Consider the following 57,671-nt stretch of genomic DNA (forward strand, 5'->3'; position numbering starts at 1 on the left):
ATCCGGTGTTGTGTCCGGACAGCGATGTGAACACGCAGGGAGATTTCAATGTGGCGGTGCAGGGGGCCTTTAACCAGGGGGCATTGTATCTGCAGTGGATGGGGCATGGCAATCCGGTCCATTGGGGTGGTGGGCCCGATTTCCGCTATGATCACATCGACGGGATGCAGGCAAACACGAGGTGGCCGGTGACAGGACACTATGCCTGCAACACAGGTTGGTTTGTGTACCTGGACAATGGCAGGCAGACATTGGGAGAGAGTTTTGTGGTGCGGTATGGGGATAGGGGGTCGGTGGCGGACCTGGCGGGTGCGGGATTGCACACCAGATCGTCGATGTGGACATACGATCAGGGGGTGGTCAAGTCGATGTTCCAGGATCGCATTGAGCGTGTGGGTGACATGGTCAACGCCTCCAAGCTCCACTATTTCGGCGCAACCCCCACTTACCATGACGTCATCGACACCATGACCCTGTTCGGCGATCCTGCTACCAGGCTGCGATTGCCAGCCGCTCCGGACTTGAGCGGTGCCATGTTGCAGACCCACAGGAACTGGCTACCGCCGGCTCAGCCGGTGACGGTGACCATGACTCTTAGCAATAGCGGCAACGCGCCATCCATCGGTACATCGGTGACGATGACACTGCCAACAGAGTTAGCTGCGCCTCACTGGCTGTCGGCTACGACATCAAGTCTGGTATACCACCCCGACAGCCATGAACTGCATTGGAGTGGCGACCTGGCCCCCGCGGCTCAGGAGGTCCTGGCCTTTGCCAGCATCATCTCGCCAACGTTGACATCGTGTGGACAATTCGATATTCAGGGTACAGTGACAGATGAGCTACTTGTCACTACTCAGCTTAGCGCGACGGTCAATCTGGCTGTACCTGACGTAACCTGTGACGGCCTGGTGGATATCGTCGATATTCAACAGGTGGCCGGTCGCTGGGGCAGCTTGACCGGCGATGGCCTCTACGAGCCTCGCTATGATCTGGATGCTGATGATCAGATCACAGTAATGGACGTGATTGCAGCGGCTCAAGTCTGGCAATAACCCCCGGCGTCCCCGGCTGAACGCCGTGAGATGTCCGGCCCGGTGAATGAAAACCAACGGACTCCGGCGCGCGCCGGAGTCCGCTTTTGTGCCAGGATTCCCTTGTTTGTGATATAATCGGCAATTGTGCTGGTTACCGTGGCTGTCACCGCTCGAGGAAAAAAGCTTTTGACCAGCATCGTTGGCACACCCACTGGAGGTTCTGACTGATGAGACGGAAAACCCTGCAATCGATGAAACGACTATTGCTAATGCTCCTGGTGAGCATCCTGATTGTTGCACAGCCCTCCCTGGTTGCGGCAGCGCCAGAAGGCGATTCTGGAGAGATTATCCGTCGGGTGGAGACGTTGGCATACGAGTTGGATGAGGGTGGTGTACGGATTCCGGGCTATGGGATGAGCAGCGAGCCTGGGGCGCCAAGGTTGCCAGTGTCTACATTTGCGGTGGAGATTCCTGGGCAGACCGGCTGGCAAGTGAGCTACCAGTCGTTGGGTGGACGTGATCTGCAGGAACGGGCAACCATTACAGCGGTGCCGGTGGCGGAATGGGACTCGCCCGTTGATCTTGTGGCAGGGTTTCCGGAGTATGTGCCGGAGGTGGATCGGCCAGATCCGGCAATCTACCAGGTGGATCGGTTTTACCCACCGGAGCCGGTGGTGTGGGGAGAGCCACAGCGGCAGCGGGGGCAGTGGCTGTTGCCCGTGCAGGTATATCCCTTTCAATACAATCCTGTGACAGGTGAATTGCGCTATCATCCCGACGTGACGGTGCGGATCGACGTGTCGGGAGTGGCGAGAGGTGAGGAAAAGCGGGGATGGGTGAAAGAGCCGACAGGTCTGTTGGGAGAAGGGGATTGGCTGCGAATCCGCACGGGAGAGCGGGGGATGTACCGCTTGACGCATGGAGAGTTGCTGGCAGCCGGCGTACCGGTGGAAACGGTGGATCCTGGGACGTTCCGGATGCTATACGAAGGGCAGGAGATCGACATCGAGGTAATCGGGGAGAATGATGGCAGCTTCGACGATGGGGACCTGGTGGTGTTTTTCGCGGAGCCCTACGAGCAACGCTGGCAGAACCACAACGTGTACCAGTTCGGCTGGGGAGTTGGAGCGGGAGCTCGGATGGGCAGCCGAGGAGGCGATAGTGGGATGCCGGTGGTGACGACCGTGACGCGGACGATGCATGTGGAGAATGATCTGGAGTATTGTACCTGGTGTCCCCGGCCTGTGGAGGCGGATCACTGGTTTGATGATTGGCTGATGGCATCGAGTTCGAATCCCACTGTAACGTGGAGTTTTCCGTTAGGGTTGGGGCATCCGTTGATAACGGGCAATGTGGAAGTGCGAGCGGTAATCCACTCGGTACTTGCGTCAGGGGTGAATCCCGATCACTACGCCGGATTGTATCTGAATGGCAATCAAGTAGGTGAGTATTGGTGGGATAAGGACAGTGCCAGCGAGTACTGGATCAGCGAGACGGTGCCTGCAAGCTGGCTGAATGGGGCCAGCGATCAGCTCGTGATCGTGGCGGATCGGAACCAGTTGGGGTTGGATTATTATCTGATGCCTGATTGGGTAGAGTTGGCGTACGGGGCGGAAGCGATCGTCGATGCGGGAAGCGAGAAGAGCTACTACGTAGAGCAAGGGGCTGCGGGGGCTGCCGGGTTGGAGGTGAGGGGTTTCAGCACAGATGCGATTGCGGTGTATGAGATAGCAAATGGTTGGCATCCGGTCAAGATGGAGACGGTGGAGAGCGAGCTGGATGGCGGAGAGTACACGGTGCGGTTCTGGGACGACGAGATGGCCGCAGGGTCGTATACGATGAGTGCGTTGGAGAAAGATGTGTTGCTGGCGCCGTTGGCCGTCGAGGTGGACGAACCGACGAGTTGGAGCACACCCGGACACAGCACCGACTACATCGCGATCATTGGCTCATCGCGGACACGGATAGCCTTAGGGAATTCGATAGGCGAGCAGTTGAGTGCTGCGGTGCAGCCGTTGCTGGCGCACCGGGCTGCAGAGGGGTATCGCGTGGTGGAGATCGACGTGCAGGACATCTACGACGAGTGGAGCTATGGGCGTGCGCATCCGCAGGCGATCCGGGATTTTCTGACCTATGCTTACTGGAACTGGAATGAAGGTGAGGATCCTGTGGGATATGTGATGCTGGTGGGGGATTCGACCTATGATCTGCGGGATGTTCTGGCTAGCCCGTTGCAGACGTTAATACCGCCCTATCTGGCCCATGTGGATCCATTTGTAGGCGAGGTGCCGGCGGATAGCCGCTACGTGAGTGTGGATGGGCCTGATGATTACCTGCCGGACATAGCGATAGCGCGGTTGCCGGCCAACGATGGGGTGGAGGCGGCCAACGCGGTCGCCAAGATCCTGGCCTATGAGGATCCGGCACAGGCTGCACCCGGCGACTGGCAACAGCGGGTGTGGTTCACCGCGGGCAAGTGCAATGACTCTGGAGGGAACTTGCAGGAGCCGAGCAATGAGATACGTGCCGACTGGTTACCGGCGGACTATCTGGATCTTCAGATCTACTATGGGGATCCGGTGTTGTGTCCGGACAGCGATGTGAACACGCAGGGAGATTTCAATGTGGCGGTGCAGGGGGCCTTTAACCAGGGGGCATTGTATCTGCAGTGGATGGGGCATGGCAATCCGGTCCATTGGGGAGGTGGGCCCGATTTCCGCTATGATCACATCGACGGGATGCAGGCAAACACCAGGTGGCCGGTGACAGGACACTATGCCTGCAACACAGGTTGGTTTGTATACATGGACTATGGCCGGCAGACGTTGGGAGAGAGTTTTGTGGTGCGGTATGGAGATAGGGGGTCGGTGTCAGATCTGGCGGGTGCGGGCTTGCACACCAGATCGTCGATGTGGACATACGATCAGGGGGTGGTCAAGTCGATGTTCCAGGATCGCATTGAGCGTGTGGGTGACATGGTCAACGCCTCCAAGCTCCACTATTTCGGCGCAACCCCCGCTTATCATGACGTCATCGACACCATGACCCTGTTCGGCGATCCTGCTACAAAGATTCGTTATCCTGGCACTGCCCTTTCGGTCGAACTTGACTATTTCATCGCTACCGCTTACACCGATCATATACTGCTGGAATGGGAAACCGTCAGCGAGATCGACACAGCGGCTTTCCGGCTTTATCGTGCCACGGTGAACGACCCTGGTCTTCCGACCTTGATTTCGCCAGTAATCCCGGCCCATCCGGGATCGGTGCTAGGCTACTACTACGATTATCCGGATACATTTGACCTGGTTCCAGGTACGGCCTATTGGTACTGGATTGAGGACATGAACCTCAGTGGTATCTGGACGCTAAACACCGAACCCGAACTGGTACCCAGCGCCACCTTCCTTGGAGTCGATTGCTCCCGCTACGACTTCGACTGCAACGGCCATATCGACACCGGGGATATCACGGCCGCGGCAGACCGTTGGGACTGCGCGACCGGCGACACCTGTTATGCCTCCACCTACGATCTGGATAATAATGGCCGGGTTGCCGTCAAGGATATCATGACCGATGCCGGATTCTGGGGGTGCAATTTCAACCAGGCCTGTTACCTGCTGCCCTGATTCCAGGGTGATTATCAATCGTTGCATCAGCACGGCGCCATGAACGATTGAAGCTCGTGGCGCCGAATTCTCCCTTTTCGTGTATCCTCTGTTTTCCCTTCGATAGTTGGACTTAGGCCGGTACTATGAACACTGGTGATCAACGAGTCGAACCAGGCAATCGGATTGATCGTTGGATAACCTGTGTTATCTCTGCCAATCCACCCAGGTGGGCAGTTGGCGCTGTTCTTCTGGCCTTGATAGCCTTTGTCATGATACAGGCCGCTATGGCGTGGCGTCATTTCCCGGGATTTGTGGGGGATCACGGGTGGTATTTGCAGGTGGCGAATCGTGTCAGCCAGGGAGAGATCCTTTATCGCGATGTGGCGTGGGCTTATGGACCGCTGCCGGCGCAAACACTGGCTGCCATGTTTGCGTTCTTTTCTGCCGATGCGGCCTGGGCTAGTTTGGTAAATCTTCTGCTGACGTGTCTATCGGTGTTGCTTACCTACGGAGTTCTCCGCTGTCTGTTGCCGGCCGGCATTTCCCTGGTCTTCACACTGTTCGCCCTTCTAGCAGGTCCTTATGTATGGGGCAATCTATTCCACACGCATTATTACGTTTACACTCAGGCAGTCGCATGGGGTTCGGTCGCCAGCCTGTCCACCTTGTTAGCCGCGCTGCAATGGCAGCAAACGAAGACCCAGTCTTGGCTGATTGTGGCCGGAGTCCTGTCAGGGTTTGCCATCCTGAGTAAGCCGGAATTTGGCCTTACCGCTGTGGCCGCATCAGTCGCTGTCATGGTAGCAGCTCGAGCATCGATCGGCGCTTGGATTCGGTTCCTGCTGGGGGCCGGATTTTCAGCGATAGTCGGATTCGGTGGGCAAGCGAACCTGGCGGGTTGGCAAGCTGTTTGGCGGGGTTACTCAGGCTACGATCAACTTAGGCAGCGAGCTCTTTGGGGAACTAGATCAGGCGACATCCTCAGGTCCCTTGGATTCTACAGCCTGTGGGCAGCTGTGTTAGCTCTTTGGATGGCGAAACGCCATCCACGAAGGCGAGTTGTTGCGGTGGTTGCAATGATAGTAGCAATCCTCGCTGCTCTGGTACTGTTCTGGCCGGATCTCGCCGGCGTAGGTCGGCGAGCGTTACTTTCCGGGATTGGCACGGGTGAATGGGAATCAGTCGATCCAAGACCGGAGAACCTGCTGCTTCTCGTTGTGGCAACTCCATGGGCTCTTTTATTTTGGATTCTGTTGTGGGCTGGGTGGCGCGGTTACAGCCATAATGCTCCTCCGGTCTGGTGGGGTCTGTGGGCATTCTCGCTTCTGTCGAACCTGCGTTTAGTTTTCACCGGTTTTGCCAGCGGTTTTGCAGCTGCCCCTGCACTGGGAGTACTGTGGTGGCTCCTGGTTGACGCCAATGAAGACCAGGATAGGGCGTTGCGACTAGGGCGATCAGCTTTGATCGGTCTAGGAATCCTTCTCACGGTCAATCTTGTGGCCCAGTTAATAGTACCGAACCCCTTTTTCAATGGCGCGCGCGCCCGCTTAGAAACAGAGTTGGGCGCGATCGTGACTGCCCAGACATATGCGCGAGAAGCCGAGATTGTTCAAACGAAGCTAAGGACTGACCTTTCGAAATCGTCTTCTCTGTTTTCCCTCGGCTGGGGTGCGGACTGGTACCTGCTGTCGGGGAGTTCAAACCAAACCCAATTCGATCTGGTGCTTGCCGGCCTTGGGACCACCGAACCGGAATCTGTTCGACTCCAGGAATCGCTGGTTGATAATCCACCACAAGCCGTGGTTGTGCCATCCGGCTGGTTGAACTACAACAGTCCAGGCAATCGGGATGCTCAATCTTTTCAGGAAGGATTGCCAGTTTTCTGGCAGACATTGAATCGCGATTACGTCGATCAAACTCCCGAGGGCGTATCGAGCTGGGTGCTAAAGGTGATGCCAAAATGACCGACTTCCAAATCGTGATGAAATGATCAATAAAGAAGAGGTACTGGCGCAAATGGGTTTTGCCATGTATACTAACCGAGCCAGGGATCACATTGACCAGCCCAGGGGGCAACCCCAAAATCGTGTTGTGATCGCGGCGCGCGAGAAGGGAAGGACCGCTGAAATGGTGCTGCCCAAAGAGGTGGACGGCGATGCGATGCATGAAAAACAGGCAGGGATGGACGATCACGCTGTGCGTAGTGGTAGCACTGTTATTGGCGTCTTGGTCACCCTCTGTCCCGGGGGCACAGGCACAAGAAGTGCCCGCGGCTTCTTCTGGCATGGAGCCAGACAATCATGAGATAAAGTTGCAGGTCGCGACTCCGGATTATTCCATCGGACTTCGCGGTGTGCACGTGGATGGCTATGCACTCTATGATAGCCCCGGTGCACCTGAATTGCCCGTATGGCGAACCGTTGTTGAGCTACCGGATGTCGGTGGATGGGTCCTCTCATTTGAATCAGCGGGTAGCCGGCAGCTGCCATTTGATGGAACAATCAGGTCTGTGCCGGTGCCCGATCTGAATCTTGCAGGCGCCGACAACTGGCTGGACCGCCGGGATTTGCCAACGAGTGTTCCTGAGATCGATCTTCCCGACCCGTCCATATATGGCAGGGATGCTTTTTTCCCGGCTGTGCCAGTACAGGCTGGCGCGGAACAGTGGTACCGGGGACGGCGCCTGCTGGCAATCGAGGCTTTTCCTTTCCAGTACAATCCAGTATCTGGGATTCTGCAGTATCACCCCGACCTCAGAATAACGATACGGATCGATGTTGATCAGAGTGCCGCCAAGCCAGACTCCAAGAGGGTCGCACGCTTGATGCCCGGTGTCTCGCAGATGATGGATGGGGCAGTGCGTGTGCGCACCGGGCAGCGCGGCCTTCATCGCCTGACCTATTCTGACCTGCAGTCTGCAGGAGTGCCGCTTGATTCCGTCGACCCTGCAACTTTCGCGATGTCCTATCTGAGCCAACCGGTCGATATCCAGGTCGCCGACGGGAACGACGATAGCTTCGATCCAGGTGACCTGGTGATTTTCTATGCCGAGCCCTATGAAGGCCGATACATGACACACAACGTGTACCGGTTTTCCTACGGCGGCATGGCCTCCGCGGATCGAATGGATCAGCGAGCTGTGATACCGACCGGTTCCGAGCCCTTGATCACCACGATTACCCAGACCGTTCGAGTAGAGGAAAACCGCGATTACCGGAGCAACTACCAACTGGCCAGAGATGCAGATCACTATTTTGATAATGTGCTCTATCCCAACATCGCCTTTCCCACGGTGACGGTCACCTATCCCCTGGATCCACTGGTAGCTCTCCAGGCTGCTCCGGGCACGGCCCTGGTGAAAGCCTCTCTTCATGGAGGAACCGATCAGGTGGCGAGTCCCGATCAGTCCGTCGTTGTCCGCCTCAACGACCATGAAATTGGTACCTTTCAGTGGAATGGAAGCGTTCCCTATCTGGCAATAGCTTCGGTCCCCTCTCATTGGCTGGATGGCCTGCCCAACGTTATCACGCTGGAAGCGGCCACCAGCCAGTTACCCGATCTGTTTTTTTATTGGGTCTCTCCTGACTGGGTGGAAGTTACCCTGCCGGCCTATCCCGTGCCCATTGACGACCGCATTGATATTGAGGCGATTTCCGTAGCTGGCCAGAGGGCTCAGGTTCAGGTCCCCGGCTTTTCGACGGATACCATATCTGTGTATGATGTTCGAGATCCTCGCCACCCGGTCCAGCTAACAACAGTCCAAGCCAATGGCAGTGGGGGTAATCACACCATCGCATTCTGGGACGAATGGGCTCATTCTGCGCCCACTCCGAGTTATTCCCTCTCTTCCCGGGAAGCCCTGCTCGTGCCGCTGGCGGAAGAGATCGATTCACTCTCTTCCTGGGCATCTCCCGAGAACAGGGCAGATTACATTGCCATCTTGCATCGTTCCCTGTGGAATGAGATCGACCCTCTGTTGGATCATCGGGCTTCCGAGGGCTTGCGTGTAGCCAAGATTGATGTCCAGGATCTTTTCGATGAGTTCAGCGGTGGCAGGCTGGACCCTGAGGCCATTCGCAGTTTTCTTGCCTATGCCTTCGGTAACTGGAATCAGGCTGAGGAGCCGCCGCAATTCGTGCTCCTGGTCGGCGACGGGCACTTCGATTTTCGTGACGACGAGGAGACCGGCCTGCCCAATCTGATTCCCCCCTACCTGATTCATATCGACCCATGGCTGGGAGAGACGGCATCCGATAACCGCTATGTGAGCATCGACGGCCCTGATGATTTCCTGCCGGACATGGCGATCGGGCGAATTCCTGCCAAGACGGGTGCCGATGTGAGCGCTGTTGTAGACAAGATCCTGGCTTACGAAGAAGCGCCGCGTTCAGGAGACTGGCGGCAACGTGCCGTGTTCGTGGCAGATAACAATATGGACCCTGCCGGTTCTTTCCACAGCTACAGCGATGACATCATCGATAATTGGCTGCCGCCATCCTATGAAGCTGAACGGGTATACTACCGCATGGACCCCGCTCATGATACCGGTGAGGAAATGCGCACGGCGATAAAGGAAGCATTTGATGGAGGGGCGGTTTACTTGCAGTGGTTCGGCCATGCCTCGCAACACCGCTGGGGTTCCGTGAGTATGTACGACATTCTTGACCCTGCATCGTTGGTGCCAACTGACCAGCATCCCTTTGCAGTGCACTACAGCTGTTGGTCTGGCTACTTCATCGGTATCGATGGGGATTTCCAGTATGGAGACAACGAGCAGTCTCTGGGTGAGGTTTTGCTGTTGACGCCGGAGCGCGCTGCTGTAGCTGATCTATCCCCCAGTGGTTTGCATATCGGCAGCGCGCTGCGCAATATGAATCGCGGTCTTGTGAAAGCTATGTTTCAAGACCGCTTGCCCCGGGTAGGCCAGGTTGTTGATTCTGCACGACTGTTTTTCTTTGAAAACAGCGGCTATTCTCACGATTTGATCGATACATCGATCCTTTTTGCCGATCCTGCTTTGAACCTGAAGGCTCCAAGCATGATGTATTTGCCTTACCTGGTGGCGGAGACGTCTCAAGGGTACTGAGCAGTGACTATAGATATGCCTCTCACTGTCCCTCTGGAGGGAAACACCCGACGGTTTCTCCAATCCTGCATTCGAAGCCGCTGGAATCCCGAATCGATGATCCAGGCGAAGCGACTTGCCAGACACGGGAATGTCGACTGGGATACCTTTTTGGATTTTGCGATTCAGTCCAGGATAGCTCCTCTGCTCTGGGGGTGTGTGCGCGATTATCCCGACCTGATACCGCGCCGGGTAGGAACAATGCTGGAGGCCTGTTATCAGAACGCGGCTATCCGAAACACACTCTATTCAGTCGAACTTGGTCAGGTTCTGGATGGCCTCTCATGTAGGGGACTCCCGGTGATTGTGCTCAAGGGTGCGGCTCTTGGAGATACGCTGTACCAGAACAAGGCCCTACGTCCCATATCGGATATTGATCTGCTTCTGCGTAAACCAGATATCTCGGCTGTTCTTGATCATCTTGGCACGGACGGCTATCGACGGGATGTCAGCGAACCTCGAGATGGCATGGCGTTGGACTACGAAAGTGAATTGGTGGTGCAAAAACCAGGGCCAATTGATCTCACGGTGGATCTGCACTGGCACCTGGTGGATTCTCCCTATTACCAACGACGAATGCCGTTGGACTGGTTTTGGAGCACTGCGGAGGAAGCTCGTATTGGCGGCACTGAGGCGTTGGTGCTGGGCCTGGAGGCCAATCTCCTCTATCTGAGCGCTCATCACGTATTGCACCATCAGGGAGAGGGGGTTCGTTGGCTTATCGACATCGCTGGATTGATCTCTGAGAACAAGGATCGCATTGACTGGGATTTGCTCCTCTTGAAGGCACAGGCATTTCAATTAGTTACGGCAATTCGGGTCGTATTGGCTCAACTGACCATTGAATGGGAGCTTCCTGGCCTGACGCCCCACCTGCTTGCGGCACAGTCGCTGCCGATAAGTAGAGAAGAGCGGCGGATCGTCAGCTGGATGATTGCCGATAACCGACCGGTCGTCCAGAGATTCTGGGCAGATCTTGCCAGCCTACCTGATTGGCGGTCCCGTATCCCTTATGCTTTCGCCAATCTTTTTCCAAATCCTGCGTACATGCAAGAACGCTACGGTCTCTCCAGTTCAGTGCTTGTGCCGTTGGCATATCCATATCGCTGGGTCTTAGGTTTATGGGAGCTGGCGTCGAGTCGGCGGGCCATGGAGGACGATGGATAGTGTCCGACATGCGGGCCTCTTCGGGCAACGATTTTCCTCCTCTGCGGGATTGGCTGCCTTTATTGCAGGAAAGCCTGGCCCAGTCGGGGCGATTTCGCTGGCGGTTGCAGGGAACCAGCATGATGCCTACCCTGCCGCCTGGCTGTGAAATCGAGATTGTTCCGGCTCCAAAAGAGCTTCGATCGGGCCTCTTGGTCGTTTTTTCCAACGGCGCAACCCTGGTCGCACACCGGGTGGTACATCGGGACGGTCAATACTGGATAACCCAGGGTGACGGGCGCTGGCATCCTGATCTCCCCCTGGATGCCGACCAAGTGCTGGGAACTGTGGCATCGGCCTATCAGGGCGAAAAACGTATATGGCCCCGCCGTTTCGGGCGAGTCACCCGTTGGTTCTGGGTGGCCCGGGCCCATTTGTTGTGGACGCTTCGCCAGGCATGGCGCCTGACCCATTAAGCCGCCAGTCGGATCCGCCAGGACGCCATGCAATCATCCCTTGACCTCTCGATTGCCAACATCGAATTCAGAATAACGACCCCATCGCCTGAATGGACGCAGCACCTTCGCAGCCACTACGGTGATTTTTTAGCCGATGATCAGGCCACCTGGACAATCGACGTGGTGCAGGATTCCAATGTCAACCCACTTTCCGAGTCATGGGTTGTTCACGAGGAATCAGTGACCCGGTTTTGGATTGGAATCTACGGCGGGACGATCAATCTGGCTAACCAGGTAGCCCGGGTGGGTGTGGCAACACCACAGCAAGCCCCCTTCGCAGTTGATCGAGTGCTGGCCTTTGTCTGCATGCAGGTGCTTGCCCGGGAGGGCAGGGGGCTATTGCTTCATGGAGCAGGAATCGAGCGCCATGGGCAGGGGTTGGCCTTTTGCGGACCATCGGGGGCAGGCAAAACGACGGTATCACGTCTGGCCACCGACCCGCATGCAGTGCTGACCGATGAAACCCCGATCGTATTGTTGACTGAGTCCCTTGCTATGCTGCGAAGTACACCTTTTTGGGGTGCCAGCACACCAGATGAACTGATCTCAAGAAGCAACCGGCAAGTGCCATTGCGCGCCCTGTTGTTCCTGGAGCAATGGCCGGCGTTTGAGTTGACGCCTTTGCAGCCGAGCGAGGCAGTCATGGCCCTGTTGGCGACCGAGAAAGTAGCGACCGAGCGAGTATCCAGCGCAATGGCATGGCTGACAGTGGCTGGCAAACTGGTTTCCCAGGTACCATCCTTCAGGCTGCGCTTCAGGCCTGATCAGGAGCTCTGGGGCTTTCTCGACCGGGAACTCTTTGAGCGTTAAGATAGTCACCCGCGATGGCATAAAATGCGTGTCAATCGATTGGGTCCTATGTGCGGGAATGACGATTTCGAGGCGAGGGTTGCGCACATCCAATAGACGCAGTTACCGCCCCGCTGACCTTCCCCCTGCTTTTGATACACAATCCGTTTGATAGTGCAATTTGTGGCATTTGGGACCCGTGGTATAATGATCATCTGGGCCAGACTCCGATCCCGGTATCTGCAGCTTCGATCTCTTACACTGGGCTGTCAACCCTCTCTGCCGAAAGAGTACTGTAGGGGCGTTGCACAAACACTTTTAGTCTTCTAAACCGGGGGCGGTCTCCCGGTCTTGTTTGATGTTATGGCAAACGACCATGGTACCTGTCCCTACCTGGGACTGGAATTCGACTCTTCTGTCAGGCTAAGCTATGCCGATTCAGGGCATAGTTGTTTTGCTCTTCCCCAAAAAGGGCAGATAAGACCAGATCTCGAACATCAGACCCGCTTCTGCCTGGTTTCGAGCTTCCCGGCTTGCCCGAATTTCCAGACAGCGGAAAAAGGGGATCGGGCGCCAGAACCTGCGTCGCCACCTGCCAAAGAATCAAGCTCGGTGCCCTGGTGGCAGTTGGCCCTCTGGGCAATTGCCTTGTTGGCAGCAATTGGGGTTGTCTGGCGCCTGACAGATGTTTTGGCTCAACCTGACACAGCGAGTCAGGACACCCAGCCTGTTACTCAGGATACCACGCCCGTACCCGGTGATGAAACTCCCGCCGATTGGCCCACACCTGACCCGGCATACGTGGCCGCGGCAATTGTGGACGATCAATCGCCAACACCTGAACCAATGCCGCAAACTACGCCTAAACTGCTGGCGGATGAGACTCTGGTCTCATTGGTTCCTGAGCAGGGAGCTGTGGGCTGGGTCGGCAGCCAGCAGGCCAACGGAAGCAATCTAGGTGATTCCTACCTGCATGCGGGGATTGTTCAGGGAGAGATATTTTACGGCATCCTTCAGTTCGATCTGTCCCGCCTGAAAAGGGGGGCGCCGGTTCGGCAAGCCGCGCTGCTGTTAACTGGTCTGGACGATAAACGTCTCAACATGAATGGCAACGGCTCCTGGCAGGCTCGTTGGCTGGATCCTGAGATCAACGAGAGGTGGAGCCGGCAAGCCTTTCAGGATTTTCACAACGCGACCATATTGCAGTCGTTGTTGCCGGCTGTCGGCCCGACTGAATTATCACCCCTTGTTCCCAACAAGTTCGTGTTCAACGATGATCAGGTGAGGTCTCTTGAACAAGCTATCTACGATGAAAGCTACCTGGTTGCCTTCCGCCTCGATGGGCCATTGACCACATCTTCGTGGACCGACGAAGATGGCAATCTTAGGGATGAGGATCTTTTTTCTTGGGACAGCGGCTATGGGCCTGCAACGCGGGGCAATTCTCCCGTGCTGCAACTTGTCATGGGTTCTGCTCCCGCAACGCCACCTGCTGTTCCGACCAGGGACTTAATTGTGGTCACCAGTACGCCAACCCCTGAAAATGTTTTGACCGTGGCAGCGCAGCTCCATACGGCCACTGCTATCGCTGTTACTACTGGCACCCCCACCCCTACCCCCAGGGCCATGGTGACGGCGACACCCACGCCGGTCAATGAAGCCACGGCTCGGGCAGATCGGTTTTTTCTGGGCTTGCCACTGGTGATCACCGAGACCCCAACTCCGGCCAACGTGCTGACGGCAACCATGATTGCAATGCTTCAAACCGCCGAGGCTTTCACGACAGGCACGCCGACTCCCCTTCCCGAGGGATACATCATGGCGACACCTACGCCGACCTTTGTCGTCATTACTAATACACCCACGGCTCAAAGTGCCCGGGAATTGCTGGACCGAACCATCATCGAGGCGACCCGTACGGCGACAGCCGGTCCGCCGACGGAGATTCCCGTGGGAGTAGCTACCGCTACACCCACACCAACCGGCACACCGCTGCCATTGAATCAGACCACGGTGGAGGCCAGGATCCTTCTGCAGACTGTAGAGGCCTTGACCATTGGGACATGGACGCCGACGCCCACGGCAACCTGGACCCCGACGGCTACACCAAGCCCCACACCGGCAGCAGATGGAACGTCCCAACCCACAGTTGTGGTGCCCGAGGAGCCGGAATCTCTCACAGTGCCAATTCCTGAGCCGACGCGGGTTCCCTTGGGATCCACGCTTGGAACTGTAGCGGGTAAGCTTCTTTTCCTGTCGGATCGACTTGGCGAGACCCGTATCTTTGCAATTGACAGTGATTGCGTGTATTCTCCTGAAGGCTGTGGCAACGTCCAGGCTGATCCTCTGGTCCAGGAAACTGCCTACATTCTGGCTCGGGATCAACAGAGTCTTGATATTGGCGGCAGCAGGCGAGTGATTGTACAATTGGACGCCCGCGGTGTCCCACAGCTTGCTGTAGTCGAGCTTGACAGCCATGACTCGAATGCGATTACCTCCCTTGAGGGCGCTGCGTACGATCCAGCGTGGTCGCCAGTGGACGATCTCATCGTGTTCGTATCCAATGATCCCGGCAACGATGAGATATTTACCATTGCCGCGGATGGATCTGGAGAGACCCGGCTGACCAACGTAGCTGCTTTTGACAAGCATCCTACCTGGTCTCCCGATGGTCAGACTATAGTCTTTTATTCCGATCGAGCGGGAGACCGTCGTCAGTTGTGGGTCATGAATGCTGACGGCTCTCAGCAACGCAACATAAGCAACAACCAATTCAACGATTGGGACCCCATTTGGGTAGAGTAAAGGCCAATGGAACTTCGCCAGTATTTTGACACCTTACGCAAGTGGTTATGGCTGATATTGTTATCAACGGCTATAGCTACCGTGGCCAGTTTTCTGGCGACGCGCCAACAAGCACCTATCTATAGCGCCAGTACGACCCTGATGGTGGGTCAGACCCTGGAGAATCCCAACCCGACAGGAAATGAAGTGTGGCTGTCCCAGCAGCTTGCTCAGACCTATGCAGAGCTTGCCAAACGTGATACCGTCAAGCGAGCTGCCATGAAGGAACTCAACCTGAGTTGGCTACCGGAATACACGGTTTCACTTGTGCCGAACACCCAGCTTCTGGAGATTCGGGTTGTTGATGTTGATCCTGTCAGGTCCCGGGATGTAGCCAACTCGTTGGCTAACCAGTTGATATTGCAGAGTCCCAGCGAATCGGACCAGGATCGACAGGATAGACAACTCTATGTCCGGCAGCAACTTGACGAACTCGAAGAAAACATAGATTCGACTAAGGGGCGCATCGGTGAGTTACAGGGCGACCTGAGCGAGATGTTCAGCGCCAGGCAGATTGCTGACACACAGACCCAGATTTTTGCGCTGGAACAGAAGCTCAATGGCTATCAGGCTAACTACGCGTCACTTTTGGGCTTCCTCGAGGGAGGGATCAATACGCTGCGGGTGGTACAGGAAGCCAATCTCCCGGCTACCGCGATCGGACCACAGAAAATGATGACTATCCTGTTAGCTGCAGCAATTGGCCTTTTGCTGGCAGTGGCAGCCGCGTATTTCCTTGAATATTTGGACGATACCCTCAAGGACCCGGATGATATCAAGGATGCGATTGATCTGTCGACTCTGGGTGCGATTACCCGCATTGAGGGCGAAGGTCCCGAAGAAAAACTGGTGACAGCTCTGCAACCGAAATCTCCGGTTTCTGAGGCTTATCGGATTCTGCGTACTAATATCCAGTTTTCGGCACTGGATGACCCCCCGAAGACACTGTTGGTAACCAGTTCCAATCCTACCGAGGGCAAGAGCACTACCCTGGCCAATCTGGGCGTTGTGATGGCACAGCAAGGACAAAGTGTTGTGATCATCGATAGCGATCTGCGCCGTCCAGTCCAGCACCGGATCTTCCAGGTGCCTAACAACGCCGGGTTAACCAATGCGCTGCTTCAAGATAAACCATCAGCAACTGATTTTCTGCAAACCACCCGGATCGATAACCTGAAGGTTCTTACTTCCGGGCCCCTTCCCCCGAACCCTGCCGAGCTGTTGGGATCGAGCCGCTTTCGGGAAATGCTCAAAGATATGGAGAATCAAGTCGACATTGTTTTACTCGATAGCCCCCCAGTGCTGGCGGTGACCGACGCGGCAATTCTCGGACGGCAGGTTGACGGCGTATTGCTAATTATCGACGCAGGAAAGACCCGTCGGCAGATGGCTGTTAGTGCCAAAGATTCAATGGAGAAAATCGGAACCAATATTCTCGGCGTCGTGCTCAACCGACTCAAACCCCAGGGCTCAGGCTATTACTATTACTATTACAATCGCTATTACACCTATGGCGAGGATGGCACAGATCAGAAAAAACGGCGAAGAGGGCCACGTCGACCCAGGACGGATCAAGCAAAGGCGTGAATGATCCTGAAGACCACGGCACACTCAATATGCGATCTGCGTAACTCCAGTTATTGGATGGGAAGTGAGAGCTGGTGAGCCGGTTGACATCCGTCCAGGAGGATGTACGTGGCAGCCTTGTTTGCCCGGACCCCCAATTTCCTTAGATCCGACAGGGCTCGAAGTCTGGCCTGTCTGCGAGCACGCACGATAGCTGCAGCACCGACCGGGCCGATCCCTGGTACCCTGAGCAGCTGTGACTGAGACGCATCGTTTATCTCCAGGGGAAAATAATCAGGGTGTGATTCAGCCCAGGCGACTTTAGGATCCGCGTCGATGGGCAGATTGCCCGCCTGGCTAAATGGAAGTTCACTGGCACTGAATCCGTACTGGCGGATCAGGAAGTCAGCCTGGTACAGACGGTGTTCTCTCAGCGGGAGAGTCGGCGCCACTTCTTCCATGGGTGTGTCTTCCACAGGGCTGAAGGCCGAGTAGTACGCCCGGCGCAGCCCGACTTGCCGATAGAGCATCTGGCTTGTGAGCAACAGTTCCTGGTCGCTTTCACCGGCCGGCCCGACCACAAACTGGGTGGTGGCGCCGGCACTTAACAGCTGCCTTCCCTTGTTTCGTTGATTCCGCACAATCTGCCACGCTCGCTCAAGGGGTTGGATAAGTCCTTGACGGAAATCTTTTTTGGGGGCCAGGTAGGCCAGACGCTGCTGGTTTGGAGCTTCAAGATTCACAGATAGACGATCAGCCAACTCTGCCGCTCGTTCAATCTGGGCCTGTTCAGCATCGGGCAATATCTTCAGGTGGATGTATCCTCGCCACTCGTATTTCTGTCGCACCAGCTCAACCGTGGCGATCATTCGGTCCATGCTGCGAACCGTGCCAACAATCCCTGAACTCAGGAACAGGCCTTCTACCAGGCCCCTGCGCTGCATCTTGTCAAATGCTGCAGCAAGCTGTTCTGGTTCAAGGGTTGCCCGTTTCATGGAGCGACCGGCCCGGAAGGGACAGTAATAGCAGTTCTTTTCGCAGGCACTGGTCTGCATGATTCGCAGCAAGGGCACAGACCTGCCTCCTCGCCCCACAACCGTGGCTACCGACTCGCGCACGTCCGGAATTCTGCTGGAACGCTCAAGTTCGGTCAGAGGTGTTGGTCGACCGTTGACAGCACAAAGATCATATTGGGCGGCCCGGCCCAATAGGTTAAGCTTTTCTCGAAGATCGGGAGTACTATGTACATGCATCGCCGTGGGCTCCTCTTGAGAGGTCAAGGAACAGGTGTTCTTTGAATCCATTATACGAACAAATGTTCCCGTTGTCAACACGATGGCTTCGCGCGAGACTGTTTCACCTTGGCAGGCGCGGCAAGCTATTTGATGCCGCCTCCTTGATAGAATCCGCCAACGGTGCTAGAATCGCTGACAAACCGTTGTCGAAAGGAGACATCCCGGGACTTATGCCATTAGCAAACCGCGAGGAAGCCTGGAATCTATTGTGCGAATGGGTCGAGTCGGACAGCCTGCGCAAGCACATGGTGGCCGTCGAGGCTGCCATGCGTGCCTATGCGAATAAGTATGGTGAAGATGAGAACTTATGGGGAATCACCGGGTTGCTGCACGACCTGGATTTCGAACGCTATCCCGACATGAACGACCCGATCAATGGTCATCCCCGCACGGAACTGCGCCTTTTCCGGGAGTTGGGTTACCCTCCGGAACTCATTCGCGCGGTTGAGGGACACGCTCCCTATCTGGGCATTCCCCGCACGACGAAAATGGACAGCGCGCTGGTAGCCGTGGACGAACTCACTGGCTTGATCATGGCAGTAGGCTACGTGCGCCCAAGCAAGAACCTTGGGGATGTACAGGTGAAATCGGTGCGAAAGAAGTGGAAGGATAAGCGGTTTGCTGCCGCTATCGACCGCCAGGAGATCGCCGAGTATACCGCCGAGCTCGGCGAGGACCTGAATGATCATATTGGTTTCGTGCTGGCAGCCATGCAAGAGGTTGCGGGTGATCTGGGTTTGGACGGGCGAGATCAGTGAGCTTCACATTCGCTTATGAGAAGCAGTGAATTCATGCGGTTGGTCGCTCCGGCCGTGCAACAGCATCTTCCCGATGGTCTCACACTGGCCAGAGGCCGCGTGTGGAGTTTCGGCGCGCAGTTGTACGATGACAATCCCCCCTTCCACTATGAAATAGTTCGCGTTCCCAAGCGGATGGGGGACAGACTGGAACTTGGCTTGCATTTCGAAAGTCGGAGCCGACAGCACAATGTGACCATGTTGAGTGGGTTTTCGCCCCGCCTGTTGGAAATCAAGGGTGAGCTAGGGGGCGGTTTCGAGGCTGAGCTTTGGGATCGGGGATGGACCAAGGTCTACGAGACCGTTCCGCTGGAGGCCTACGAGACTGCCTATCTCGATATGGTGGCTCAACGCATGGGCGCAATTATCCGGGTACTTCATCCGATCTATCGTTCAATGCGCCAACGTGCCAGATGAAAACGCTTGAAGAAGGATAGACAACCGTGGAACAAGTTGCTCCCATTGACCCCGTATTGCAATCATTGGCCGAACGCTTCGCTACCTCGCCGTGTTGCTGGTTTAGCAGCGTCCGACCGGATGGACGCGCACACAGTGCCCCTGTGTGGCACGTGTGGCTTGCGGAGAGAATATACGTGATATGCAGGGCGGATGCCGTACGGGTTGACAACATCCAAAACAATCCGTGGGTGGTACTTGCGCATCCCGATCCAATTAGCCCTGTCATCATCGAGGGAATCGCCGCGTTGGCGCCCGATTCTATGCCAACGTTGCGTCCCCTCTTCAAGAAAAAGTATGATTGGGATCCTGGTGCCAGTTCTGATTATGATTCCGTATTGGCGGTTATGCCCAGTAAACTGATGGCTTGGGGCGAGTTTGGAGAAGGTCGTTGGTCGGGAGAGCAGATACAAAAAGTCAAAGATGTGTCCTATGTGTTGGAATGAGAGAAAGCCACCGATTATGACAACGATCCGTCCGCGAAAGCGAGGGTTTCTTGTCGCCGCGGCGATAGCGGTCTTTTTGATGGCCGTAATCGGCTGCGGTAGCGAGGTCGGCCCGACTCCTGCAGCTACCGGGGCCGCAATGCCGGCCACTTCGGCCGAGCCCGCATCCGTGGCAGCCATAATCCCTTCGCCGGAGCCAGTGCCGGATGCAAGAGATGTTCTTGAGCTCACCTGGTGGACCGTGCCGCAGTTTTCCCCTTTTGGTGAGGCCAAGGCTGACCAACTGGTTGCAACCCAGATCGGTCAGTTTGTTAGCGGCAATCCCGATTTATCGGTTGAGACTGTGGTGAAAGCCCCCTACGGCCGAGGTGGGGTGCTCGATTTCCTTCTGAGAACCCAGAAAGTCGCTCCCTCGCTGTTACCCGATGTAGTCTCCCTGGATGCCGATGAGTTGGGCATCGCCATCCGGGCTGGCCTGCTTCAACCGATCGAAGAGGACTTAATCAGAGAACTTCTCACCGATCTGTTCCCCTTCTCGATTAGTGCAGGGCGCCAGGATGGGCTGCTCTATGCTCTGCAATACGAAGGAGATATCGAACATATCGTGGTCGATACGACGCAGGTCGACGCTGTGCCGCGAAACTGGATGGATATTCTCGATGGAGAACATCCCTATTTTTTCTCACCAGGGCCTTCGGGCAACCCCAGCGATGCCTTTTTGGTGCAGTACCAGGCATCGGGTGGTGTCCTTGGTGGGAAAAATGAACCATTTGTACTGGACGAACAAGCGTTGTTCAGTGTACTGACATTTTATGAGCACGGCCAAGAGCGTGGCGTGATTCCGGCCGAGGTTTTGGACCTGGACAATACCGAAGAGATTTGGCCGATTTTTGATGCTGGTCAGGCACAGGTAGCCCATGTGAGATCATCACGCTTTCTGAAGGAACGGAGAAACAAAACGGGAATGGCCTTTGGAACTATCCCGGCGGCAACGGAACAACCCACCAACATCGGTCGGGGCTGGACCCTGGCAGTGGTGGCGCAGGACCCGGAGCGCCAAGCTGCATCGGTGCGCTTTATCGAGGCAATGCTGGCATCTGAATTCAACGCGACCAGATCGTTGGCAGCCGATCGGTTGCCGGTCCGGCGAAGCGCCCTCGACCTGTGGGACCCGGATGATCCTTATGTTTCCTTTGTGCGCTGGCAACTGGAGGCTGCCGCTACCCACCCGTCGGGAGCCAGTTACCTGCACGCTGCACCTATCCTCTCGGAGGCAGCTCGCTCGGTATTGAGCGGTGATGTGACAGCGCGAGAAGCAACTGAACAGGCAACAGGGATGAGTGTTCCCTGAACAACTCATTATTCACTTGACATATCCAACTTTCCATATTATAATAGTCATAATGGTGGGTTATGGTCGATTAATAAACAATCGATCATCGGGTAATGCCTGATCAAGGCACAACAACAATTCCTTGCGACAACATCCCTGCAGCTCGCAGATGGACGGGATGGTATATTCCCTTTTCCAGCGCGGGTACAAGGAGTTGTAGCTATGTCTGTTCTTTCAGCCAGCAATGGCAGGTTCAATGGAGGCACTGCCACTGCTGTACGCAGCCAGGCTGAGGTCTTGGAAGAGATTGATGTCTATCTAAGAACCGCAGCAGAGGCACTACTCAAGGCCCAGTTGCTCTTACCACCATACATGAGTCAGCCATCCCGGGCAGGGATGGGCTTTCATGCTGGGTCCTCAAACAATCCCGAAGTCACATCCGATGCCAGTCCGGGGCGCATTGCCGTGCCCCCGATACCCTCGCTAGTTCAGCAGCACACACCAGAGGACGATAGCGCTCAATTTGATGACCTGTCTGCAGGTCTGCCACCGGTCGAAGCGATTCAACCGAAAGCAGGACAAGGGAAAATGCTGCGTGCTGCGGCAAGTGAGCAGCAACCCCCGTCCGAAGCTATAGATGATCGAGAAGTAGAGTATCCAATGGCCGATCAGGCTGCTTCTTCGCCGCCCGGCGAACCGGCGAATACATCCAACCCCGCTTCGGCAAACAATGAAGCGAAGGGTGTGGGCGTGCCCGGAGTAAACGATGGTGGACCCTATACGGCTGTCGGAATCCTCACGGAACCAACGGATAGCGGACTGTCGGAAGAACTGGTGGTCCGTCAACCCGAAGTGATGACAGAGGATGACGCCAAGGAGGTCCTGAGCCGGATTTCGACCCGGGACCTGTCGCGCGTCGATGGCGAGGTTTCCAGGCTATATGATGAGGTGGTAACATCTCTCAGCAGCAGTCCAGCGGAAGCCAATGTGGCGCTGGAAGTGCTACGCAAATCCCGCCAGATACTTCTGAAAGACCCTGAGCAGTTTGCCGAAGCCGAATTCCTGGTTCAAAAGGTTCGGACGAAGCTCTCGCAGGTTCAGCGAAGTCGGGATTTCGGCGCCTATTTCGGACCGCGGTTATTCGCCTACGAAGTGCTGTGGTTGGTGTTTCTGGCCGGCCTGGCCATCGTTACGACCGTCAACGGCGCAGCCGTCGCCCGGTCGTTTGCCTATCTGCTCGGTGTTCCAATCGATAGCGAAGCGCTAAACTGGGCTATCATGTTCATGAGTACTGTGGCGTGGGGTGGCATAGGCGGTGTGACAAGCGCTTTGTGGTCGTTGCATCATCACATTTCGGTGGCCAAAGACTACGATCCGGTGGAGAATATGTGGTATCTTTCCCAGCCGGTGATGGGCATGGTACTGGGCGGAATCGTCTATCTCATAGTGGCATCTGGTTTCCTCGTCGTGCAGGTGGACCTGTCATCTCAGGGAACAGCTTTCGGTGCCCGGCTGCTACCTGCCGCCATCGCTGTGGTAGTGGGTTTCCGCCAAACGGTTGTGTTAACCCTGGTTGAACGAGTAGTGCAATTGCTGGTGCCCACCGATGATGGTGACAGCTCTACTCGGCCACCGATTTGACGGAAAACAGGGCCACAGGTATAATATCTTTCGCTCATATTCGGCAATCCTGATTGTCGATTGCTGGCGAAGCAAAAGCGGGCGAGGAGCGCGTCTTTACCTCTCCCGTTTTTTTGCTGTTTAATGCCCATACTGGTGTGTCATGTCGTGGCATTGCTGCACGCACTCGGGCAGAAAAGAAATAAAGAGGAGCACAAAGGATTAATGCCAAAGAGAACGTATCAGCCAAAGGTTCGACGTCGTCTGCGGGTCCACGGTTTCCGCAAGCGAATGAGCACCGGCGAAGGTCAGAATGTCGTCAAGCGTCGCCGACAGCGCGGGCGCAAGAGAATGGCGGCTAGCGTAAGCTACCGTAAACGTACCTGGTAAACTACCCACGGTTCACAGGGATCGACTGGCATTGAAGCGGTACCAGCGGTTGCGACCCAGCGGTCGCTTTGGAAAGGTGCGCCGCGAAGGCAAGTGCTGGGCTGCCCGGTTAATGGTGGTATGTGTGTTACCCAACAATCTCGACACGAGTCGGTTCGGGTTTTCGGTGAGTAAGCGGGTTGGAAAGGCAGTTGTGCGCAATCGTGTCCGGCGCCGGATTCGGGAGGTTGTGCGTCTTCGGCAACATCAAATCGCTCCTGGTTGGGATATCGTGTTTATTGCCCGGTCACCCATTGCCAGGGCCAATTATGGCGAAGTCGAACTGACGTGTGACCGGTTACTGGACAGGGCAGGTTTGTGGTTAGCTGTTCCCGGCCCCTCGGAAGAAATCAATGCGGGCATGTCTTCAGGTGGAAATACTGGTTTATGAGTTGGTTTGTGGTCACGCTTATCAAAGGATATCAGCGGTTTATTTCACCCTTCCTTGCCTCGAACTGTCGTTTTGAGCCAACCTGTTCGCATTATACGGTGGAAGCCGTTGAGCGCTACGGCGCCGCAAAGGGGTTGTGGCTGGGTGCAAAGAGAATCAGCCGGTGTAATCCTTTCAATGACGGCGGACCCGACCCGGTACCATAGACCTGGACAAAGGATAAAATAACAGTTATGTTGAACAAACGGGCAATAGGCCTGTTGCTAGTATTGGGGATCCTGGTGCTTTTGATGTCAGGTTGTGCACCCGTTGAACAGCCTGATGGCACATTAAAACCTCCAACCTGGATTGCTCCTATCGCAGCTCCCCTCCAGTGGGTTATCGAGTTTGTATACAACAGCATATTGACGCCGATCGGCCTCGCTTCCTACGGGCTTGCCATTATCCTGGTTACGGTCCTGATCCGCATGGCTCTCTATCCTCTGACACGCAAGCAGATGAGTTCCATGAAAAAGATGCAGGAAATCCAGCCTCGCATGAAGGAAATCCAGGATAAATATGGCAAGGATCGGGAAAAACTAGCGCAGAAGCAAATGGAATTGTACAAGGAGGAAGGGGTCAATCCGGCAGGGGGCTGTTTACCCATGCTGGTCCAGATGCCCATCCTTTTTGCCTTTTACTACGCGTTGTTGAGCCTGGGGGACAAACTGGCAGAACCCTTCCTGTGGATCCCCGATCTATCTTTTCCGGAATATCGGGAAGGCATGACATGGCTCTCACCGGTGACAATTGAGCACATATTTTCACCGGCGGTGCTTCCCTACCTGGTATTGCCCATCGTTTACATCCTGTCTCAGTTTGTGATGCAGAGAATGAGCACAGCAGCCAACCCATCTTCTCAGATGGCGGGTGGCACCGGCAATATCATGAAGCTGATGCCATTGATGTTTGGGTACATAACACTGATCGTTCCTTCTGGTTTGACGTTGTATTGGGTCACGTCAAACGTTGTCCAGATCATCCAGCAGGGCTTCACAACAGGGTGGAGTAGCTTGTGGCCCGGCAAGAAGGAAGAACCAGCCCTCGCTGCTGCCTCCGGCAGTTCAAAGCAAACAGTGCCCGTAACCAGTGACGGCTCAACCACAGATACCCAATCCACCGTGTCAGCCGGCCGGCGGCGAAAACTACGAAAGAAAAAGAGGTAAACTATGGTGTCGTCCCCCGGCGGCGAATTTCGCGGCAAAACAGTCAAGGAAGCGACCGATGCCGGCTTGGCCCAATTAGGGCTGACCAGTAATCAGGTCGAAATCGAGGTTCTAAGTAAAGGTAGTCGAGGTGTGCTGGGCTTTGGCGCCGAAGATGCTCGTGTCCGTATCACGCCAGTGACATCGTCCGAGTCATCCGCAAAGCTTTCAACTGAAGAAGCCGTGCAGCCTGAAGAAACAGCCATTGCCGAAACGGTTGAGAAGAGCATGGTCGTGGCGAGCGAGCCTGCTGCTGTCGAGCAGGTGGAAGATCAACAGCCCGTCGAAAGTGATCCAGAGGCAGCTGAGCCAGATGTGGCTGCCATTTCCGTCGGTCTGCTTCAAGGTTTGCTGGATCATATGGATGTTCACACCAACGTTCGAGCGGTGGAATACCAGGGTGTCCTGGACGCAGGCCAGGAACCGCCCCTGGTATTAAACATCGAGGGCGAAGACCTGGGCATTTTGATCGGACGGCGGGGCGAAACCCTGGCCGCGATTCAATACATCACGCGCCTGATGGTTAACCATCAGGTCCACCGGTGGACAAATCTGGTGGTGGATGTGGAGGGCTACAAGGCGCGACGAGAGCAGCAGTTGGTTCAGTTGGCGGAAAGAATGGCTGATCGAGCCGTTGAGTCTGGCCGCCCGGTTGTGTTGGAAGCCATGCCCGCCCGGGAGCGACGCATTGTTCATATTGCCCTGCGCAACAACCCCAACGTGTCGACGGAAAGCGTCGGTGAGGGTGATAATCGCAAGGTGACCATCATTCCCGTCGAATAGTTCCGTAGCTATCGGCACAAAAGGAAAACCGAAGCGCCTCCGGAAAACCTGGAGGCGCTTTTGATTCCGGCGAGTGTTTCAAGAGGCGTTGTGGGCAATGGTGACCATATCACCGGGAGCCGGCACCAGGACTCGTCTCGCAAAGTATCGTTCAGCCGCGATACGGTAGGCCTGGCTGGCAGTAGATCCGGTATCTTGCCGGTGCACCAGGGCCAGTTGTCTCACTCCCACTTCCTGGGCCATGCTTGCAGCCGTCGCGGCATCGGAATGTTTGGCTGCGTTCTCAGCAGGTGGGACAAGGTAGAATGAATCATGGATCAACAGATCCGCCCCCCTGGCCAGGTCGGCAATGTCCTCTTTGGGTCCTGTGTCCGAACTGTACACAACGATAGAGCCGTCTGTTGTAATCAGGCGAATGCCAAAACTGGGCACTGTGTGGTTACCGCGCGCCAACCGGTATTTCATGGACTCGGCACCAGGCAGCGAAAGCTCGCTCGTTTTTATCGACAGCGGGACAGAGTGGATGATTGGCTTCATGCGTTCCGCCAGGTTGGGATAGGCTGTAGAGACGAGTCGCCACGCAGCGGTCAAGACAGCAGGCACACCGATGATGAAAAGCCCCTGGTCGGGCCAAAAAAGGGTTCGGTTTAGGAGAAGCATTGGCAGCCCGAGAGTGTGATCGCCATGTTGATGGGATATGAATACATGGGTCAATTCCCCCGGATCGATGCCGGCGTCCTCCAGCTGGCGCATGATCGCCGGTCCACAGTCCAGAAGAATGGAAGTGCCGCCCTCGCGAACCAGAAGAGCCGTATGGTCGCTGGCCGGGAAAACTGCCATGGCGCCACCGACACCGAGAAAGAGGATCTCTGTCATAGAAAGTTTCCTTGCGTTTAGATCACCCCGTGCCGGTAAGCTGGCGCAGGTGTTGGCGCGCCACATCGGCGTACTCTCCGTTGGGCGCTTGCTTCAGATAGGATCGCCACTGTTCAATCGCCTCGCGATCCTGCTCCAGGGCTTCAAATGAAAGGGCCAGTCCCCGCATGGCTTGAGTCCGCTGAGGACTGATATCCAATACTGCCTGATAGAGTTCCAGGGCATCCGACCACAACTCCTGTTCCAGCAGGATATCTGCCTGGAGCATCAGCGAACCCACCTGATCATCAGGAGCGGCTATCGACTGGGCCACTCGCGCGGAATCCAGCGCTTGTGCAAGCTCGCCCTGGGCCCAATAGGTATTGGCAAGGCGCATGTGATACCATTGCTCATCCCGGTACTCCGGCCGGCGTGCCAGGGCTTGTTCGAAGGCTTCAAGGGCGAAGTCTGGCTGATCCGCCAACAGGTAAGCGTCACCCAGGAGAACGCGGTACCAGGCGTTTTCGGGTTGGATGTCCACCGCCTGTTGGTAGGAGTCCAGGGCATCTTCCAATTGGCCTGCATCACGGTAGGCGTGTCCGAGTCTGACATGGGCTGTTGTGTTGCTGTCATCCAGGGCGAGAGCAGCAACATAGTGTTCAATGGCCTGCTCTGGCCGGCCATTGAGCCGGTAGGTTTCACCTATTTCAATGGTAGCTGACAGGTTTTCCGGGTCCCGGGCCACGGCTGCTTCGAGATCCTCCACAGCGGCATCGATGCGCCCATCCTCCCTGCGGAGGATACCGCGTTGCATCAGGACACGTGCTGCCAATGCATCTCGTTGTGTGAGGCCCAAGGCACGGTTCAGCAGAATCTCGGCCCGTGAGATGTTGCCAATTTCGACCAGCGCCTCACTTAATTGCATGTAGGCTTCCACGTAATTGGGGTCAATGTCGGTAGCCAGTTCCAGTTCGACGATAGCATCACGTGCCTGTTCTGCCCTCAGGTAGGCTTTACCCAGTTCGAAATGAGCTTCAGCATTGTCGGGATTTGTCTCGACAGCAGTCTGGTATTGGCGCAAGGCCTCGTCAGTCTTGCCCTGCCTTGTGAGTGCATCACCCAGCTGCAGGTGGGCGCCAAGAAAGGCTGGATCGACAACCAGGGCGTCATAATAGTATTCCACCGCTCCCGCGAGGTTATCCTGGCTTTTCGCGAGGTTTCCCAGCTTGGTAAACGCCTGGGCACTGGACTCACCTTCCCCGATGGACTCGCTCATGATTTCACGAGCCTTCTCAATCTCTCCGGCATTCTGGTAGGCAACTCCCAGCTGAAGCCGGATATCGGTATGGTCCGGGTCGAGAGAAAGCGCCTGTTCCAGGTTTTCGATGGCCTCGCCCAAACGACCCTGTTGCCGGTATAGCTCTCCGAGATGAAAAAAGGCCAGGGCCAGATCCGGATGCAGGTCGATCGCGCGCAGGAAGCGGCGTTCCGCGGCGTCATCCTGTCCCATTACCTGGTAGGCCAGACCCATTTGAATGTATGCACCTGGGAAATCTTCTCCACCGGGCATTGCCAGAAGATCGGCAAAGGCAGCGATCGCCTCTTGCGGTTGGCCTGCCTTACGGTAGGCCTGGCCGAGTCTTAACATGGCCTCCGGATCCTCTGGTACCAGCTGGACCGTTTTCGAGTAATGATCCAGGGCCGCCGGCAGTTCGTCCTGCTCTTCGAGTGCCTTGCCCAGCGTTAAATGAGCCTGCCAGGTATCTGGCTGGATCGAAAGCGCCGTTGTAAGAGCGTCGGTGGCCAGTTCCGGTTGATCCGAATGGTAGTAGGTCTGACCCAGGCGGAGGTAAAGATCTGCGTTTTCGGGCAACGCGGCGATCCCGGCCTGATAGGTGTCGATGGCAGCTGTGAGATCACCCTGGCGGTCGTACAGCGAGCCCATCTGGAAATAGGTGCCGGAGTAGGCTGGATCCACTTCCAGTGCCAGACCATAGCTTTCCAATGCCTCAGCGATGTTGCCCTCACTTGCCAGCGTGTTGCCCTTTTTTGTATAGGCTGCGGCAAGGCTCCTGGCATCCGTTTCCCCCAGGCCGCCGATTTCCGCCAGGACAGTTTCTGCCTCTTCCTTCTTTCCCTGAGCCAGCAGGATTTCGCTCAACTGGAGATAGGCATCGACGAAGTCCGGATCGATATCCGTGGTTTTGCGAAAATAGGTCTCGGCGGCTTCCAGCTTGCCCTGGAGCCGATTAACCTCACCCAAGTGGAAGTGGATCTGCGGAAGTTCAGGGTCAAGAGCCAGGGCAGTCTCCAGCGTTTCGCTTGCTTCCTCATACTGGGCAAGTCCAATCAAAGCAATTCCCAGTTGAATGAGACCGTAGGGGTTCTCCGGATCAATCTGTGCCAGAGCCTGGAGTTGCTCCACGGCTTCATCCAGGTTCCCCTGCTTCCGATAGATCTGTCCCAGTCGCAGCATGGCCTCCGGGTCATCCTGTCTGATAGCCAAAGCTTTTTGATAGCTCTCTGCAGCAGCATCCAGCGCTTCCTGCTGCTCGTACAGTTTTCCCAGTTCCAACATTGCCTGGTGCATCACCGGGTTGAGTTCGATTGCCTGAGCCAACCGTTGTTCCGCATCGTTCAGGCGACCGGCCCGGCGATAGGCCTGACCCAGCCGGAAATGGGCCTCGGCGTCCCGGTCATCTGCCTCGACCGCGCGTTCGTAGGTGGCAAGCGCCTCCTCGCCGCGCGCTTGTTGTTCAAAAAGGTTGGCGAGTTGGAAATAGCTGCCAACATAGGAAGGGTCTGCCCCTTGAGCTTCCTTGTAGCGACCCTCGGCTGCCTCCAGGTCTCCCGCCTGTCGAAACACGTTGCCCAGTTTGGTCAGTGCCTGCGCAGCCTGGCGGGGTTGATCCGATGCGCCCTGCAAAACCCGGGCGAACGTCTCCACTGCTTTGGCCTGGTTGCCCAGGACCTGATAGGCGACTCCCAGTTCCACCAATAGATTGGCATCGGAAGGACTGGATTCAAGCAATTGTTCATAGTGTTCAACCGCCGCGGCAAAATCGCCGCCATCGCGATAGCTATTGGCAAGGACCAGGCGGAGATCATCGTTTCCAGGAATCTGCTGCAGGGCTTCGAGATAAAGCTCGATGGCCTCTGCGGAGCGATCCCGGGTCGCCAGAACCTGGCCCAACCAGAGATAGTTCCGCGGGCTTCCGGTATCGAGCCGGATTGCCTCGCGCAAATGGGGCTCGGCCTGGTCAAGTTGTCCCAGGCGTGCGTAGGTCTGGCCCAAAAAGAAGTTGGCATTTGGATTGTCTTGTGCTGCGGATACGGCACCCTCAAACTGCTGAAGGGCCTGGGACAACTGACCCCCGTTTAGATAGATCTGTCCCAGCTGGATAAACGATCCGGCAAAGTCATCCGCGATTTCCTGGGCCTGCTGATAGAGGGCAATGGCCTGATCGGTCTTCCCCTCCAGCGCGTCCAGATTGCCCAGGCGGGTCAGCGCAGAGGCCTGCGCGCGCGGATCGGTGACCGCAATCTCCAGGGCCTGCTCGAACTGATCCCGCGCATCCTCCAGCTTTCCCTGAGCCTGATAGATGCTGCCGATCTGTATGATTGCATCGGCAAAGGATGGGTTGGTGTTGAGAGTCTTGCGATATTGGCTGATGGCCCCACTGTCGTTTCCCTGTTCCCGGTAGATTTCCCCCATCTGGAAGTGGGCAAGGGCATAGTCGGGGTCCTTCTCCAGGGCAAGTTGGTACTGCTCGATAGCCTGCCCGGCCAAACCCTGGGCAATGTAGATGTTGCCCCGCTTAAACGCTGGCGCAGGAGAGATGGAATCGGCTGCTTCTGCCTGGTTGTAGCTGGCGAGAGCTGCCTCGAAATCGCCGGCGGCCATCAGGTCGTCGCCTTCCTTGAGAGCCCTGTTAAAAACGATGGCATCGATCTGAACAGGCGTTACCGGATCGGGCTGAAGGCCGGCAGCCAATAACAGGCCGGCCACGACAAAAAGGGGAAGCAACACCACGGCCACTAATGCAAATTTGACAGGTGTTGATAAACGAGACAATCGTTGGCTAAGAGAATTCACAGGTTCACCGATTGGCCGGGAGAAACCGGGTGAGTGGCTTGCCGCCAGTCGCTTGTGTGCACGGCTAACGGACCACCAGGCCCCGGGCTGCTAAACAATTCAGGTCCGGTCATTATACTTTGGACGAGCGGTGGGGACAAGAAAGGGGATGGTATGATGCCATGATGTCATTATGTCATTATGTCACAATGGCGCAATGGCGCAAGTGGCGCAGGAAGCAGCCCCGCGTTATCATAGGAGTCGAGGCTTTAGCTAAACTGAAGCCAGAATGGGAACAGGAGTTTTCGTAGGTCCGGCTACCAGCCGGACGATCTGGTACACCAGAGATGTCACGCTGATACGGAGAACTGGTGCTACCCGATCCCTTTTTCGTAACCCCGCAGCGCCAGTTGATCTCCCACCTCGGTGCCAGTGGCCGCGGCAGTCCCGGCCGGCAGCTCGACCACAAAGCGGGAGTCGCGGTGGATTCGACCGAAGCGCCATGGTTGCATCCCATGGTCGACGGCAACGACCCGAAGATCCCGGCTGACGTAAAGGACGTCGATGGGAAAACGCATGAAGTGGCTGTGGATCGAGTTGCAGGGCAGGATGAGCAGACCCTGGCCATCGGCCAGGTCTTTGCTGCCCATCAGGCCAACCAGGCGGGGCAAAAAGCTATCGGCCACCCGACCACGGGAGACGATGGTCCTGCTTCGGGTGAGGTTATCGATCTGTAACGCGTTGTTTTTCATTGGAGACTGGGTAGGAATTGAATATTGACCATTGATCGTTGACCATTGTCAATTGAATTACCCTGGCCACAAGCCCCAGGTTTGCAGCAAGACCAACCATGCACCCAGCGCCAGGTAAGGCCCGTAGGCAATGGGATCCTTGCGGCCGGCCCGGCGGGTGATCAAGAGTAGGGCGGCCGCTATGCCGCCGGCGATGACGCCCAGCAGTATGGCGCTGAGGATGACAGGGAAACCCAGCAGCGCGCCAAGAGCCGCCTCCAACTTGACATCGCCCATGCCCATGGTGCCGCGGCTGGCGAAGCGCAGGGTCAGAAACAGGCCGCCACCTATCAGGAGACCGATCAATGCCGCCGGCAAGCCTGGTTGTTGCAGCCAGGCGAGCTGCACTGCCGCCCACACCAACAGACTCGCTACCAGGGGGTTGGGAATGCGCCGCACCTGGAAATCGACCAGGGAGATGCACAGCAACAGGGCGGTGACCACCAGCGCAGCTACGACCACAGTCAACTCGGAGGCCTGCCAGCCCACGTACGCGCCCCACAGCATCATGAAGGCGAGAGTTGCTGCTGCCAGTAGGGGAAACTCGCGCGCATCCAGAGGTTTCGCGTCCAGTGTATCAACGCGGTAATGAGCCACGAAATGTTCGGCGGCCAGCCATACCAGCCAACCCACGACTAGTCCAGCCACGCCAGCCGCGCCTGCCTGCCATGTCATTATTGAACCATCCGATAGTGTCAGGAAAGAAAACCTCCGAAGAGAACACTTCTCTCCGGAAGTTGTATGCACCTCACAAAAGTAGAGTTGCTACTCGATCAGGCTGACGGCATTGACCCCACCAGGAATGGGAGGCGTTCCGCTGGTGCTGCCACAGAAGGTGTCGCATGGAGTGCAGGAGACGCTGACAACGATAACCTTGTCCTTCCATGGGGGCACTCCCCCGTCCAGCCTGGGCAATTCGAATTGCTGGATCCATCCGATCACGTCGATACAGCCGAGGCCAGTTATGTGGTAGGTAGTGCCGCCCGGACAGGAAATGCCGGGGCATCCCGTGTAGTCGAAAATGGGAACACTCACCTGATCACCTGCTCGGGCTTCCACATCACTCCGGGCAGCTGCACGCACACCGTTATCGCCGGCAAAGCATGCCGGTATGGTAATCTGAGCTGCTGAATCGTTCAGAATCCAGCATCTGAGTTCGCTGGTGCCGCATCCTGACTGTGCGCAGGTTTCCCCATAGGTATCGTCAACGACATCGGAAAAATCAAGCCAGGAGCGACCGGTGCTGTTCAGCACGTCGATTATCCCGTCGACATCTACATCGCAATCATAGATCAAACAATCGGCGTCCTGGTTCATGTTGTTGCCAGCCCAGACGTAGAATGGCGTGCCGCAGGGTCGGGATGGATCGAGGAGCTGAAGCCATTGCGATTCCGAGAATCCAATGGGCCACAATCCACAGACCCGATCTGCGCCACCACAGACGGCGGTTGCCCGTGCACCCGGGTTGAACTGACTCTGGCCCAGGACACTGGCTGCCAGGGAGGGAATCGTCTGGCTAACGACCACGGTCATGTGGTAGGCGCTGGCTGGCGTAGGAAACCCAATGCCGGCCCCTGTAGCGTAGGTCAGGGCGACCGTGGTCGCCGGGCCCTGTGCCGCCGCCCAGGTTTGATCCTCGAAACAGATCTGGCGCGCACCTTCCAACGCCCCGGCATCGGCGGCATTCTGGAGTTGCCGGCGCTTAAGGTAGACCTGGCCCACGTCGACAGCCAGCGCCAGGAAGCCCAGAAGCACCACCAACATCAACGCGACCTGGACCAGGGTCTGGCCGTCGTTCTGTTTACGCTGTTCGCTCATTGACCGGTCTCCTGCCAAAAACCACCACACTCAAGTACGCACTGTACATGCTAAATCCAAATACCCATACCAAGGACCGACAAAAATGACATTGCCCTAACCGGAGTCGTTTCCAAACCAATCCATGCGCGCTCGCGCCGTGAGTGTGAAATTACCCATACCGGTAATGCCGGTCATCCACATGATATGGGGATAGGTAACAGTGACGACATACTGCCTGTTACCCGTTGTCGGGCATCCGGTATTTACCGGGTCGGGCTGAATCGTTATGTTGGCGCTCGTTAACGTGATCCCGCTGCCAGCCGCCTCGGCGATAACCGCATCCTGAATAGCGGTTTTCAGTGCTGCACGCTGGGTTGCATTGGTAGGCTGGCATGGCAGCCGGATGGCATAACGCGCGCCGTCCCGGGCGGCGTTGGCGATGGTGATATAGCCACGAAACATGCGCCCCAGATCCCATACGCCCGCCACCAGCAACGCGAGCAGCACAAACACGACCGCCAGCTCGACTAACTGGGAGCCACGGTCTTCACGGGTGCGCCGGATTCTATCCGCCCGGTTCATTGATCGATTTCCCTCGCTATCTCTTGCCCTGTTCTCTTGTATATCTATTATAAGGCCTGAACACGCCCTTGTCAATGGACATAGGCCATGTTTACAACCCAGTTTTCCCAAGTGTGTTTGAGACTGCCACGTCGATCTCGCTGGATTGCTCCCGCAGCCTTTACTCAATTACTGCCGTCGCTCGATCTCCTCGCAGTGACAGATTTCCTGATGCTGTCATTATGGAGAATTACTGCCCTGACGCTCATTCACCCTCCAGCGAGGCCGGTGGTGTTGGTGTAACCGCTGGGCTGATCTCTCCAGGCCGGTCGTAGAGCCATAGGTTGACCTGATCGACGCCCTGTTGCGTCGCATCGTTCAGCTCTTGCAAACCCTGCTCGAGCCACGATTCGGCGGTTTCAATGGTGCCAGCTTCGGTCAACTGGTTCCAGGTGGGGCTGGCCAGCCGTATGCCGGCGGAAAGGGCTGCTATCAGCGCCATGGCCGCCAGGGCAACCAGGCCCGGTTGGAGCAGTGAACGCCGCTCAGACGATAGCGGCGAATCGTCCGCCAACCTTGCCGCGCGCATCTCGCTCACGGTTGCCGGTATGATGGACAGTCCCATGGTTATCAAGACCAACTGCAGGCCATCGTTGGTAGCCAATTCCGGTCCATTCCGTCCAGACAGGGCGTTCCAGAGCAGAAGGCCCACGACCGCTGTTGCTCCCAGTGCCAGCATCCATAGAATGATCTTGACCAGATAGCGCATCGTTGCATAGGGTACAGTCCATGCCGTGCGCTGGCCCAGTCCCCGCACCAGGCCGAAAACGGCCCACAACAGTCCGATGGCCAGAGCCCAGAACAGCGTAGGCGAGGTGAAGGAAGCAGGTGCTGCCAGGCCGCCGATTTCGCCCAACAAAGCGCCGATACCCCCACCTACCAGGCCGGCTACCAGGCCGTCAAGGAGAGGACGAAGGCCGTAACGACTGAGAGTCGCCGGCTCGCCACTCACCCTCACTTGCACGGGCACCGCCACGGGTTGGGTCGCTGCACTGGAGTCGATCAGCAAATCGGCCTGCCAGGGGGTGGCGCTGATGGGCAGGCTTGAGGTGTCAACGGTAATCACGGCTTCCTGGGGCCCACCGCTGAAACTGCGCGGTTCCACCTGGAGCCACGGTTGGCTGGCGCTGATGTTTCCGAATAGATAGCCGCGCCCCGGGCCTTTGCGTATCTTCACACGCCCGCGACAGGACCCACCTGATACCACACAGCCCAGGTTTAGAGGCCAGGGATGTACGTTCAGCCGAGGTCGATCTACCAGGCCTGTGCCGATCAGAAACATCTCCAGGGGCACCCTTGGGTCGCTTTCGCGCCCCTGCAGAACCTGCTGAGCCAGGTCGGCCAGATCAAGAGCACCCTCTGCCTCCAGCCATGCTTGCAACGTGCCGTTGTTAAGGTGATAGATTCCAACCTCGGGGTGGCGGTCCATATGCTGTACTGCGTCCCGAACCGTCCAGGCTTTTTTGCCACCAAACAGGCCCCCGGAGCGAAAGATGAAAGGGGTTTTTGTTCGTTGGGAGGCAGACAGCCTGCGGGCGTGCAACGCGTGAGCCAGATTGCGCCTGTCATAGCGATCTGGCAAACCACCGACGCTGGGAACCGGCATGGTCACGATTACACTTACCACGTTACCGGGGAAGGTCACCATCATGTCTGGTGCCACGCCGGGCACCAGGCGGGCATCGGGGTTGGTAAGCACCAGCAAGTGGTAAATGGCCGGTGCCTCCTGGCTTCGCAACTCATCGCGCGCAAATGTGGCCAGAAACGCGGTGTTCTTTTGGGCTTCAGCGGCCGGGTCTGGATAGGTGCCCGGCTGGCCATCAGGTGTTATCACCTGCCAGGGCTTGCCCGGCACCGGCCGGACTTCCCCGGCCCAGTCCTTCAGGTGCAGGACAAAGAGGCCCTGCGATCCAACGACTACCATATCCAGGGCATGTCCCTGAACGGTGGGTCGCTCGACGACCACGTAGTCATCAGGCAGCGTCTCGCTCAGGATCGCCCCAAGCGAGTCCGGCTCTGGCCAGCCATCGTTCATTAAGAACTCTGCCATCTGACGTGCCCCCTTCCCGCTATGAGAAGCCTGTGCAATGGCGCTTCAGCGATAGGCAACCGGAGCGGGAGGTGAATTCGAACAGCTTGTTTATTCCAGAACCAGTTTTTCATCCACCAGGCGTTCCCTTACGAAACGCCCCTCGGTAATGAAGCGAAAGTGGGCCGCGTCGAGCCGGTACTCCATATCCACGGCGTTGCGGCCAGCCCGGTTCTTCTCCACAGTCATCACAACCCAACCGCGCATGGCGTCGGCCATCCCGGGGTTGTAGACCATATGCTCGCGGCTGACAATGGCCCATTTGTTGTTGAGGATCAGTCCGACATCGGCCTCGTATTGCAATGCAGAGCTGCCGCGCAGGTCGCTCAGACGCATACGCTTTGATTTCAGGCCGATCCGGTCGGAAGCCGCGATCGCGACGACCTGGACTCCCAGCGCCATGGCCAGCTCCTTCAGCCCCTGGGTCAGGTGGGTGGTGACCTCGGTTTCAGGTTGAAGGGTTGCCCAGTTGACCGGGATTTTCTGCAGGTAGTCCACCACCACCACTAGCTGCCCGGTGCCCGCCCTGGCAGCGTCATTCACCCAGCGCCGAACATCGTCAAGGGTCGAAGTATCGCCGCTGGCCTTGACCAGGATCAAACGATCGCCGTAATCGGCCATCGTTTCAACCACCGGGCGGTAGCGCGGGGTCATCTGGAGGCGGTTGATCAGCCCGGCACCTGTGCTAGCGTCCTGGGCCATCTGGGCCAGGCGGCGCAGGGTGAGCGCCTGGTCGCCATCCCCTCGTTCGGCGCTCTCCAGGCAAAGCAGACGGGACATGAGGTGGTCCCGGTCGTGTTCGTAGCAGATATACATGGCGCGCGCGTTCGGGTTGGATCGCACGATATTGCGAGCCATCTGCAGGCCGAAAATGGTCTTGCCGACGCCAAAGGCGCCGCCGATGATCAGCAACTCACCCCGCCGCATACCACCGTTGAGGATATCATCCAGGGGATCGAAGCCGGTGGGCAACGAGATGTAGCGCGAGGTCTCGCCGCGCGCGGCTTCCTCTTCAACCCGGGTCATCACCTCTGCCAGGGTGGCTGGCCCGGTGCGTTCCATTTCAATGATATGGGGCGAGTGATGGCGAGCCTCCAGCACGATTCCGTCGCCTGAGCCGCCGCCTCCAGGATCTGTCATAACGTCGTATCCACCTTCAACAATCTGTGGGATCCATGGTTAGCTGTCAATAAAGCTCACCAGCGTCGTTTCTGCTGCACTGGTGAGAAGGTGCTCGGCGGAACCGAGAGACCTTCCGCCTGAATCTTGTCCATGAACTTGGGGCGCACGCCGGTGGCGGTGAAATGGCCCTCCACCTTGCCGTTTTTTACACCGCTTTGCACGTAACGGAAGATGTCCTGCATTACAATGACATCTCCCTCCATGCCCTGCACCTCAGTGATCTGTACCACGCGCCGGGTACCGTCCACCAGGCGATCCAGGTGCACGATAAGGTCGAAGGCCGAGGCGATCTGCTCGCGCACAGCCTTTAGCGGCAGGTCCATGCCAGCCATGAGTACCATGGTCTCGACGCGATGCAGCGTATCGCGCGGGCTGTTGGAGTGGGCAGTGGTCAGAGAGCCGTCGTGGCCAGTATTCATGGCCTGCAGCATGTCCAGGGCTTCCCCACCACGCACCTCACCGACCACGATGCGGTCGGGACGCATGCGCAACGAATTGATCACCAGTTGGCGGATCCTCACCTCCCCTTTGCCTTCCACGTTGGCCGGCCGCGCTTCCAGGCGGACCAGGTGGCGCTGGTGGAGCTGCAACTCGGCTGCATCCTCGATAGTGACGATACGCTCGCCGTCGGGTAGAAAGCTGGAAAGCACATTGAGCAGGGTGGTTTTTCCGGTGCTGGTGCCACCCGACACCACGAAATTCAAGCGGGCCTGGACACAGGTGCGCAGAAAGTCGAGCCACTCCCGTGGCAAAGTGTCCAGGCGCACCATGTCCTCGCCGGTGAAAGCGGCGCGAGAGAATTTACGGATGCTGATGCATGGTCCCATCAATGACAGGGGTGGGATGATGACATTGACGCGCGAGCCATCGGGCATACGTGCATCGACCATGGGGCTGCTCTCGTCCACTCGCCGGCCCAGGGGAGAGACAATGCGATCGATGATTCGCATCAACTCCTGGTCATCACGAAAACTCAGATCCGTTTCCTGCAAAATGCCATTGCGTTCGATGTAGATCTGATTCGGCCCGTTAACCAGGACTTCGGTGATGCTCTCGTCGCGCATGAGCGGCTCCAGCACGCCGAAACCCAGGATGTCGGACACGATCTTCTCGAAGAATTCTGCTCGCTCCGTGCGGCTAAGGGGTAACCCTTCATCGACGATGACTTCGTTGAAGATACGTTCGAGGGCCCGGCGGACCTCGTCGGGATTCTCCGAGGTGACCGCGGGACTCAACTCCGACAGCAGTCGTCGTTGCACACGGTCGCGCACCTGGTTATAGGCGCCGTTATCATTCAGTGGGGAGCCGTAAGCCCGCGAACGCGAACTATTGACCCGGGGTGAGTTTCGTTTAAGGTTGACCATTTAGATTCCTATCGTTTCAATACTGTTACTTGATCCACACCGGGTTGTACTCGTCCCAGGTGGTGCTGCTGACCTTGGTCCACAGGCGCATATCATCGGCGTCGATGACGTAGATCTGCTTGGTGCCCTCGCGGTTGGACCAGAATACGATGTGCTGGCCGTCCGATGACCAGGAGGGATGTTTATCCCACTCCCAGTCGTTATGAGTCAGGTTCCATTGCTCGGTGCCATCCTGCGAGTTGGCGATCCAGATGTCGTCGCTGGTCTTGTTCTGGCTGACGAAGGCGATGCGCCGGCCATCGGGGGACCAGACCGGGTCATAGGCCACCTTGGTCAATCCCTGGGAGATCTTCCAGGTGGGCAAGATATCCTGGACGCCGCCGGGTGGCGGCTGGCACTGGGCGTAGACGGCCGGATAATCATCGTCGCCGGTCTGGATGGTATAAGTGCGGCAGTTGCCGTCAGGCGACCAGGTTTCCCGCTCGCGCACCAGTTCGTACATCTCCTTCAGTTCGGGAGCATCGCCCAGATAGGTACGCCCGGTGCCGTCACCGTTCATGACCCACCAGCCTCTCTGTTCCGGTTTGTCGGCCCGGAAGAGGATTTTGCCCCGGTAGCGCTGGACGAGCGCTTCTGCCGAGAGTGGTGTGGGCGTCGGCGCTGGCGGTGCAGTCGGTCGCGGCGTGGGCGTGGGCGTCGCTGTCGGCGTGGCTGTCGGCGTCGCTGTGGGGGTGCTGGTGGGTGTTACACAGGCTACCGCTTCCTCGAAACGGGAGCAGGCCAGCGTATTGTCGTCCACCGGCAACTCCTGGCACCCCTTGCGATACTGTTCGTAGGCATCGTTGCAGTTGCCGGCAGCGCGGAATCGGTCACCACTGCCCACATAGGCATCGTAGAGGGTGTTGAGGGCCAGCCCATCCAGGTAGCCTGGGTTCAGGTCGTAGACGGAACGCAGCAAGGGCAGCGCCTGGTCCACCTGATCGTTGTCGAAGCGCTCCTTGCCCACGAGGAAACGGCTGGCCAGGTCGCGCTGCAGGGATGCCTCGGCAGCCTTGGGGCGCAGCACCAGCGTTTTTTCGAAGTGCTCCAGCGCCACGGGCAACTGGGACACCTGGGGCGGGACCTGGATGACAATCTCCTGGCCCAGTGCCAGATGACAATCGGCCAGGTAGCGCTCGACCTTGGGACGCTGATAGTCAAGGTCGGTGTTGCGCACCTGTTCCAGCTTGACCAGCGCCTCCTGGCAGTGTCCGGCCTGGGCCAGGACCGCACCTTCCTGGAAGTTCTGGATCATTTTCTGGCGCTTTTTGATCTGTTGCAGGTATGTCTCCAAGTCGGCGTTTCGCCAGCCAGGATAACGTTCCTGCAAATCCAAAAAGGCCAGTTGCGCTGCCGTGAGTTCTCCCTCATTCAAGCTGGCTATGGCATTCTCAAGAAGGCCCCTGCGTTCCTGGCCGATGGTTATTTCATTCAGCAGTTCGGCTGCACCTGGGTATTCGGGCGCTTCCGCCAGCAGTTCGTTGAGGGTTGTTTGTGCCAGGTCGTAATCTTCGTTTTCGACACCCGTCTCTGCCCTGCTGAACAGTGATTGACGCCGTATCCTGTCCTGTTGCGCTTGCTGCCAGGGAATGAGTTGACTGTTAACCAGGTTGATACCCTGGTAAACCATAAAAACAAGCAAGGCCAGAATGAGCCCGCGCACCAGCCATTTGCGCCAGGGGAAGGTAGAGCGTTTGGGCCGTACCCGCACAGCGCTGTCCAGTTTGGCCTTGAAGCGCGCTTCCGCCAACATCTGTTCTACCGAGCTATCGTCCGGATACTGCTGCGCCAGGGCCTCAAAGCAGCGAATAGCCTCCTGCCAGCGGCCTGCCTGCAGATGGGCCATGCCCTGGCTATAGAGGGGATCGTCGTATCCCAGGTTTTGTCCGGAAGCTATCGTCACGGGATGTCCTTGATTGTCAGCTTCTCATTTAGCCGCCGCCGAGGGTGCGGAAGAGATCGATAAAGGCTGGGATGGTGGGACCCAGGATCACCACCAACATGGCTGGAAAGATGAACAGCGCCAGGGGGATAACCATCTTGACGCCCGCCTGGCGGGCCAACTCCTCGGCTCGCTGGCGCCGTTTGACCCGCATCTGGGCCGCCTGGGTATGCAGCACCTCCGCAATGCTGACTCCCAGGGTGCTGGACTGGATCAACACGGCCACAAAGGTACGCAGGTCCTGCACGCCGGTACGTTCCACCATGCGCTGCAGGGCCACGTTGCGGGAGGTACCCATGCGCATTTCAGCCACGGCCCGGCGAAACTCCTGGGTCAGGGGGTTGTCCCAGCGCTCCCCTACCCGCAACAGAGCCGATTCAAAGGCCAGGCCGGCTTCCACGCCGATGGTCAACATATCCAGGGCATCGGGCAAAGCCCGCTGGATCTGGTACTGGCGCTTGCGCACTCTCCGTTTGAGCCAGTAGGTCACCAGCAGATAGCCCATGACCGCCATGGCCAGGCTGAACAACAATGACCGGGTGAAACCCTGATTGCGGTTCACCAACAGGAACGCGCCCACTGCCATCAGCAGCGCCACCAGCACACGCAGGCCCATAAAATCGAGGGCGGTCATGCTGCCCGGGTTACCCGCCATGACCAGCTGGTGCTGGATGGCAGGGATAGACCCCTGGGGCAATATGCGTCCCAGCAGGCTCAACCCACTGCGGGCAGGGGGCAGGATCACCCGGCTGACGAAGGGCTGGCTCATCTCCCCTTCCAGCACCATGTCGGCCCGGTCCAGGTAATCCTCCAGTCGCTCCTCCACCTGCCTGGGTGGGCGCGCCGGTGCAAAGGCCATCCATACCAGAACCACCGCCAGGGCAACCAGGGCGGCAAACAAAAAGGGGGAAACCAGGCCAGCAAATTCCGTTAACATTCGGCGTCTCAGATGATGGGCTAAGGGCGTTCTCTTAACTTTTTTTTACACGTCGATGTCCACGATACGGCGGATAATCAGAAAACCGATGAGCTGCAGAATCAGGGCAGCCACCGGCAGCAGGCGGATCCAGCCGGGCTCAAACAGGCGGCTGATGTACATTGGCACGATGAGGAACATGGCCAGGCCGACGATGAAGGGCAGCGCAGCCAGCACATAGCCGGTGAAGCGCTGTTGAGCGGTCATGACCTGAACATCGCGCAGCAGGCGGATGCGGTCACGAACGGTGTAACTGATGGTGTCGAGAGTCTGGGCCAGGTTGCCACCTGTCTCATATTGGACGTTGATGGCGGTCACCACCATATCCCAGTCCACACTGCCGACGCGCTCGGCCATGTCGGAAAGGGCTCGCTGCATCGGTACGCCCAGGGTGATGGCCTGCATGACCCGGGAAAATTCCTTTGAGGCTGGCTCTGCCATCTCGTCCACCAGCAGGCCCATGGCCTGGGTCAGGCCGTAACCGGCCCGCAGGGCGCCTACCATCAAGGTGAGAATGTCCGGTATCTGCTCGGTGAAGGCCCTGCGGCGGCGGTTTTCCCGCACCCGCAGGTAAAAGAGAGGCAGGAACCCACCCAGGGCCGCCAGCACCAGGGCCAGCAGGACACCGCCGCGCCACAGGCCGATCAGCAGGCCGGCCAGGGCCGCACCGAAAATGATCAGGAAATACTCGGCTGCCGTCATGGATATGTCGGCCCGGGTAAGCGACCCGGCAAGGCGGGGCCCAAAACCGAAACCGGCCAACGTACGATTCAGCGCCGGCAGGCGACTGCGTTGGCCCAGGTAGCCTTCCGCGCCGGTATCGAGGGTGCCGCTGTATTCGGTCAGCCGTTCTTCCACCGGGTTGGCCGCGCCGAACATGCGCCAGAGGGCCATAAAGCCCATGAGCACGGAAAGTGCTACCAGCAATGAGACGAGTATTGGTCCAAATGTCATGGTGACATGATGACACGATGACATATTGACATCATCATGATTGTGATTCCACCGCTTTGGAGCGGCGGAAGAGGCGATCCAGGAAGCTGCTACCGGACTGAGTTTGCACGCCTTGCCAGGTGGGGTCCTCGCGCGCCACATCCTCGATCAGGCTTTGCGAGAAGCTCTTGAAGGAGCGGGCCAGCGAACTGCGGCCATGACTCATGGTCAGCGGCACGCCCCGGTTGACACTATGGGTGGCCAGCGCCTGGTCGTCGGGAATGCGCTGTTGAACCGATACCCGCAGGCGCTCTTCGATGTCGCTCACCGGTATGCCACCTTTCATGCTGGCACGGTTGAGTACCAGCCAGACCCGCTCGTCGGGATAACCCCGTTCATGGAGCAGGTCCATCATCAGGCGTGTGTTGCGCAGCCCCACCATTTCGGGCAGCACCGACATGACAATGCGGTCGGCGCCGTCCAGAAAGGCGAATGCCGTTTCATCCATGGGCAGCCCCAGGTCCACGACTACCCAGGGAAACATGCGTTTGAGCAACGCCAGGATTTGCTGAACCTGCGGCAGCGAGATGGGGTTCGAAAGGTCAGCCGGCGGTGGCGCCAGCAGCACCTGGACGCCAGATACATGCGGCATCATAACGCCCATGATCAGGTCGGGGTCCAGCCTGGCCAACCGGGGCAACAGATCCAACACCGTGCGCTGTCCGGGCAGATTCAGGGCGACATCGATGGCCGGGGCAGCATAATCGGCGTCCACCAGGGCGACCGGCTGACCGGTGACCTGGTGCAGGCTGATGGCGGTGTTGATGGCCAGGGTGGTGCGACCGGTACCCCCTTTGGGCGCACAGAAAACTACGCTGCGACCGGGCTGAATCTCCGTCCCAATCTCACTATAGGCAGCCACGGCGGCGGGACGGCCAAGCAGCTGGCGCAAGGAAGCCTCCAGGTCCTCGGCCTGCAGCGGTTTAACCACAAAACCGCGGGCACCGGCCAGCACCGCCTGCTGGGCCATTTCCATGGCATCGGCGGGCACCAGCATCAGGATGGCCGCACCGGGGGCCCGGGTCTGAAGCTGGCGGATCAAGCCGGCTACATCGGCGTTGCCCAGGGCATTGTCCAGCAGCACCACGTGGGGGATCAGGTCCTGGGCGCGCAGGGGAGCCAGATCCGGTTGGGATATCCAATAAAGCCGGTACTCGCCGATTCGCCCGGTCAGGGCTTCAGTTACCTCGTCGCGAACGTTTTCTTCGACGCTGACAAGCAACATGCGAAGGGTTTCGCCTGGAATCAATCCTGCCACGCCGGTTCTCCGTTAACCTGAATTAGCCAGAAACACGAAGGGGGTTGAAAAGACATAACGATTATCGCCCCACGGCGTTGGGAATCTCGTAACGGTCCAGCATGTAATCCACATCCACCGGTTCCGTCTCAAAGGGCCCCTCATCTCCGGGTGCCCGCACCACAATGTCGACGATACCGCCGGCATCCTTGACATACTTGAGGGTCAACGCATCCTGGGGGGTAACGGTCAATAAAATGGCTTGCGGCGCGTTGCTCGTGCCACCGGTGGTGGTTTCTCCGCCGACGATGGCAGCGATGGTCAGGTTCTGCAGAAGGTTAAAGGTTGCCTGCTCCGTGTCATCTCTGCCCTCGACGCCCCGGTCGGTGGGGAAGTCCAGCGAAAAGAGCAGATCGACGTGGTCTCCTGGCTTGAGGAACGCAATCCGGCTCATCAGGTCCTCGATGGGAAAAGCCATCAGCACCTCGCCGTCGGAGAGAACCAAAGCTATGCGCCCGTCGCCGGAGATGAGATTGGGATCGGCCAGGCGTTCAGCCAGCAACACCTCGCCGGGGACGAGATTGCCCAAGGTAATCTTGCCGATGGCATTCTCCAGGTCGTCCACATATCCCTCAGGTACGGCACCGGCCGGGACATCCCGTGCCTCCAGCATATCTGCCGTGAGCAGGGTACCCACCTCGATATTCTGGGTGGCCACCACCACCGGGCGCTCGGCACCGGCAACCAAGGGCCCTTGCCCGTCCGGGGTCTCGCTGAGCTGGTTCAGGGTCAGGAACGCGACAACGCCGGCCAGGATGGCCACCACCACGCCGGCCGTAAGCCACAGGCATCCACGAGTGCGCACCATATAGTGCTCCTATTCTAGCCGCATGGTTGACCGGCTGCCCAGGGTCAGGCCGCTGGGCAAAAAGGGCTCGATCAAGCCGAAGAAAGGGTTGTAATCGTAGCGGATCTCCACGCTGATCTCGGCTGCGTTGGGCCTGGACACGGTGACCGCCAACTGACCGGGATCCAGGGCGAGCGCTTTGGTACATGCTGCGACAACAACAGCGTGAGTGCCTGGACAGGTCTCATTGACCGATCCGCCGATAGCCGGAATATAGGTGCTGGGATCTGGACTCGACCGGCGCACTACCGACCAGCGCGCGCCCTCGCGCGCCACGTTGGTAACGCTGTTTTGGGAGAATATGATAATGCCGAACTCGATAATCCCCAAAATCAGCAGGAATAGCACGAAAAAGACAATGGCGTATTCCACTAACTCCTGGCCGCCGTTATCTTTTCGACACAAAGGCATGGCATTCCCTCCGGATGCGGATATCAACGGTACCGCCCCCAGTATACCTGATATGGAATAGAGTTACAAGCCAAAAACAGGGGAACGCAGCCAAATGGCAGCGGCCTTGCAGATCGTGCCGCTGCCATTTGGTGCCTGAGGGCTTAACGCCGATTAGCTACTAAACCAGCCACTAATGTTGGTGCTGAAGTTGCCAAATACGGTGCTGAGATTGGTGCCGACGGCGACCACCGCCAGCAATACAACCATGGCAATCAGCCCCAACAGAATGGCATACTCGGCCAGGTCCTGGCCCTCTTCATCGGAAAAGATCGAGGTAAGGTAAGTGAACAGATACTGTAACATGGTTTGGGTCCTCCGTGGTTGAAATGGATTGCCGCCCGCTGTTCAGGCAGCATGTTGGTTGAGATAGTGGAACACAGGTCCCGCTCTCCTGGTGAGGTTACCAGCCTCTCGTTGGTTCTTGCGGTGGTACCAACAAATAGTGGATTTTTCCGCGTCTTAATTATAGCACCAAAACTCTCCGCACGACGGCGCCAGTTCTTAGAACATCCTTAGAAGGTCGATAAAACTGCAGCGGCGCTTGTCAAATTGTCTGCTTCAGGCTAATATAACTGGAGTTACGCAGGTAACGGTCGGTGGTCAGCAGTCGGCGTAACATCAATTTCTAATACGCGTTGTCATGCAAAAGCAAGTTTTTCGCCCGCGAAACTGGATAGCTGGCCTGCGTATCGAGCATGTGTGGGCACTATCGGTGCTCTTTGTGATTTTCTTTTTTGCCAGTACCCATCCTCTGCGTCCCCACGACTTCTGGTGGCATCTGCGAGCTGGCCAGGTGATTGCAGCGACCGGGGCAATCCCGACTGTCGACCAGTTTTCATACACCATGGCCGGAACACCCTACGACAACTTCGCGGCCTTCTGGCTGGTGGAACTGGCGTTTTTCGGCCTCTACTCCCTCGGTGGGCCGGCTTCAGTCATCTTCTCCAACGCTGTTGTCATCACGGCGGCGTGTGCCGTACTACTGGTCCTATGTTGGCAGGTATCTGGCAATTGGCGGGCTGCGGCCGCCGGCACCTTTTTTGCTGCCCTGCTGGGCTATAACGACTGGAATGTGCGGCCCCAGGATGCGGCCTTTCTGTTGGGGGCAATATTCCTCTGGGCCATCTACGCGTACCGCCGTCAGCCGCGAAGCTGGCTGTTGGCGGTCTTTCCGATGACGATGCTTCTCTGGGCCAATAGCCATGGCTCGTTCACGGTGGGATTTCTGATGCTGGGAATCTGGCTGGCCAATGCGGTCGGACAGGCACTATACCGGCGAGTTGCCTCCGGGGAATGGATTTCGGCCCGCCAGGTGGTCCCACCGGCGGCAGCGTTGGGGCTCTCGGCGATGGCGGCGCTGGTCAACCCCAGGGGAGCGGGCCTGATCAGCTATGTGGGATCTCTGGCAGCCAATCCTGCAGTGCAGAAGCTGGCGACCGAGTGGGCGGCGCCCTCGTTCGGTACGGTGTCAGGTACGATCTTCTTTCTCGGGTTGTTATTGGTTGTGGTATTGTTAGTGGTCTCGCCGCTGCGTCCAGGTCTTTTTGAGGTACTCACTCTGCTGCTATTTGCCGGCCTGGCGCTGCGCACTTCGCGCGGCATTTCGTGGTTTGGCCTGGCGCTGGCGCCGATCGTGTCCAGGCATCTGGTGGCGGCCGCCAACCGGGTTGGGTCGATGCCAGACAGGAGAGTACCAGAAGGCTCGGTTCGGGAGGGGGATGGCCGCCAATATCCAGTCCTCAACTATCTCATCGCTGCAGGCCTGGTTGTTGGCATGGTGTTTTCCACCCCCTGGTTGAAGGATCGATTGCCCTTGCCGGCGTTTCGTCGCAACTTGATCTCCGACGAGACTCCGGTAGTTGCCACCGACTTCATGAAACAACAGCAGCTACCGGGTAAACTGTTTCACGAGATGGGCTTTGGCAGCTATCTGATCTGGGCTGCCTATCCCGACTACCAGGTCTTTGTGGATCCCAGGATTGAGCTTTACCCCCTGTCCCTATGGCAGGAATACCAGTCGCTCTCGGCCGCCGAGGGCGACTGGCAGCAACGGCTGGTGGACATGGGAGTCAACACCCTGATGCTTGGCCCGAAAAATCAACGAGGGTTGGTCGAGGCTGCCAGGCAATCCCCGAATTGGCGTCAGGTTTACACGGATCCGGCCGCTGTGATATTTATCCGTACCGGTGGTCCGCCAACGGCAGAGGGAACGCCGTGATGTCCGTACGTGTAACGAGAGGTGGATCGTGACAGAACATACAGTCGATTCTGGATCAGCCGATATTCTGCCGGTTCGCAGGGCCTGGGGCCGTACAATTCTGTTGTTGGTCCCTCTCATGATCCTGGTGGCGGGCTCCTACTTTTTCCGCAACACTGATCCTGACTACTGGTGGCACGTGCGTACCGGCCAGATGATCGTCGAGACGGGCATGTTGCCTCGCCAGGATATTTTTTCCTATACCACGGCCGGTCGGCCCTGGATTACCCATGAGTGGCTGAGCCAGGTAGTGTTTTTTCTCGTGCAACGGGGTGCAGGCTACCGGGCCAACGTGTTACTTTTCGGCTTACTGGGTTGTCTGAGCCTGCTAGCGGTCTACGCCGCTTGCCGTCTGCGTGGGCTTGGCGAACTGGGAGCCAGCCTATTGGCCTTGACTGCTATCATGGTCGGCTTCGCATCGGCCAACGTGCGCCCGCAGATGGTAACGGCACTTCTGGTGGCGGTCACGGTCCTTATTCTTAGCTACGCCAAGCTCGAAGGAAAGCTGCGCTCACTCTGGATCCTGCCCGTGTTGTTCGTGGCCTGGGTCAACTTCCACGGTGGCTATGTGATCGGCCTGGTGTTGCTATGGCTGGCCGTGGTCGGTGAAACTTTGACCAGCCGCCGTAGAGATGTCTCGATCCCGTTACGGATCCTGTTGCCGGTCGCGCTGCTCAGCACCGTGGCCGTGCTGCTCAATCCTCATGGCTTGGAAGCCCTCCTATATCCGTTTTCTTACGCGGGCACAGAAAACGCATCCATGCGTTTCATCATGGAGTGGCAATCGCCCGACTTCCACGTTCCAGGATTCTTGGGCTTCGCCATTGTTCTACTTGTAACTACGGTCGTCGGGCTGGGGGGTAAACCCCTGGGACTGACGGAAGTGCTCTGGTCGCTGCTGCTGGGCTTCCTGGCACTGCGTTCGGTGCGTCATGTTCCGCTCTACGCAATCGCGGTGATGCCCTTGTTGGGTGCCCGACTATTGACCTGGCTTCCAGTGTTAGGGCAGCAGCTGGCAACATGGCGCCGAACAATGCCTTTGCTGGTGCTATGGTTGCTCTTGCCCATCACATTGCTGTGGGCATTTGTCAGGATTAATCAGGGCGAGTTGAACCTGCAAACAGGACAGCAACCAAGCACAGTTAGCTATCCCTCGGAGGGTGTCGCATATCTGCGCAACAACGATCTTCCCGGTAACTTGCTCAACGAGTATGCCTGGGGCGGCTACCTGATCTATGAGCTGTTTCCTGAGCGTCTTGTTTTCATTGACGGCCGGGCCGATGTCTACGGAGACGCCTTTATGGATCGTTATGGCGAGGTAGCCGGGGTGCGTCCCGGCTGGCGTCAGGTGTTGGAGGATTACGACATTCAGGTGGTCCTTCTTCCCCAAGATAGCCCGGCCGCCGTACTGTTTCAAAGCGCAAGAGAATGGGAGCAGGTTTTCGAAGGCGAGGAGGAAGTGATATTTGTCCGCGAAATCCCCAATCAGGAATAGTCAGGCATGGTTGCTGGCGCTGTTGGCCGGTTTGGGTCTGGCGTTGACAGTGCTCTTCGTGTTGTATATTCTGCTTTTCATCAACTATCCGCCTGGTTACGACTCTCCCTATGGCCTGAACTTACAATCGATCACGTTGTTTGGCGATTTGTGGTCGTATCCCAGGTTGGCGATCAGCCCCGAGGATTTCCGCCGTGGTGCCATATTGACCACTGTTGGCCTTTGGCTGGTCTTTCTGGTGACAGTTCCCGTAGCTCAACGCCTGGAGAAAGGTGCGCAGCGACGCCGGAGCATCTATTTTGCGGGGGGATACTTCCTGTTTTTGAACGCCTTACTTGCTCTCTTCATGCCCCCGGTCCTGTCCTCAGATGTGAATCACTTTTCGCTCTACGGGCGCATCGTCGTTCATTACAACCTAAACCCTTACGTTGTGTCAGGAGCGGCTGTACCCGAGGATCCTTTTTCGCTGTTGACCGCATTCAACCCGACGACCAGCCGTCTCGGTCCGCTGTGGACCATTATTTCCTCAGGCCTCGTTGCACTTGGTGGCGACAGCATCTTAAAGACCGTGCTGCTGTTCAAGGTGTTCGCGGCGATGTGTAACCTCGTGGCCGGCAGCGTCGTATTCCTCCTGGCTCGTCGCCTTACGGGTGCGTTTGGCCTGGTTTCCTTCCTTCTCTATGGCTGGAATCCGCTGATATTGCTCGAAACCGCCGGCAGCGCTCACCTGGATGCAGCAATGCTCGCTCTGGCCGTTCTGGGAATCTTCATAGCTGTCCAGGGGAGCGTGCTGTTGGGATGGCTTTCCCTTCAGCTCTCAGTGGCCACAAAGCTGACCACGGCGCTGATACTTCCTCTATTCGTGGTATACTATCTCGCGAGGCAACAGACCTGGCGCGAGCGCGGCCGCTTCATTCTCGAGACAGCACTTGTTGCTATTCTCGCTTGGGGCCTGCTGGTCCTGCCTTTGACCCTGGGAAAAGCGAGCCCGGTAAGGGTAATATTTCCGGCCAGTCCAGCCGACAACCTTATGCCGAACCCGCTGTGGCTGTCATTATACGGTCGCTTCACAACAACTAGCCAGGTCTTCGACTGGACCCGATTGCAATCCAACACCCTTGATACCTTCGTGCTCACTCTGAGCCTGGCGTTTCTTGGGCTGTTGATTGTCGTGATAATCATGGCAATCAAAAATCAGTACGACTGGCCACATCTAATATGGTGGTGGGGCGTACTTACGTTCCTTTACCTTTTTGTTGTGCACGGTGGCAGCTTTCCCTGGTACATGATTGTGCCTTTTGCCGCGACCAGTATCTCGTGGCCGGCGGGCCGCACCCACTTCTTCTGGGGCTTCTGTGTATTGTTATCGGTTGTATCTATGCTCATCTACGGCGTATTGCGGACAGCCACATGACAGGAAAAAACCTGTGTCACCCAAACACCGTCTGTGGATTGACAGAATCGGGCTGCTTTTCATTCTGACCATCCTTGCGATTACCTTTTTGCGCACGAATCAATATTGGGCAAGGATGCTCCGCCATCCCTATTCAGTGGACTATGGAGAGGGCCCTCTTCTCCACCAGGCTCGCGTGTTACTGTCCGGCAATACGATCTACCCAGTAGGATGGACCGATTATCCGTATACCGTCTCCAATTACCCCCCCTTATACATCACTGCCCTGGCAATGAGTAGTACCATGTTCAAATCGGAATTGATGGCTGGCCGCGTTGTTACGCTTTCCGCAGCTATCGCTTCGGTCGTGTTCATAGGGTTGATAATCCATTCGCTGACCCAGGATCTCGGCGCAAGTGTAATCGCTGCCTTGATTTTTGCTGCGTCTCCGATTTTTGTAAGGTGGGCAACTCTTATTCGGGTAGACATGCTGGCTCTGGCTCTAAGCCTGCTGGCAATACTCATAGCCGTGAGATTCTGGTCAACAACTTGGTCGCCGTGGTTAGTTACTTTGCTTGTAACCGCAGCATTTCTTACACGTCAGACCACGCTGCTTGCTGCCACTGTGGCAGTGTTCGTTTGGTTTCTTTCCCACGATGGCAAAAAAGCCCGCGCCTTCCTGTTGATCGGCGGGATATCTGTTCTGGGAGTATTCACGGGGCTAAACCTAGTCACCAGGGGCGGTTTCTTTTTGCATACCATTGTGGCGAACATGAACGACTATTCTCTTGGACGAGTGTTGCCCATGTTCACCATATTTGCACTTACAATGCCAATACTTATCGCAATTGCCTTGAGCGAAATCGGTGGCGCCGTGATTGCAAAGCGACCTGTCATGATGTTACCGGCCTCATACGCTGTTGCAGCAATAGGCGTTGGCTTGGCAGCTGGAAAAATCGGCGCAGGATACAATTATTTCCTGGAACTGTCCGTTGTACTCGCTCTATTCTGTGGAACTGTATTAGCTCGCTGGCGGGCATCTGGGCAAAAAACCCTTCCGGCTTTGTATCTATTGTTGGCCGTACAGAGCGTGATTCTCGTTTCCACAAACTACACATTGTTTTATTCGACCGGTCTTGATGATTCGGCCAGAATCCAACTGGACAAGCTTGCGGGGCTTATCGAGGCCGAAACTGAACCGGTTCTGGCTGACGAGCATCTCGCAGAGGTGGTGCTTCGCCAGGGGCAGATTGTATTGCAGCCATTCGAGATGACTCAACTTTCGAGACAAGGTGTGTGGGATCAGACCCCATTGGTCGAAGATATTCGTACAGGGAAATTCGGACTAATCCTGGTAAGTCATCCACCTTCTTCCCACAGCAGCAATGCCGCACAATCAACTCATTGGACCCAAGAGATGTGGACAGCGATTGTTGAGGCATACGAGCCAGAAGGAATCTGGGCCGACGCCACGATTTACCGACCAATGGCAATAGATGCGCAGCAGTGATAGTCAAAAATATTGGTGAGGTCACGGCGATCATGCTGAAACTGTTCACGCGTAGATCTTCAATTCGTCGCACGCTTATTTTTGGTCTCCTCGTCGGTGTGCTGATTACTCTCGCCTGGCGCGCAGATACATTCATGTCTTCCAACCTGTTACAGGTGGATGACTACGTGGAATACTGGGCAGCCGGCTACCTGAACATGACCGGGGGCAACCCTTTTGCGCCGGACGAGCTGCTCCCAGTACAGCTAGAAATCGGCCGGCACGAGGGGGTACCGGTGATGATGTGGAATCCTCCCTTTACGCTCGCCATCGCCATGCCGCTGGCTCTGTTGTCCTATCCAAGCAGTCGCTTTCTCTGGTTCCTACTGCAGATGTTTGTAATAGCGCTGTCGGCAAGCTGGCTGTGGCACGCGTTCGACGGTCCCCCGCGCAACTACTGGCTCGCCTGGTTGATCGCGTTCACATTCTATCCAACGTTTGCCTTGCTACAGACTGGCCAGATCGGCGGCCTGTTGCTTCTGGGAGTGGCCGGATTCCTTTTTTTTGAAGGGAGACGACGACCTTGGGTTGCGGGCATGTTTGCTTCTTTGACCGCAATCAAACCGCACTTACTTTACTTATTCTGGATAGCTCTCGTGCTGTGGACCATATCACACCGACGGTGGAGGGTGCTTGCCGGCGCGGCTACAACCTTGCTTGGGGGATTGATGATTGCTTCTATTGTCAACCCTCCGGTGATCCTGCAATACCTGCACGCGGCCACGAGTTATCCACCGAACGACTGGGCCACGCCTACACTGGGCGGTTTCCTCCGCTGGGTGTTTGGCGCTCGATACACCGTCCTGCAAATCCTGCCCGTGTCACTGGGCTTTGCGTGGCTGGCCGTTCGCTGGTGGCATGATGGTAGTCAATGGCGTTGGATTGAACAAATGCCGGCAGTCGTGTTAGTGTCGGTGTTGACCGCGGCCTACGGCTGGTCCTCGGACAAGATCGTGTTGCTTGTGATACTGATTCCTCTTGCCATCTGGTTGGTCACCAATCCTCCGCCTCGGATAGCTGTCCTGTTGATATCGGCATCATACCTGATGATCAACCTGCTAGCATTGGTCCGCCACGGTGGAAACAACGATTTTGAGTATGTCTGGTTCGGGCCAGCTCTCTTGCTGTGGTACCTATGCGTAGAGTGGTATCGATCCCGCCGAGAAAAGGGGCAAGTGAAGGTAAAAACCGTGTGATACTCTCCGGGGTCACGGGACTGACCACGTCAATTTTGCAACCTATTCCCTCCATCTGTGTAATTGCCAATATCATCCTCTATCGAACGGTTGGAAAGCGCTGTTGGGCTGTGGGATGCGGCAGTGCTTTCGATGCATTACTCGCCTTCGTTTCACCACGCGGGAGGTCGGGCATAGGGATGCTGCAGCCTTTCGATCGAGCCGCCCACAACGTCAATCCGGTTCGGTTGCCCTATGCCTGTCAGCACAGCAAGGGAAAGATGAGGGATATCGTTGAGGTCGAAACCCATAAGCTGGGCACAAAGCCCGTCCACAGCCACGGGATCGGCCCCAACTGCTAGTAGTCCGTGGCGCACCGGCGTGCCAAACAACGGTCCATCACCTTCCATGCCGATGATGCCGTCCACAACCGAGACCACTAGAGGAACTGCATGGAAAATGCCCAGGATACTCAGGGCGATTCCGTTGACGTGCAACATGTTCTTTGGCCATCCGTAACGCACACCGGGTACCACGCCGAACAGATTCTTTAGGCTCAAAGACACCCCCGCCCAATGATGGGTTTTTAACTTGGGCACCGATACGATCAGGTCGGCCTCTCTTACATGGAGAGGCAGCCACAGTTCCCTCTGCTGTAGAAACCACTCACGACCCACAGGGACAGGCCGCGGGTCATCATAGTTCAGATCCACAAAGCTGATTCCACGGTGGGCCAGCACCGCCGCCAGGCCGCTGGCTTCTGCAACGGGGGCTGCGTCGCGTCGAAAGCCAGGTCCATCGCCAACGATTACCCTGGCTGCACCCAACTCAGCCAGAAGGTCCAGGACCGCGGCGACAACCTGGGGCGCCGTGGTAGCGGGATGTCCCTCGATGTGGTCGATCAGGTTGGGCTTGACCAGCACCCTTTTGCCGGCCACGTCAGGCATGGCCGATTGGCGCCACAGGTCGCGCAGGCAGTCCAGTGTATCATCGTAGCTGGGACAGGATGCCAGGCCGACCACGGCGGGTTTCGATGAGAGTTTTTGGGTTTGCCCACGCACTAACCAGGGCACAGCTCGCGCCAGGCCTATGGGCTGGACCATTCGATCCAGCGCCACTACGCCAGCACCGGCCGTTGCAAGGGTGGCCAATCGAAGGAACGCGCGGCGGCTGAGTCTCGGTGAGGTCATTGTTGGCCAGCGGTTACCATGGGACCGTTCTGCCAGTTGCCATAAAGGCAACCGCAGTGTGATAGGGATTGGCATTCCAACTGCCGTTGGGCTGTTGTTGCGCCACCAATCGATCGGAAGCGGCACTGTCGTCCAGGCCCAGGTCTTTTTGTGCCAACAGTCCCCAGGCCAATGCCAGGGCGCCGCCGTCGTCGGCCATGGCTTCGCGCACTGCTGCCACATCTTGCGACATGATTGTCTCAGGGGCAATACGCGATAGCGCCAGCAGTGCCCAGGCCGTGGGATGGGCGCGGGGGGGCAGGGGCTGGCTGAACATGACCGGGTTGCCTACGTTCCAGCCACCACCCGGGCAGCGTCGATCGGTGAGATATCGGACCGCGTTCGTGACGCGCGGCGAGTCGGCATGGCCGGCCACAGCTAATGCCAGCATGGCAAGGGCTGTGGGTTCGATCCAGGTGGCCTGTCCCGGTAACCAGGGCCAGCCCTTGAGCGTCAGGTCGATTTCCAGAAGTGGTTGTAGTTGCTGCATGGCATCGGCGCTGGGTTCGGGCGTATCCACGTCCAACAGCCACTGGGCGCTTCTGGCGACTGAGTCCTCGGCACTACCTGCCGTGACTATCGCCAGCAACCCCCAGGCGGTTTGCCAGCCACTCTGCTGGTCGTCAGCCGAAATGCCCCAGCCACCGTCGCGGTGTTGGGCGGCATCCAGCCAGTCAAGCGCACGGACCCGTGCTTCCGGCATTTTTGGGTCGTCACTTGTTGCGATGACAACTGCAGCAGTGGCCTCGACGCTGGAGTCCTGCGCGATTGCGTATCCCCAACCTCCATCGGGGTTTTGTGCTTCAGCCAGAAATGCCCATCCGCTCGGTTGCATGTTACTCGCTCATTGGTCGATGGCATCCAGACCCAGCCAGGTTCGCGATACGGTAGTTGCATTGAAGTTACCACACTTGGATCTCTTACTTCACCCTTCATTCTACCACAAAAAGCCATCTCCGTTTATTGGGAATCTCTTGGAATCGCCAATGGATCAATTTCAACTACATATTCTCTCCGATAACTTGAGATTCTCATTCGTAGTCTCATTCCGTCCAGCCGGTCATTTCTTGATCAACGAATTGGGCACACCGGGCCAGACGCACGAGGTCCTGGCCACGCTGCTTGGTCCTGCGGCGGGCCTGGCACCGGTCGGCGGACGGACGATCGAATTCGAAATCTCGGCTGGTCCCAATGCTCCGGCGGCCGACAATGGTGCGACGGATGCCGGCGGCGTGGCATCGTATGAGTACACGGCCGTGCAAGGGCCGGCTGGCCTTGGCACCGACACCATTGAGGCGTGCGTTACCCTCAACGATCCACTGGGTGAGACAGGCTGCACAGATGTCACCAAGGATTGGGTAGATACCACACCTCCGGACGCGTTCTGCACGCCAACTGTTAACCCCCACGGCAACAACAATCCCAACGCGCCCGGCCAGGGCGGGCAGGGCCAGAACCAGGATGGATTCTACGAGATGACGGCCGAAGACCTGGTTTGGCCCCCGGAAGACCTTGAGATGTTCGTGACCGATACCGGAAGTGGCACGGTCTTTGGACCCTATCCCGTCGGCACGAAAATCAAGTACACGGAAGATTCGAACGCGACGCCCATTGCCAAGCTGATGGGAGGCCAGGGGCAGGGCAACCAGGCACACGCCATCGACTGGCACATCATCGGCAACGGCGACGCTGCGGTGACAGCAGTCGCCGGTTCCGGCAACATGAGCGTGCCGGCTGCCTGCCTCGTGCCTCCCCCTCCGATGTAGTCCAGCAGAAGCGGAAATGGCGGTGATCCGCCCGATCACTGCAAGCCGCCAGATAGATTCCCTGAAGCAGGCGAGGCATAACTGCCTCGCCTGCTTTTATCTGTGCGCTATGATTGGTTAGGTCTGCCGGTGTGCTCACGCGGTCATTGCTGGCAGGCAAGTGCTTGCGGCTGTGGAGCCGGTGCTCGCTTAATCATCACGGGAGATGAAGCGATATCCTATCCCCCACTCTGTGACAATGTACCGGGGCCTTTCAGGTTCGTCTTCAATTTTCTTGCGTACGTAACGGATATAAACCGGCAGAATGGCCGTATCCTCGGCATACTCCGGCCCCCAGACGTCGGTCAATAACTCCACATGGGGCACTACCTGGTCAGCCCGCCGGACCAGAGAAGTCAACAGGCGAAACTCGGTAGGTGCCAGATGCACCGGCTTGCCGGCCCTCGTCACCACCCGGTGTTTTTCATCGATGCTCAATGTGCCATCGTCATAGAGTACGGCTCGCTGTCTGCGCTCCTCCGGGCTGCGGCGCAACAGAGCCTGCACCCTCAACAACAGCTCGCGCCGGTCAAAAGGTTTACGAATGTAGTCGTCGGCGCCCAATTCCAGCCCCTGGATCACATCCTCCTGCGTGCCCCTGGCTGTCAACATGATGACGGGCACGTCCGATACGCTGCGCAGGTGACGGCATACCTCCCAGCCAGTCATCACCGGCATCATGACATCCAGAATCACCAGGTCTGGAGACTGTTCCAGGGCCATGTTCAACCCCTCATGACCACCGAATGCTGTGATGACCTCGTAGCCCTCGTGGCGTAGCTGCAGCGCCGTCAGGCGGTTCAACGAGACATCATCCTCAATAAGCAGAATCCGTTTCAAGGGTTTCCTCCCTGACCCTGCGCAGGCTGAAGCAGAACCTGCTGCCCAGGCCTCCAGGGCCATTCTCCACCCAAATCTTCCCACCCATGGCATTCACCAGGTTTCGGGCCAGGTACAGGCCCAGGCCGTGGCCGTAGACCGTTTGGGCATCGCTGGCATCCAAACGGTAGAAGCGTTCGAAAATCAGGTCCCTGAATTCCTCGGGAATCCCTGGACCCTGGTCCTGGACAGCAACCGTTACCGTGTCGGCTGTATCAGACACGATGGAGAGTTCAACAGGTCGCCCAGGCGGCGAGTATTTGTTGCCATTGTCCACCAATGTGTTAAGGATCGTCTCCAGGGCTGTTTCATCTGCCCAGGCCCACAAATGCACAGCGGGTCCCGGCATGTCCAACGGTCGTTCAGGCATTGCCGCGCGCCACTGCTCCAGCATGCCATTCAGTACGAGGCCCACCGGTATGGGCCGGGTCTCCAGGCTGAGCCTGCCGCCATCGTGGCGCGCCACGTCCAGCATTTTGCCCGCGAACTCGGCTAGGCGTTGGCTTTCGGCCCTCAAGATATCCAGATACTCAGCCTGTCCGGCCGCATGCGTCACCTGCCCATCAGCCAGCATATCAGCAATGGCAATGATGCTGGCCAATGGCGTGCGCAGTTCGTGGGAAAAGGCGCCGATCAGGTCGCGCTGGAACTGCTCAATCTCGTGCCGCTCGGTAATGTCGTGTAATAATACCACCAACTCTTCGTTGACACCGTCTACCGGTGGCAGTGGCGCTGCGCTCAGGGTAACCACCCGCTGACTGCCCGCCCGCTGCCCGATGATCCAATGGGCGTCTCGTACGATCTGAGGGGCGCGTAAGGCCGCCATCAACTTGCAGTCCTCGGCGCACGCCTCTCCCCGGGTGCAGATCAATACATCGCAGAGCAAATGGCCGGCGGCCTCCTCAGCTCGCCACCCGGTCAATCGTTCGGCAGCCGGGTTGAACCCTGTGATGCGCCCGTCGTGATCGACGGTCAACAGAGCATCGGCGATACTGGTCACGATCTGTTCGTAGATTTGTTTTTGCTGCACGATCTGTTCGTAGAGACTGGCATTCTCCAGGGCGATAGCAGCCTGATCGGCAACCCCGGCCAGCGCTCGCTGAACCCCAGGCCCGAAGACCCCGGGCCGGTCATC

47 protein-coding genes (1 of these 47 running past the window's edge) are annotated in these 57,671 nt (G+C 57.4%); 26 read left to right on the forward strand and 21 right to left on the reverse strand.

All coding sequences use genetic code 11. The features are described from left to right. The 10 genes from U9R25_20165 to U9R25_20210 form a co-directional block, all read left to right on the forward strand. Positions 1-1,055: C25 family cysteine peptidase (locus tag U9R25_20165; GenBank protein MEA3338210.1), on the forward strand; the 1,055-nt coding region annotated here is incomplete at its 5' end. A 209-nt stretch (positions 1,056-1,264) separates the two neighbouring features. After that, positions 1,265-4,666, forward strand: coding sequence for a C25 family cysteine peptidase (locus tag U9R25_20170; protein MEA3338211.1), 3,402 nt, complete (start codon positions 1,265-1,267; stop codon positions 4,664-4,666). Positions 4,667-4,791: 125 nt separating this feature from the next. Beyond that, positions 4,792-6,612 carry a hypothetical protein gene (locus U9R25_20175; protein MEA3338212.1) on the forward strand — a complete coding sequence of 607 codons (1,821 nt, stop codon included), beginning with the start codon at positions 4,792-4,794 and terminating at the stop codon, positions 6,610-6,612. Positions 6,613-6,634: 22 nt separating this feature from the next. Continuing rightward, positions 6,635-6,952 carry a hypothetical protein gene (locus tag U9R25_20180; protein ID MEA3338213.1) on the forward strand — a complete coding sequence of 106 codons (318 nt, stop codon included), beginning with the start codon at positions 6,635-6,637 and terminating at the stop codon, positions 6,950-6,952. A gap of 7 nt (positions 6,953-6,959) precedes the next feature. Next, positions 6,960-9,734, forward strand: coding sequence for a C25 family cysteine peptidase (locus tag U9R25_20185; GenBank protein MEA3338214.1), 2,775 nt, complete (start codon positions 6,960-6,962; stop codon positions 9,732-9,734). 96 nt (positions 9,735-9,830) lie between these two features. Further along, positions 9,831-10,940: a nucleotidyltransferase family protein gene (locus U9R25_20190; protein ID MEA3338215.1), complete on the forward strand. Its 1,110-nt coding sequence runs from the start codon at positions 9,831-9,833 to the stop codon at positions 10,938-10,940. Positions 10,941-10,948: 8 nt separating this feature from the next. After that, entirely contained in the window at positions 10,949-11,395 is a 447-nt protein-coding gene (locus U9R25_20195) for a S24/S26 family peptidase (protein MEA3338216.1), read from the forward strand. 27 nt (positions 11,396-11,422) lie between these two features. Next, positions 11,423-12,247, forward strand: coding sequence for a hypothetical protein (locus U9R25_20200; GenBank protein MEA3338217.1), 825 nt, complete (start codon positions 11,423-11,425; stop codon positions 12,245-12,247). Positions 12,248-12,589: 342 nt separating this feature from the next. Further along, positions 12,590-15,031, forward strand: a complete 2,442-nt coding sequence (locus tag U9R25_20205; protein ID MEA3338218.1) for a hypothetical protein — start codon at positions 12,590-12,592, stop codon at positions 15,029-15,031. A 6-nt stretch (positions 15,032-15,037) separates the two neighbouring features. Then, the gene (locus U9R25_20210) at positions 15,038-16,657 is read left to right on the forward strand and encodes a polysaccharide biosynthesis tyrosine autokinase (GenBank protein ID MEA3338219.1); all 1,620 of its coding nucleotides are present in this window, start codon (positions 15,038-15,040) and stop codon (positions 16,655-16,657) included. A gap of 50 nt (positions 16,658-16,707) precedes the next feature. Here U9R25_20210 and U9R25_20215 read toward each other — a convergent pair whose 3' ends face one another. Continuing rightward, positions 16,708-17,889 carry a radical SAM protein gene (locus U9R25_20215; protein ID MEA3338220.1) on the reverse strand — a complete coding sequence of 394 codons (1,182 nt, stop codon included), beginning with the start codon at positions 17,887-17,889 and terminating at the stop codon, positions 16,708-16,710. Positions 17,890-18,101: 212 nt separating this feature from the next. On the opposite strand from U9R25_20215, the gene U9R25_20220 reads away from it, so the two are divergent. The 10 genes from U9R25_20220 to jag all read left to right on the forward strand — a co-directional run bounded on the left by U9R25_20220 (position 18,102) and on the right by jag (position 25,430). Then, positions 18,102-18,689, forward strand: coding sequence for an HDIG domain-containing protein (locus U9R25_20220; protein MEA3338221.1), 588 nt, complete (start codon positions 18,102-18,104; stop codon positions 18,687-18,689). A gap of 33 nt (positions 18,690-18,722) precedes the next feature. Then, positions 18,723-19,145: a hypothetical protein gene (locus tag U9R25_20225; GenBank protein MEA3338222.1), complete on the forward strand. Its 423-nt coding sequence runs from the start codon at positions 18,723-18,725 to the stop codon at positions 19,143-19,145. A gap of 26 nt (positions 19,146-19,171) precedes the next feature. Then, entirely contained in the window at positions 19,172-19,630 is a 459-nt protein-coding gene (locus U9R25_20230) for a pyridoxamine 5'-phosphate oxidase family protein (GenBank protein ID MEA3338223.1), read from the forward strand. A gap of 16 nt (positions 19,631-19,646) precedes the next feature. Beyond that, the gene (locus U9R25_20235) at positions 19,647-20,981 is read left to right on the forward strand and encodes an extracellular solute-binding protein (GenBank protein MEA3338224.1); all 1,335 of its coding nucleotides are present in this window, start codon (positions 19,647-19,649) and stop codon (positions 20,979-20,981) included. Between the two features lie 204 nt (positions 20,982-21,185). Beyond that, positions 21,186-22,604: a hypothetical protein gene (locus tag U9R25_20240; GenBank protein ID MEA3338225.1), complete on the forward strand. Its 1,419-nt coding sequence runs from the start codon at positions 21,186-21,188 to the stop codon at positions 22,602-22,604. 204 nt (positions 22,605-22,808) lie between these two features. Further along, positions 22,809-22,973, forward strand: a complete 165-nt coding sequence (rpmH, locus tag U9R25_20245) for a 50S ribosomal protein L34 (GenBank protein ID MEA3338226.1) — start codon at positions 22,809-22,811, stop codon at positions 22,971-22,973. A gap of 31 nt (positions 22,974-23,004) precedes the next feature. Further along, a complete protein-coding gene (rnpA, locus tag U9R25_20250) occupies positions 23,005-23,403 on the forward strand; it encodes a ribonuclease P protein component (GenBank protein ID MEA3338227.1) in 399 nt (132 codons plus the stop codon). Beyond that, positions 23,400-23,609 (forward strand): membrane protein insertion efficiency factor YidD, encoded by a 210-nt coding sequence (gene yidD / locus U9R25_20255; protein ID MEA3338228.1) that lies wholly within the window; start codon positions 23,400-23,402, stop codon positions 23,607-23,609. Before rnpA ends, yidD begins: the two co-directional genes overlap by 4 nt. 27 nt (positions 23,610-23,636) lie before the next feature. After that, positions 23,637-24,608 carry a YidC/Oxa1 family membrane protein insertase gene (locus U9R25_20260; GenBank protein MEA3338229.1) on the forward strand — a complete coding sequence of 324 codons (972 nt, stop codon included), beginning with the start codon at positions 23,637-23,639 and terminating at the stop codon, positions 24,606-24,608. Positions 24,609-24,611: 3 nt separating this feature from the next. Beyond that, entirely contained in the window at positions 24,612-25,430 is an 819-nt protein-coding gene (gene jag, locus U9R25_20265) for an RNA-binding cell elongation regulator Jag/EloR (protein ID MEA3338230.1), read from the forward strand. Positions 25,431-25,508: 78 nt separating this feature from the next. Here jag and U9R25_20270 read toward each other — a convergent pair whose 3' ends face one another. From U9R25_20270 to U9R25_20345, 16 genes are all read right to left on the reverse strand, one after another. Further along, on the reverse strand, positions 25,509-26,306 hold the full coding sequence (locus U9R25_20270; GenBank protein MEA3338231.1) for an MBL fold metallo-hydrolase: 798 nt from the start codon (positions 26,304-26,306) through the stop codon (positions 25,509-25,511). A 22-nt stretch (positions 26,307-26,328) separates the two neighbouring features. Further along, positions 26,329-30,381 (reverse strand): tetratricopeptide repeat protein, encoded by a 4,053-nt coding sequence (locus U9R25_20275; protein MEA3338232.1) that lies wholly within the window; start codon positions 30,379-30,381, stop codon positions 26,329-26,331. A 353-nt stretch (positions 30,382-30,734) separates the two neighbouring features. Then, the gene (locus tag U9R25_20280; protein MEA3338233.1) at positions 30,735-31,112 is read right to left on the reverse strand and encodes a DUF192 domain-containing protein; all 378 of its coding nucleotides are present in this window, start codon (positions 31,110-31,112) and stop codon (positions 30,735-30,737) included. A gap of 57 nt (positions 31,113-31,169) precedes the next feature. Next, positions 31,170-31,826: an A24 family peptidase gene (locus U9R25_20285; protein ID MEA3338234.1), complete on the reverse strand. Its 657-nt coding sequence runs from the start codon at positions 31,824-31,826 to the stop codon at positions 31,170-31,172. A gap of 90 nt (positions 31,827-31,916) precedes the next feature. Continuing rightward, positions 31,917-32,969 carry a pilus assembly protein TadG-related protein gene (locus U9R25_20290; protein MEA3338235.1) on the reverse strand — a complete coding sequence of 351 codons (1,053 nt, stop codon included), beginning with the start codon at positions 32,967-32,969 and terminating at the stop codon, positions 31,917-31,919. Between the two features lie 96 nt (positions 32,970-33,065). Continuing rightward, positions 33,066-33,533, reverse strand: coding sequence for a TadE family protein (locus tag U9R25_20295; protein ID MEA3338236.1), 468 nt, complete (start codon positions 33,531-33,533; stop codon positions 33,066-33,068). A gap of 244 nt (positions 33,534-33,777) precedes the next feature. Continuing rightward, positions 33,778-35,622, reverse strand: a complete 1,845-nt coding sequence (locus U9R25_20300) for an NERD domain-containing protein (GenBank protein MEA3338237.1) — start codon at positions 35,620-35,622, stop codon at positions 33,778-33,780. A gap of 90 nt (positions 35,623-35,712) precedes the next feature. Continuing rightward, positions 35,713-36,801: a DnaB-like helicase C-terminal domain-containing protein gene (locus U9R25_20305; protein MEA3338238.1), complete on the reverse strand. Its 1,089-nt coding sequence runs from the start codon at positions 36,799-36,801 to the stop codon at positions 35,713-35,715. Positions 36,802-36,857: 56 nt separating this feature from the next. Continuing rightward, positions 36,858-38,207 carry a CpaF family protein gene (locus U9R25_20310; protein ID MEA3338239.1) on the reverse strand — a complete coding sequence of 450 codons (1,350 nt, stop codon included), beginning with the start codon at positions 38,205-38,207 and terminating at the stop codon, positions 36,858-36,860. A gap of 25 nt (positions 38,208-38,232) precedes the next feature. Next, on the reverse strand, positions 38,233-40,149 hold the full coding sequence (locus tag U9R25_20315; GenBank protein ID MEA3338240.1) for a tetratricopeptide repeat protein: 1,917 nt from the start codon (positions 40,147-40,149) through the stop codon (positions 38,233-38,235). Between the two features lie 28 nt (positions 40,150-40,177). After that, the gene (locus U9R25_20320) at positions 40,178-41,125 is read right to left on the reverse strand and encodes a type II secretion system F family protein (protein ID MEA3338241.1); all 948 of its coding nucleotides are present in this window, start codon (positions 41,123-41,125) and stop codon (positions 40,178-40,180) included. A gap of 45 nt (positions 41,126-41,170) precedes the next feature. Next, positions 41,171-42,118, reverse strand: coding sequence for a type II secretion system F family protein (locus U9R25_20325; GenBank protein MEA3338242.1), 948 nt, complete (start codon positions 42,116-42,118; stop codon positions 41,171-41,173). 34 nt (positions 42,119-42,152) lie between these two features. Beyond that, positions 42,153-43,415, reverse strand: a complete 1,263-nt coding sequence (locus U9R25_20330; GenBank protein MEA3338243.1) for a response regulator — start codon at positions 43,413-43,415, stop codon at positions 42,153-42,155. A gap of 61 nt (positions 43,416-43,476) precedes the next feature. Continuing rightward, positions 43,477-44,262 (reverse strand): Flp pilus assembly protein CpaB, encoded by a 786-nt coding sequence (gene cpaB, locus U9R25_20335; protein MEA3338244.1) that lies wholly within the window; start codon positions 44,260-44,262, stop codon positions 43,477-43,479. A 9-nt stretch (positions 44,263-44,271) separates the two neighbouring features. Further along, the gene (locus U9R25_20340) at positions 44,272-44,712 is read right to left on the reverse strand and encodes a TadE family protein (GenBank protein ID MEA3338245.1); all 441 of its coding nucleotides are present in this window, start codon (positions 44,710-44,712) and stop codon (positions 44,272-44,274) included. A gap of 153 nt (positions 44,713-44,865) precedes the next feature. Further along, positions 44,866-45,057, reverse strand: a complete 192-nt coding sequence (locus U9R25_20345) for a Flp family type IVb pilin (GenBank protein MEA3338246.1) — start codon at positions 45,055-45,057, stop codon at positions 44,866-44,868. Between the two features lie 337 nt (positions 45,058-45,394). Here U9R25_20345 and U9R25_20350 point away from each other — a divergent pair, with 337 nt between their 5' ends. The 5 genes from U9R25_20350 (at position 45,395) to U9R25_20370 (ending at position 52,644) form a co-directional block, all read left to right on the forward strand. Next, complete coding sequence (locus tag U9R25_20350) at positions 45,395-46,972, forward strand: hypothetical protein (GenBank protein ID MEA3338247.1); 1,578 nt, start codon at positions 45,395-45,397, stop codon at positions 46,970-46,972. A gap of 28 nt (positions 46,973-47,000) precedes the next feature. Further along, complete coding sequence (locus U9R25_20355; protein MEA3338248.1) at positions 47,001-48,506, forward strand: hypothetical protein; 1,506 nt, start codon at positions 47,001-47,003, stop codon at positions 48,504-48,506. Then, positions 48,478-49,920, forward strand: a complete 1,443-nt coding sequence (locus U9R25_20360; protein ID MEA3338249.1) for a hypothetical protein — start codon at positions 48,478-48,480, stop codon at positions 49,918-49,920. Before U9R25_20355 ends, U9R25_20360 begins: the two co-directional genes overlap by 29 nt. Before the next feature lie 13 nt (positions 49,921-49,933). Further along, positions 49,934-51,409 carry a glycosyltransferase family 39 protein gene (locus U9R25_20365; protein MEA3338250.1) on the forward strand — a complete coding sequence of 492 codons (1,476 nt, stop codon included), beginning with the start codon at positions 49,934-49,936 and terminating at the stop codon, positions 51,407-51,409. Between the two features lie 134 nt (positions 51,410-51,543). After that, a complete protein-coding gene (locus U9R25_20370; protein MEA3338251.1) occupies positions 51,544-52,644 on the forward strand; it encodes a glycosyltransferase family 87 protein in 1,101 nt (366 codons plus the stop codon). A 152-nt stretch (positions 52,645-52,796) separates the two neighbouring features. On the opposite strand, the gene U9R25_20375 is transcribed toward U9R25_20370, so the two are convergent. Continuing rightward, on the reverse strand, positions 52,797-53,813 hold the full coding sequence (locus U9R25_20375) for a DUF362 domain-containing protein (GenBank protein ID MEA3338252.1): 1,017 nt from the start codon (positions 53,811-53,813) through the stop codon (positions 52,797-52,799). A gap of 13 nt (positions 53,814-53,826) precedes the next feature. Further along, complete coding sequence (locus U9R25_20380; GenBank protein ID MEA3338253.1) at positions 53,827-54,687, reverse strand: prenyltransferase/squalene oxidase repeat-containing protein; 861 nt, start codon at positions 54,685-54,687, stop codon at positions 53,827-53,829. Between the two features lie 151 nt (positions 54,688-54,838). On the opposite strand from U9R25_20380, the gene U9R25_20385 reads away from it, so the two are divergent. Further along, positions 54,839-55,618: a hypothetical protein gene (locus tag U9R25_20385; protein ID MEA3338254.1), complete on the forward strand. Its 780-nt coding sequence runs from the start codon at positions 54,839-54,841 to the stop codon at positions 55,616-55,618. A 189-nt stretch (positions 55,619-55,807) separates the two neighbouring features. Here U9R25_20385 and U9R25_20390 read toward each other — a convergent pair whose 3' ends face one another. Both U9R25_20390 and U9R25_20395 read right to left on the reverse strand, forming a co-directional pair. After that, entirely contained in the window at positions 55,808-56,497 is a 690-nt protein-coding gene (locus U9R25_20390; protein ID MEA3338255.1) for a response regulator transcription factor, read from the reverse strand. Beyond that, positions 56,475-57,671: the end of an ATP-binding protein gene (locus U9R25_20395; GenBank protein MEA3338256.1), read on the reverse strand. 1,239 nt of this gene lie beyond the right edge of the window; only the last 1,197 of its 2,436 coding nucleotides appear in the window; its start codon lies off the right edge, out of view; it ends in the stop codon at positions 56,475-56,477. The genes U9R25_20390 and U9R25_20395 overlap by 23 nt, the downstream gene beginning before the upstream one ends.

Source organism: Chloroflexota bacterium (assembly GCA_034717495.1).
GTDB lineage: Bacteria > Chloroflexota > Anaerolineae > JAAEKA01 > JAAEKA01 > JAYELL01.

Excerpts from the sequence above, each read along its gene's own strand:
- U9R25_20190 (MEA3338215.1), top strand. The coding sequence starts at position 9,831 with ATGATCCAGGCGAAGCGACTTGCCAGACACGGGAATGTCGACTGGGAT.
- U9R25_20220 (MEA3338221.1), top strand. The coding sequence starts at position 18,102 with ATGCCATTAGCAAACCGCGAGGAAGCCTGGAATCTATTGTGCGAATGG.
- U9R25_20210 (MEA3338219.1), top strand. The coding sequence starts at position 15,038 with ATGGAACTTCGCCAGTATTTTGACACCTTACGCAAGTGGTTATGGCTG.
- U9R25_20175 (MEA3338212.1), top strand. The coding sequence starts at position 4,792 with ATGAACACTGGTGATCAACGAGTCGAACCAGGCAATCGGATTGATCGT.
- U9R25_20240 (MEA3338225.1), top strand. The coding sequence starts at position 21,186 with ATGTCTGTTCTTTCAGCCAGCAATGGCAGGTTCAATGGAGGCACTGCC.
- jag (MEA3338230.1), top strand. The coding sequence starts at position 24,612 with ATGGTGTCGTCCCCCGGCGGCGAATTTCGCGGCAAAACAGTCAAGGAA.
- yidD (MEA3338228.1), top strand. The coding sequence starts at position 23,400 with ATGAGTTGGTTTGTGGTCACGCTTATCAAAGGATATCAGCGGTTTATT.
- U9R25_20180 (MEA3338213.1), top strand. The coding sequence starts at position 6,635 with ATGATCAATAAAGAAGAGGTACTGGCGCAAATGGGTTTTGCCATGTAT.
- U9R25_20350 (MEA3338247.1), top strand. The coding sequence starts at position 45,395 with ATGCAAAAGCAAGTTTTTCGCCCGCGAAACTGGATAGCTGGCCTGCGT.
- cpaB (MEA3338244.1), bottom strand. The coding sequence starts at position 44,262 with ATGGTGCGCACTCGTGGATGCCTGTGGCTTACGGCCGGCGTGGTGGTG.
- rpmH (MEA3338226.1), top strand. The coding sequence starts at position 22,809 with ATGCCAAAGAGAACGTATCAGCCAAAGGTTCGACGTCGTCTGCGGGTC.
- U9R25_20345 (MEA3338246.1), bottom strand. The coding sequence starts at position 45,057 with ATGTTACAGTATCTGTTCACTTACCTTACCTCGATCTTTTCCGATGAA.
- U9R25_20295 (MEA3338236.1), bottom strand. The coding sequence starts at position 33,533 with ATGAACCGGGCGGATAGAATCCGGCGCACCCGTGAAGACCGTGGCTCC.
- U9R25_20285 (MEA3338234.1), bottom strand. The coding sequence starts at position 31,826 with ATGACATGGCAGGCAGGCGCGGCTGGCGTGGCTGGACTAGTCGTGGGT.
- U9R25_20310 (MEA3338239.1), bottom strand. The coding sequence starts at position 38,207 with ATGGTCAACCTTAAACGAAACTCACCCCGGGTCAATAGTTCGCGTTCG.
- U9R25_20215 (MEA3338220.1), bottom strand. The coding sequence starts at position 17,889 with ATGCATGTACATAGTACTCCCGATCTTCGAGAAAAGCTTAACCTATTG.
- U9R25_20325 (MEA3338242.1), bottom strand. The coding sequence starts at position 42,118 with ATGACATTTGGACCAATACTCGTCTCATTGCTGGTAGCACTTTCCGTG.
- U9R25_20205 (MEA3338218.1), top strand. The coding sequence starts at position 12,590 with ATGGCAAACGACCATGGTACCTGTCCCTACCTGGGACTGGAATTCGAC.
- U9R25_20300 (MEA3338237.1), bottom strand. The coding sequence starts at position 35,622 with ATGGCAGAGTTCTTAATGAACGATGGCTGGCCAGAGCCGGACTCGCTT.
- U9R25_20170 (MEA3338211.1), top strand. The coding sequence starts at position 1,265 with ATGAGACGGAAAACCCTGCAATCGATGAAACGACTATTGCTAATGCTC.
- U9R25_20380 (MEA3338253.1), bottom strand. The coding sequence starts at position 54,687 with ATGCAACCGAGCGGATGGGCATTTCTGGCTGAAGCACAAAACCCCGAT.
- U9R25_20290 (MEA3338235.1), bottom strand. The coding sequence starts at position 32,969 with ATGAGCGAACAGCGTAAACAGAACGACGGCCAGACCCTGGTCCAGGTC.
- U9R25_20225 (MEA3338222.1), top strand. The coding sequence starts at position 18,723 with ATGCGGTTGGTCGCTCCGGCCGTGCAACAGCATCTTCCCGATGGTCTC.
- U9R25_20235 (MEA3338224.1), top strand. The coding sequence starts at position 19,647 with ATGACAACGATCCGTCCGCGAAAGCGAGGGTTTCTTGTCGCCGCGGCG.
- U9R25_20385 (MEA3338254.1), top strand. The coding sequence starts at position 54,839 with ATGGATCAATTTCAACTACATATTCTCTCCGATAACTTGAGATTCTCA.
- U9R25_20305 (MEA3338238.1), bottom strand. The coding sequence starts at position 36,801 with ATGACAGATCCTGGAGGCGGCGGCTCAGGCGACGGAATCGTGCTGGAG.
- U9R25_20195 (MEA3338216.1), top strand. The coding sequence starts at position 10,949 with ATGCGGGCCTCTTCGGGCAACGATTTTCCTCCTCTGCGGGATTGGCTG.
- U9R25_20370 (MEA3338251.1), top strand. The coding sequence starts at position 51,544 with ATGTCTTCCAACCTGTTACAGGTGGATGACTACGTGGAATACTGGGCA.
- U9R25_20320 (MEA3338241.1), bottom strand. The coding sequence starts at position 41,125 with ATGTTAACGGAATTTGCTGGCCTGGTTTCCCCCTTTTTGTTTGCCGCC.
- U9R25_20280 (MEA3338233.1), bottom strand. The coding sequence starts at position 31,112 with ATGAAAAACAACGCGTTACAGATCGATAACCTCACCCGAAGCAGGACC.
- U9R25_20200 (MEA3338217.1), top strand. The coding sequence starts at position 11,423 with ATGCAATCATCCCTTGACCTCTCGATTGCCAACATCGAATTCAGAATA.
- U9R25_20260 (MEA3338229.1), top strand. The coding sequence starts at position 23,637 with ATGTTGAACAAACGGGCAATAGGCCTGTTGCTAGTATTGGGGATCCTG.
- U9R25_20340 (MEA3338245.1), bottom strand. The coding sequence starts at position 44,712 with ATGCCTTTGTGTCGAAAAGATAACGGCGGCCAGGAGTTAGTGGAATAC.
- U9R25_20375 (MEA3338252.1), bottom strand. The coding sequence starts at position 53,813 with ATGACCTCACCGAGACTCAGCCGCCGCGCGTTCCTTCGATTGGCCACC.
- U9R25_20270 (MEA3338231.1), bottom strand. The coding sequence starts at position 26,306 with ATGACAGAGATCCTCTTTCTCGGTGTCGGTGGCGCCATGGCAGTTTTC.